General features: G+C 67.4%; 49 protein-coding genes and 3 tRNA genes (2 of these 52 cut by a window edge). 28 read left to right on the top strand and 24 right to left on the bottom strand.

Annotation, left to right across the window (positions count from 1 at the left end):
- Positions 1–3 carry the 5' end (the start) of a bifunctional 23S rRNA (guanine(2069)-N(7))-methyltransferase RlmK/23S rRNA (guanine(2445)-N(2))-methyltransferase RlmL gene (gene rlmKL / locus AC5P8C_RS10710; RefSeq protein WP_134729479.1) on the bottom strand. It extends 2,136 nt beyond the left edge of the window, so 3 of the gene's 2,139 nt are visible here — the first part of the coding sequence; it begins with the start codon at positions 1–3; its stop codon lies off the left edge, out of view.
- Positions 4–148: 145 nt separating this feature from the next.
- A complete protein-coding gene (locus AC5P8C_RS10705; RefSeq protein ID WP_019659068.1) occupies positions 149–676 on the bottom strand; it encodes an alpha/beta hydrolase in 528 nt (175 codons plus the stop codon).
- A gap of 72 nt (positions 677–748) precedes the next feature.
- On the opposite strand from AC5P8C_RS10705, the gene AC5P8C_RS10700 reads away from it, so the two are divergent.
- A complete protein-coding gene (locus AC5P8C_RS10700; RefSeq protein ID WP_019659069.1) occupies positions 749–1,315 on the top strand; it encodes an N-acetylmuramoyl-L-alanine amidase in 567 nt (188 codons plus the stop codon).
- Between the two features lie 382 nt (positions 1,316–1,697).
- Here AC5P8C_RS10700 and AC5P8C_RS10695 read toward each other — a convergent pair whose 3' ends face one another.
- From AC5P8C_RS10695 to AC5P8C_RS10685, 3 genes are all read right to left on the bottom strand, one after another.
- Positions 1,698–2,600, bottom strand: coding sequence for a sulfurtransferase (locus AC5P8C_RS10695; RefSeq protein WP_495218734.1), 903 nt, complete (start codon positions 2,598–2,600; stop codon positions 1,698–1,700).
- The gene (locus tag AC5P8C_RS10690; protein ID WP_495218732.1) at positions 2,597–3,400 is read right to left on the bottom strand and encodes a CoA pyrophosphatase; all 804 of its coding nucleotides are present in this window, start codon (positions 3,398–3,400) and stop codon (positions 2,597–2,599) included. The genes AC5P8C_RS10695 and AC5P8C_RS10690 overlap by 4 nt, the downstream gene beginning before the upstream one ends.
- A 177-nt stretch (positions 3,401–3,577) precedes the next feature.
- Entirely contained in the window at positions 3,578–4,279 is a 702-nt protein-coding gene (locus AC5P8C_RS10685) for an FKBP-type peptidyl-prolyl cis-trans isomerase (RefSeq protein ID WP_019659072.1), read from the bottom strand.
- A gap of 168 nt (positions 4,280–4,447) precedes the next feature.
- Between AC5P8C_RS10685 and AC5P8C_RS10680 the strand changes: the two genes are divergently transcribed.
- The 15 genes from AC5P8C_RS10680 to rnt all read left to right on the top strand — a co-directional run bounded on the left by AC5P8C_RS10680 (position 4,448) and on the right by rnt (position 17,475).
- Entirely contained in the window at positions 4,448–5,230 is a 783-nt protein-coding gene (locus tag AC5P8C_RS10680; RefSeq protein ID WP_111097777.1) for an enoyl-CoA hydratase/isomerase family protein, read from the top strand.
- 4 nt (positions 5,231–5,234) lie between these two features.
- Positions 5,235–5,588: a hypothetical protein gene (locus tag AC5P8C_RS10675; protein ID WP_005408795.1), complete on the top strand. Its 354-nt coding sequence runs from the start codon at positions 5,235–5,237 to the stop codon at positions 5,586–5,588.
- Complete coding sequence (gene nth, locus AC5P8C_RS10670; RefSeq protein WP_155029213.1) at positions 5,588–6,277, top strand: endonuclease III; 690 nt, start codon at positions 5,588–5,590, stop codon at positions 6,275–6,277. The genes AC5P8C_RS10675 and nth overlap by 1 nt, the downstream gene beginning before the upstream one ends.
- Before the next feature lie 196 nt (positions 6,278–6,473).
- Positions 6,474–7,685 carry an OprO/OprP family phosphate-selective porin gene (locus tag AC5P8C_RS10665; RefSeq protein ID WP_049411264.1) on the top strand — a complete coding sequence of 404 codons (1,212 nt, stop codon included), beginning with the start codon at positions 6,474–6,476 and terminating at the stop codon, positions 7,683–7,685.
- Positions 7,686–7,907: 222 nt separating this feature from the next.
- Positions 7,908–8,924, top strand: a complete 1,017-nt coding sequence (gene pstS / locus AC5P8C_RS10660; protein ID WP_005415897.1) for a phosphate ABC transporter substrate-binding protein PstS — start codon at positions 7,908–7,910, stop codon at positions 8,922–8,924.
- Positions 8,925–9,333: 409 nt separating this feature from the next.
- Positions 9,334–10,422 (top strand): phosphate ABC transporter substrate-binding protein PstS, encoded by a 1,089-nt coding sequence (gene pstS / locus AC5P8C_RS10655; protein WP_206621763.1) that lies wholly within the window; start codon positions 9,334–9,336, stop codon positions 10,420–10,422.
- Positions 10,423–10,504: 82 nt separating this feature from the next.
- The gene (pstC, locus tag AC5P8C_RS10650) at positions 10,505–11,473 is read left to right on the top strand and encodes a phosphate ABC transporter permease subunit PstC (protein WP_019659079.1); all 969 of its coding nucleotides are present in this window, start codon (positions 10,505–10,507) and stop codon (positions 11,471–11,473) included.
- The gene (pstA, locus tag AC5P8C_RS10645; RefSeq protein WP_005415894.1) at positions 11,473–12,336 is read left to right on the top strand and encodes a phosphate ABC transporter permease PstA; all 864 of its coding nucleotides are present in this window, start codon (positions 11,473–11,475) and stop codon (positions 12,334–12,336) included. Before pstC ends, pstA begins: the two co-directional genes overlap by 1 nt.
- A 19-nt stretch (positions 12,337–12,355) precedes the next feature.
- Complete coding sequence (gene pstB, locus AC5P8C_RS10640) at positions 12,356–13,186, top strand: phosphate ABC transporter ATP-binding protein PstB (protein WP_005408788.1); 831 nt, start codon at positions 12,356–12,358, stop codon at positions 13,184–13,186.
- A gap of 65 nt (positions 13,187–13,251) precedes the next feature.
- Complete coding sequence (phoU, locus tag AC5P8C_RS10635) at positions 13,252–13,959, top strand: phosphate signaling complex protein PhoU (protein ID WP_005408787.1); 708 nt, start codon at positions 13,252–13,254, stop codon at positions 13,957–13,959.
- 259 nt (positions 13,960–14,218) lie between these two features.
- Positions 14,219–14,542 (top strand): hypothetical protein, encoded by a 324-nt coding sequence (locus AC5P8C_RS10630; RefSeq protein ID WP_495218731.1) that lies wholly within the window; start codon positions 14,219–14,221, stop codon positions 14,540–14,542.
- Positions 14,529–15,404 (top strand): HvfB family MNIO-type RiPP peptide maturase, encoded by an 876-nt coding sequence (locus AC5P8C_RS10625; protein ID WP_495218729.1) that lies wholly within the window; start codon positions 14,529–14,531, stop codon positions 15,402–15,404. The genes AC5P8C_RS10630 and AC5P8C_RS10625 overlap by 14 nt, the downstream gene beginning before the upstream one ends.
- Entirely contained in the window at positions 15,397–16,152 is a 756-nt protein-coding gene (locus AC5P8C_RS10620; protein ID WP_495218728.1) for an HvfC family RiPP maturation protein, read from the top strand. Before AC5P8C_RS10625 ends, AC5P8C_RS10620 begins: the two co-directional genes overlap by 8 nt.
- Positions 16,153–16,183: 31 nt before the next feature.
- Positions 16,184–16,705, top strand: a complete 522-nt coding sequence (locus AC5P8C_RS10615; RefSeq protein ID WP_019659083.1) for an HvfX family Cu-binding RiPP maturation protein — start codon at positions 16,184–16,186, stop codon at positions 16,703–16,705.
- Between the two features lie 185 nt (positions 16,706–16,890).
- Positions 16,891–17,475 (top strand): ribonuclease T, encoded by a 585-nt coding sequence (gene rnt / locus AC5P8C_RS10610; protein WP_005408782.1) that lies wholly within the window; start codon positions 16,891–16,893, stop codon positions 17,473–17,475.
- Positions 17,476–17,570: 95 nt separating this feature from the next.
- On the opposite strand, the gene AC5P8C_RS10605 is transcribed toward rnt, so the two are convergent.
- The 3 genes from AC5P8C_RS10605 to AC5P8C_RS10595 all read right to left on the bottom strand — a co-directional run bounded on the left by AC5P8C_RS10605 (position 17,571) and on the right by AC5P8C_RS10595 (position 22,919).
- The gene (locus AC5P8C_RS10605; RefSeq protein ID WP_021204121.1) at positions 17,571–20,597 is read right to left on the bottom strand and encodes a ligand-binding sensor domain-containing diguanylate cyclase; all 3,027 of its coding nucleotides are present in this window, start codon (positions 20,595–20,597) and stop codon (positions 17,571–17,573) included.
- Positions 20,598–20,774: 177 nt separating this feature from the next.
- Positions 20,775–22,184, bottom strand: a complete 1,410-nt coding sequence (locus AC5P8C_RS10600; RefSeq protein ID WP_021204122.1) for an ATP-binding protein — start codon at positions 22,182–22,184, stop codon at positions 20,775–20,777.
- A 6-nt stretch (positions 22,185–22,190) separates the two neighbouring features.
- Entirely contained in the window at positions 22,191–22,919 is a 729-nt protein-coding gene (locus AC5P8C_RS10595) for a response regulator (protein ID WP_019659087.1), read from the bottom strand.
- A 204-nt stretch (positions 22,920–23,123) separates the two neighbouring features.
- Here AC5P8C_RS10595 and AC5P8C_RS10590 point away from each other — a divergent pair, with 204 nt between their 5' ends.
- From AC5P8C_RS10590 to AC5P8C_RS10580, 3 genes are read left to right on the top strand one after another with little or no spacing between them, the layout of a single operon-like run.
- Positions 23,124–24,362, top strand: coding sequence for an efflux RND transporter periplasmic adaptor subunit (locus AC5P8C_RS10590; RefSeq protein ID WP_495218726.1), 1,239 nt, complete (start codon positions 23,124–23,126; stop codon positions 24,360–24,362).
- Positions 24,359–26,317, top strand: coding sequence for a MacB family efflux pump subunit (locus tag AC5P8C_RS10585; protein WP_495218724.1), 1,959 nt, complete (start codon positions 24,359–24,361; stop codon positions 26,315–26,317). The genes AC5P8C_RS10590 and AC5P8C_RS10585 overlap by 4 nt, the downstream gene beginning before the upstream one ends.
- Positions 26,314–27,753, top strand: coding sequence for an efflux transporter outer membrane subunit (locus tag AC5P8C_RS10580; protein ID WP_233653044.1), 1,440 nt, complete (start codon positions 26,314–26,316; stop codon positions 27,751–27,753). The genes AC5P8C_RS10585 and AC5P8C_RS10580 overlap by 4 nt, the downstream gene beginning before the upstream one ends.
- Before the next feature lie 82 nt (positions 27,754–27,835).
- On the opposite strand, the gene rlmB is transcribed toward AC5P8C_RS10580, so the two are convergent.
- The 3 genes from rlmB to rnr form a co-directional block, all read right to left on the bottom strand.
- Positions 27,836–28,579: a 23S rRNA (guanosine(2251)-2'-O)-methyltransferase RlmB gene (gene rlmB / locus AC5P8C_RS10575; protein WP_005408775.1), complete on the bottom strand. Its 744-nt coding sequence runs from the start codon at positions 28,577–28,579 to the stop codon at positions 27,836–27,838.
- Positions 28,580–28,672: 93 nt separating this feature from the next.
- Positions 28,673–29,167, bottom strand: a complete 495-nt coding sequence (locus tag AC5P8C_RS10570) for a GFA family protein (RefSeq protein WP_495218723.1) — start codon at positions 29,165–29,167, stop codon at positions 28,673–28,675.
- Positions 29,168–29,252: 85 nt separating this feature from the next.
- Positions 29,253–31,712 carry a ribonuclease R gene (gene rnr, locus AC5P8C_RS10565; protein ID WP_495218722.1) on the bottom strand — a complete coding sequence of 820 codons (2,460 nt, stop codon included), beginning with the start codon at positions 31,710–31,712 and terminating at the stop codon, positions 29,253–29,255.
- Positions 31,713–31,840: 128 nt separating this feature from the next.
- Here rnr and AC5P8C_RS10560 point away from each other — a divergent pair.
- Together AC5P8C_RS10560 and AC5P8C_RS10555 are read left to right on the top strand one after the other, a co-directional pair.
- Positions 31,841–31,925 (top strand) — tRNA-Leu (locus AC5P8C_RS10560).
- Positions 31,926–32,130: 205 nt separating this feature from the next.
- Positions 32,131–32,215, top strand: a tRNA-Leu gene (locus AC5P8C_RS10555).
- Between the two features lie 56 nt (positions 32,216–32,271).
- Here the strand turns inward: AC5P8C_RS10555 and AC5P8C_RS10550 are convergent.
- A complete protein-coding gene (locus AC5P8C_RS10550; RefSeq protein WP_087803314.1) occupies positions 32,272–33,018 on the bottom strand; it encodes a sulfite exporter TauE/SafE family protein in 747 nt (248 codons plus the stop codon).
- 99 nt (positions 33,019–33,117) lie between these two features.
- Here AC5P8C_RS10550 and AC5P8C_RS10545 point away from each other — a divergent pair, with 99 nt between their 5' ends.
- The 3 genes from AC5P8C_RS10545 to AC5P8C_RS10535 all read left to right on the top strand — a co-directional run bounded on the left by AC5P8C_RS10545 (position 33,118) and on the right by AC5P8C_RS10535 (position 34,753).
- Positions 33,118–34,017 (top strand): LysR family transcriptional regulator, encoded by a 900-nt coding sequence (locus AC5P8C_RS10545; RefSeq protein WP_233653047.1) that lies wholly within the window; start codon positions 33,118–33,120, stop codon positions 34,015–34,017.
- Between the two features lie 50 nt (positions 34,018–34,067).
- Positions 34,068–34,152, top strand: a tRNA-Leu gene (locus tag AC5P8C_RS10540).
- 322 nt (positions 34,153–34,474) lie between these two features.
- Positions 34,475–34,753, top strand: a complete 279-nt coding sequence (locus tag AC5P8C_RS10535; protein ID WP_019659096.1) for a hypothetical protein — start codon at positions 34,475–34,477, stop codon at positions 34,751–34,753.
- Positions 34,754–34,863: 110 nt separating this feature from the next.
- Here AC5P8C_RS10535 and emrB read toward each other — a convergent pair whose 3' ends face one another.
- The 4 genes from emrB to emrR are packed head-to-tail and all read right to left on the bottom strand — an operon-like array spanning position 34,864 to position 39,584.
- Positions 34,864–36,450 (bottom strand): multidrug efflux MFS transporter permease subunit EmrB, encoded by a 1,587-nt coding sequence (emrB, locus tag AC5P8C_RS10530; protein WP_019659097.1) that lies wholly within the window; start codon positions 36,448–36,450, stop codon positions 34,864–34,866.
- 7 nt (positions 36,451–36,457) lie between these two features.
- Entirely contained in the window at positions 36,458–37,639 is a 1,182-nt protein-coding gene (emrA, locus tag AC5P8C_RS10525) for a multidrug efflux MFS transporter periplasmic adaptor subunit EmrA (RefSeq protein ID WP_021204129.1), read from the bottom strand.
- Positions 37,640–37,650: 11 nt separating this feature from the next.
- A complete protein-coding gene (gene emrC, locus AC5P8C_RS10520) occupies positions 37,651–39,144 on the bottom strand; it encodes a multidrug efflux transporter outer membrane subunit EmrC (RefSeq protein ID WP_495218720.1) in 1,494 nt (497 codons plus the stop codon).
- A complete protein-coding gene (emrR, locus tag AC5P8C_RS10515) occupies positions 39,141–39,584 on the bottom strand; it encodes a multidrug efflux system transcriptional regulator EmrR (protein ID WP_019659100.1) in 444 nt (147 codons plus the stop codon). Before emrR ends, emrC begins: the two co-directional genes overlap by 4 nt.
- Positions 39,585–39,756: 172 nt before the next feature.
- On the opposite strand from emrR, the gene AC5P8C_RS10510 reads away from it, so the two are divergent.
- Together AC5P8C_RS10510 and parC are read left to right on the top strand one after the other, a co-directional pair.
- A complete protein-coding gene (locus AC5P8C_RS10510) occupies positions 39,757–40,638 on the top strand; it encodes a helix-turn-helix domain-containing protein (protein WP_026346921.1) in 882 nt (293 codons plus the stop codon).
- 59 nt (positions 40,639–40,697) lie between these two features.
- The gene (gene parC / locus AC5P8C_RS10505) at positions 40,698–42,941 is read left to right on the top strand and encodes a DNA topoisomerase IV subunit A (protein ID WP_021204132.1); all 2,244 of its coding nucleotides are present in this window, start codon (positions 40,698–40,700) and stop codon (positions 42,939–42,941) included.
- Between the two features lie 331 nt (positions 42,942–43,272).
- Here the strand turns inward: parC and bfr are convergent, their stop codons facing one another.
- Positions 43,273–43,761: a bacterioferritin gene (gene bfr, locus AC5P8C_RS10500; protein ID WP_005415872.1), complete on the bottom strand. Its 489-nt coding sequence runs from the start codon at positions 43,759–43,761 to the stop codon at positions 43,273–43,275.
- Positions 43,762–43,884: 123 nt separating this feature from the next.
- On the opposite strand from bfr, the gene AC5P8C_RS10495 reads away from it, so the two are divergent.
- Entirely contained in the window at positions 43,885–46,212 is a 2,328-nt protein-coding gene (locus AC5P8C_RS10495) for a penicillin acylase family protein (protein WP_019659103.1), read from the top strand.
- A gap of 123 nt (positions 46,213–46,335) precedes the next feature.
- Here the strand turns inward: AC5P8C_RS10495 and AC5P8C_RS10490 are convergent, their stop codons facing one another.
- Both AC5P8C_RS10490 and asnB read right to left on the bottom strand, forming a co-directional pair.
- Positions 46,336–47,724, bottom strand: a complete 1,389-nt coding sequence (locus AC5P8C_RS10490; protein WP_019659104.1) for a cation:proton antiporter domain-containing protein — start codon at positions 47,722–47,724, stop codon at positions 46,336–46,338.
- Between the two features lie 123 nt (positions 47,725–47,847).
- Positions 47,848–49,539, bottom strand: coding sequence for an asparagine synthase B (gene asnB / locus AC5P8C_RS10485; RefSeq protein ID WP_233653053.1), 1,692 nt, complete (start codon positions 49,537–49,539; stop codon positions 47,848–47,850).
- 338 nt (positions 49,540–49,877) lie between these two features.
- Here asnB and AC5P8C_RS10480 point away from each other — a divergent pair, with 338 nt between their 5' ends.
- Positions 49,878–50,756 carry a tetratricopeptide repeat protein gene (locus AC5P8C_RS10480; protein ID WP_241873823.1) on the top strand — a complete coding sequence of 293 codons (879 nt, stop codon included), beginning with the start codon at positions 49,878–49,880 and terminating at the stop codon, positions 50,754–50,756.
- Positions 50,757–50,879: 123 nt separating this feature from the next.
- Here the strand turns inward: AC5P8C_RS10480 and dapE are convergent, their stop codons facing one another.
- The 5 genes from dapE to map form a co-directional block, all read right to left on the bottom strand.
- Positions 50,880–52,007: a succinyl-diaminopimelate desuccinylase gene (gene dapE / locus AC5P8C_RS10475; RefSeq protein ID WP_233653055.1), complete on the bottom strand. Its 1,128-nt coding sequence runs from the start codon at positions 52,005–52,007 to the stop codon at positions 50,880–50,882.
- Positions 52,004–52,375, bottom strand: coding sequence for an arsenate reductase (locus AC5P8C_RS10470; RefSeq protein WP_021204138.1), 372 nt, complete (start codon positions 52,373–52,375; stop codon positions 52,004–52,006). Before AC5P8C_RS10470 ends, dapE begins: the two co-directional genes overlap by 4 nt.
- Before the next feature lie 191 nt (positions 52,376–52,566).
- On the bottom strand, positions 52,567–53,628 hold the full coding sequence (dapD, locus tag AC5P8C_RS10465; protein ID WP_233653056.1) for a 2,3,4,5-tetrahydropyridine-2,6-dicarboxylate N-succinyltransferase: 1,062 nt from the start codon (positions 53,626–53,628) through the stop codon (positions 52,567–52,569).
- A complete protein-coding gene (locus AC5P8C_RS10460) occupies positions 53,628–56,237 on the bottom strand; it encodes a [protein-PII] uridylyltransferase (protein ID WP_026346923.1) in 2,610 nt (869 codons plus the stop codon). Before AC5P8C_RS10460 ends, dapD begins: the two co-directional genes overlap by 1 nt.
- A gap of 20 nt (positions 56,238–56,257) precedes the next feature.
- A protein-coding gene (gene map, locus AC5P8C_RS10455; protein WP_032955117.1) for a type I methionyl aminopeptidase crosses the window boundary here: on the bottom strand, positions 56,258–56,635 show its end. 408 nt of this gene lie beyond the right edge of the window; 378 of the gene's 786 nt are visible here — the last part of the coding sequence; its start codon lies beyond the right edge, outside the window; the stop codon is at positions 56,258–56,260.

Raw genomic sequence — 56,635 nt, 5'->3', positions numbered from 1 at the left:
CACGGGGTCGGTTCGCAGGTGGTCGGGCGCGGCACAGGGGCCGGGCCGGTCGGAAAGGAGGGCCGTAGGCACGGCCGGCAGGCCCGCGCCGGGGGCGGCGGGGCTGCCATTGTAGTCAATGCGGGCAGGCGCGCCGTGCGCCCCGGCTTCACAGTTGCCGCAGCAGGCGCTCGAAGGCCTGCGCAGAGGCCTCCACGTGGCGCTCCAGGCGGTGGCCATCGTCAACCAGCAGCAACTGCGCCGAACGCGCCTGCGCCCAGGCAATCACGCCGGCAGCCGGTACCACGTCGTCATGCCAGGCCTGCACCACCGTGGTCGGCACCACAGCGGCGTCCAGCGCCGGCATCGGGCCCATGGTGGTCGGCGGCACCATCAGGAACAGGCCGGCTACCGGCACCTGCAGCGAGGCGATGGCGGAAATGTAGGCGCCCAGGCTGGAGCCGGCCAGTACCACCGGCCCCTGACGGGCAGCGATGGCGGCGCGTTCAACCAGACGGCGCAGGCGGGTCGGCACGTCGCCCACCCGGCTGACCTCGCTCATCGCGTCCAGATCGGTGTAGTCGGGGCGCTCGTGGGTCCAGCCCAGGCGTTGGGCCACCTCGGCCAGCGCGGTGACCTTGGTCGCCTCCGGGCCGCTTTCGAAGCCATGGGAGAGGATGCAGTGGCCGCGACTCATGCGCGTGCTCCGTGGGCGCGGGCCAACCAGGAAAGAGAAGGCAGGTTCATGCCGCAATGCTAGCATCGCCGGATGCCCAACCCGCTCCTGCCCGGCCTGCAGCTGCAGCCCCTGCCCTACCACGACCGACTGCCGCTGCGCGATCCGGCCACGCTGGAGATGGTGGTGATCCACTGCACCGAGCTGCCCGATCTGGCGACGGCCCGCGAGTACGGCGAGCGCGTGCTGTATGACAGCGGTGCCGGCAACAGCGGGCACTTCTACATCGACCGCGATGGCAGCGTGGTGCAGTACGTTGCGCCCGAACGCGTGGCCCACCACGTGCGCGGCATGAACGCGCATACGCTGGGCATCGAGCTGGTCAATACCGGGCGCTACCCGCACTGGTTCGACAGCCGTCACCAGGCGATGGACGAGGCCTACACCGAGGCGCAACTGAAAGCGCTGGAGCGGCTGCTGCAGGTGCTGGTGGTGCGCTATCCGTCGCTGCAGCGGATTGCCGGGCATGACCAGCTGGACCTGGAGCAGGTGCCGGCCAGCGATGATCCGACGCTGAGGGTGGCACGCAAACGCGACCCGGGCCCGTTGTTCCCTTGGGCGCGGGTGCTGGCGAAGGTGCCGCTGCAGCCGGTTGGGTAAGCGGCAGGGCTGCGCCCTGCACCTGCGGTAGTGGCGGCCGCTGGCCGGCAACAGCAGGCTATCCGTGGGATGGCAGGGTGGGCCCGGTTGCGGGGGACGCCGTAAATCCCCAGGCCGGCCCAGCCGCTGGCGGCTGTGCGTTCGGGCGCTCGCGAAGCAGTGCTTCGCAAGCAAAGCGCCCTCACCCCTGGGGGCTTGGTCGCCGCATCCATGCGGCTCACGCCCCCGCAACCGGCCCCACCCCGCCTTCGACAGATCTCCGCGATCCTTCGAATCGACACGGGGTCGGATCCCGTTGCTGCGCAACGGGCTCTGACCCCGATTTTCGGTTGATGGGGTCAGAGCCGTTTTCCGTTGGAAAACGGATCCGACCCCGCGCGGCTCAGGCGCCGGTCGCCACCGGGCGGCTGCTGTCGCTCACCCAGCCGCTCCAGGAATCGGCATAGATGCGCGCACCGCTCAGTCCTGCGCTTTCCATCGCCAGCAGCAGGTGGCAGGCGGTCACTCCGGAGCCGCACATCAGCACCACCTGCTGCGGATCGCGGTTGCCGATCACGCCCTGCAGTTCGGCGCGCAGTTCCTGTGCATCGCGCAGGCGGCCGTCGAACACGTTCAGGGCGAACGGGCGGTTGACCGCGCCGGGTACGTGGCCAGCGACCGGGTCCAGCGGCTCCACTTCGCCGCGGAAGCGTTCACCTGCGCGTGCGTCGACCAACCAGCCCGGTGCATGTTTCAGGCGCGCGGTGATTTCATCGGCGCTGGCGACCTGGGTGGTGTCGAAGCGGCCCGGGTAGGCAGGCAGCGCTGTCACTTCACCCTGCCCCGTCGCCAAAGGATGCCCTGCGGCCTGCCACGCGGCGATACCACCATCGAGCACAGCCACCTTGGTGTGCCCGATCAGGCGCAGCAGCCACCACAGGCGCGAGGCGGCCATGCTGCCGTCGCTGCCATCGTAGACCACCACCTGGGTGTCGAGGCCGATGCCCCACTGCCCCAGTTTCGCGGCAAAAGCATCGCTGTCGGGCAATGGATGGCGACCATGGCCGACGCGGCTGAGATCGGACAGATCACGGTTGAGATTGGCATGCACCGCAGTCGGTATGTGTCCTGCCAGGTACTGGCCGCCCGCAGCCTGCGGGTCGGCCAGCGAAGCACGCGCATCGACCACGCGCACGGCGGTACTGGCGGTGGCACGCGCGTCGACCACGCGTACGCCTTCGCCCAGTGCAGCGGCCAGGGTGTCGACATCGACCAGGGTGGTCCACGGCTGCTTGATCGGGTTCATTGCACTTGCTCCAGGCGGCGACGCAGGTTGTAGAGGATGGCCGCGGTCGCCCCCCAGATGCGCTGACCGGGCCAGCCATACTCAAGAACGTGGCGGATGCGGCCGCGATGATTGATTTCGACCTGGCGCAGGCTGTCAGGGGCCATCAGGTAGTCCAGCGGCACCTCGAACACTTCGGCCACTTCGCTGGGCTGCGGCACCGGCACGAACTCCGGATCGACCACCGCCACCACCGGCGTGACCCGGTAGCCGGTGATGGTGACGAAGGGATCGAGATACCCCAGCGCCTGCACCTGGCCGGGCGCCAATGCGATTTCTTCCTGGCTCTCGCGCAGCGCGGCCGCCAGCGCGTCGCGGTCATCGGGTTCGGTGCGGCCACCGGGGAATCCGACCTGGCCGCCATGTGTACGCAGGGTTTCGGTGCGACGGGTGAGGATCACCTGTGCGCCATTGGCGCGCGGCACGATGCCGGCCAGCACCGCCGCCTCCACAGGCGGCCCCGGTGGCAGCAGGTCGATCAGCTCGCTGCGGTTCCAGCCGTCGCCGGCCGGCGGTTCGGCCAAAGGATGCAACGCGCGCACCAAGCGCTCGAGGTCGGCCAGCGATCCGCGCAGGGACTGCTGCAGTTGTTGCCGCAGGGGCTGCACGCGATGCAGGATGCGGCTGCGTTCCTCGTTGCTCATCGACGACCACCGCGCGATCTCATCGATATGCCGCCCGCAGCCGGCGCATTGCCGGTGCGGATCCAGCGTGCACACTCCGATGCAGGGACTTGCGACAACACGCGCCGTTTCTTCCATTGTTTGCACCCGCCAACAGTAGCGCGATCGGGCTGAATTTGCGCGGGTGGCCCGGCCCAACGGAAGAGTCGACTGTCAGTCGACGCTCGCGCGCAGCGCAGGCGTTTCACCGCCAGGGGCTGCACAAACAGAAACGCGCCGGTGGGATCACCGGCGCGTTTCGTTTGCTGTTTCGATTTACTTGACGCTGACCAGCTTGATCTCGAACTGCACAGCCACGTTCGGCGGGAACGGGGTGCGCGGATCGGCACCGTAGGCCTGGTCCGGCGGCAGGGTGACTTCCCACTTCGAGCCTGCCGGCATCTGCAGCAGGGTCTCGCGCATGGCCTTCATTTCGACATCGCTGACCTTGATCGACGGGATCTGCTGGGCCGGGCGGGCTTCGGTCGGGCGCTGGCCGTACGGGAACGGACCGGCCACTTCCAGCTGCACGGTGCTGGCCTGGGTCGGCTTGGCACCCTTGCCGGCTTCGATCACGCGGTACTGGACGCCGCTCGGCAGCGACTGCACGCCGGCCTTGGCCTTGTTCGCCGCGATGAACTGATCGCTCTTGGTCTTGTTTTCGGCAGCAGCCTTCTCGTACTCGGCCTTGGCAGCCTGGGCACGGCCCTGCTCGCGCTTCTGGAACGCTTCAACGGCCGGCTTCAGCTGCTCGGCGGTGATCGCCGGCTGCTTCTTGGCGTAGGCATCCTGCAGGCCCTTCACCACCGAGTTGATGTCCAGCTGCTCACCACGACCGGTCAGCTCCGCCAGGTTGTTGCCGTAGTCGTAACCGAAGTAGTAGCTCAGCTTGCCCTTTTCGGACGAGACGTCCTGGGCGAAGGCATTGCCCGTCAGGGCCAGGGCCGCGACGGCGACCGCGATAGAACGCAACTTCATCAAACAGTTCTCCAGGGGTGGTAACTCAGGGACGTTCTGCGCCGCCCTGAGGCGACGGGTTAGGATAACGGGCGTAACGTGTAACCGCTACTCACGATGCAGGCTATGACCCGCCTGCGTTTGCAGAGTTCAATATCACTTTTTTTTAACTTTTCAGGAGTTTTCCCCGTGGCCGATGCTCTGATCGCTGTCTCCGACGACGGCGCCATCCGCACCGTGACCGTCCAGCGCCCGGACAAGCTCAATGCCCTCAACGCCGCGACCCTGCAGGCCCTGGCCGATGCCTTCAGGGACGCCGCCGCCGATCCGGAGGTGCGCGTCGTGGTATTGACCGGGGCGGGCCCCAAGGCGTTCGTGGCTGGCGCCGACATCGCCGAGATGAACACACTCAGCGCGGTTCAGGGACGTGATTTCTCGCTGCTGGGCCAGGCCCTGATGCGCCAGATTGAACGGATGCCGAAGCCGGTCATCGCACGCGTGAATGGTTTCGCACTGGGCGGTGGACTGGAACTGGCGATGGCCTGCCATCTGCGCATCGCCGCAGATACCGCCAAGGTCGGCCAACCGGAAGTCAACCTCGGCCTGATCCCCGGCTTCGGCGGCAGCCAGCGCCTGCTGCGCCTGTGCGGCCGCGCCACCACCTTGGAGCTGTGCCTGCTGGGGGCGCCGATCACCGCCGCGCGTGCGCTGGAACTGGGCATCGTCAACGAAGTGGTGCCCGCCGACGCGCTGGACAATCGCGTGCAGGACATTGCCCGCCAGCTGGCACGCTCGGCCCCGCTGGCCCTGCGTGGCCTGCTCGATGCGGTGCACGTGGGCGGCGAATGCAGCCTGGACGCCGGGCTGGAGTACGAAAGCGCGCAGTTCGGCCTGCTGTTCGCCACCGAGGACATGCGCGAAGGCACCAGCGCCTTCCTGCAGCGCCGCCCGCCGGCGTTCCAGAACCGCTGACGCCATGGCTTCCCGACCCAATCCCGCGCAGTTGTTCGCCCGGGTCCAGGCAGACGATCTTGATGGCGCCCTGCAAGCCGGGCTGATGGACTATGTCGCCCGCGCCGACGACGCGCAGTTGCTGCCCGGCCACCCGGAACTCCCGCAGCGGTTGCAGCAGGCCCAGCAGCAGCTTCAGGCCGCCTGGGCGGCACGCGAACGCTACCGCGCCCGTGCGGTGAGACTGGCCCGCCGCGAAGCCGAACGCGACGCGCGGCGCACGCCCGCCCCGGCGCCGGACGTGAAGCCCGCCCTGCCCGCCGCAGCAGCCGCCATCCTCGCCCGGGCCAAGGCCCGCGCCAGCGGCAAGGAGCAGTAATGGCGACCACGAAGAAAACCGCACGCGCCCCGGCGCGGCGTGGCGGCACGATGCCGCGCGCCGACGTGGTGGAGATGTTCACCCGCCTGCGCGAACTCAACCCGCACCCGAAGACCGAACTGGAGTACAGCTCGCCGTTCGAGCTGCTGGTGGCGGTGGCGCTGTCGGCGCAGGCCACCGACGTCGGCGTCAACAAGGCCACGCGCCGATTGTTCCCGGTCGCCAACACCCCGGCAAAGATCCTTGCGCTCGGTGAGGACGGGCTGAAGCAGTACATCTCCACCATCGGGCTGTTCAATGCCAAGGCGAAGAACGTGATCGCCACCTGCGCGATCCTGCTGGAGAAGCATGGCGGTGAAGTGCCGCGCGATCGCGAAGAACTGGAAGCGCTACCGGGCGTGGGCCGCAAGACCGCAAACGTGGTGCTCAACACCGCCTTCGGCGAGCCGGTAATGGCGGTGGACACGCACATCTTCCGCGTCGCCAACCGTACCGGCCTGGCCCCGGGAAAGAATGTGCGCGAAGTGGAAGACAAGCTGGTGAAGGTGATCCCCGCCGAGTTCCTGCTCGACGCGCATCACTGGCTGATCCTGCACGGACGTTACGTGTGCAAGGCGCGCAAGCCGGACTGCCCGGGCTGCGTGATCGCCGACCTGTGCCGGTTCAAGGACAAGACCGCGGCCGAGTGACGGCCGCATCCATGCAGGGCGTGGATCGACTGCAACCAAGGCGCAATCCGGGCGTCATACGCAAGCGGTTTCAATGGCAGGCCCTGCCGTGACGGGGCCTGCGGTGGATGTCTGCCGCGCGTGAACTGTCACATTTACGCAATCTTTACCTTCTAGCCTGCGCGCATCTTCCCACCTGCCTGCAAGGCTCCTCTCCATGAAACTGCATCACCAACTCCTGACGGTGGCCGTGGCTGCTGCGCTGTATGTGCCGGCTGCACACGCCGAAGTCGCCATCGACGTGATCGGCGGTTCGGAAATCACCTTCGAAGGCCTGGTCCAGGCCGACGGCAACTGGTTCCACAACGATGTGGTGGACCTCAACGGTGGCGACGCCGGCAACGGCAAGAACAGCGAATTCGAACTGCGTCGCGCCGAGCTGGTGCTCAAGGGCAAGGGCCCGGGCAATGTGGAGTGGGTGGTCGGCTATGACGCCAAGGCCGACAAGTTCCTCGACACCAACGTGAAGTACAAGCTGCTGGGCAACGCCAACCACTTCCTGCAGCTGGGCCAGTTCAAGCAGCCCAACAGCCTGGAAGAACTGTCCAGCACCAAGAACAACGATTTCATTTCCAAGGCAGCGGTCACCAATACCTATGCCATCGCCCGCCGCCTGGGCGGCGCGTACAGCTACGGCCAGGACAACTGGTCGGTGACCGCCAGCGCCTTCGGCCGCGAGCTGACCCGCAACCTGGCCCACGGCAGCGGCTACGGCGCGCGTGGCACTTGGGCCCCGATCAATGAAAAGGGCCAGGTCCTGCACTTCGGCCTGAGCTACGTCAACTACGACGCCGACGCCGACACCCTGCGTGTGCGTGCACGTCCCAATGCCGACCTCGCCACTGCCCGCCTGGTCGACAGCGGCAATCTGACCGACACCGACCGCGTCAGCACCATCGGTGCCGAAGCCATGTACTTCCAGGGCCCGTTCAAGGCCCAGGCCGAGTACTACACCAGCAAGGCCAAGCGCTACGACCACGACAACTACACCAGCGACGGCTACTACATCAGCGGCGTGTGGAACGTGACCGGCGAGACCTGGAGCTACAAGGGCGGCACCCCGGGCACCGGCCTGCCGAACAACCCGGCCGGCGGCCAGTGGCAGCTGGGCGTGCGCTACGACCACATGGACCTCAATGACGGCAACCTCGCCGCCAACCCGGTCGCCGGTCGCCCGCCGATCGTCGATGGCGTGCTGGGTGGCAAGATGGACATCTGGACCGTGGGCGCGAACTGGTACCTGCGTTCCAACTTCAAGCTGATGCTCAACTACGTGATGGTCGACAGCAAGAAGTACAGCTCCACGGCGCGCGGTTTCGTCAACGACGATCCCAACATCCTGGAAGCCCGCGCGCAGTTCTTCTGGTAAGTCCCGCCACCTGCATTGAACCGCGAAGGCACGGCACCGGCCGTGCCTTCGTCGTTGCATCGGCACCCGCGCTGCCCAGCCGGCGCAGCGGACGTGACATCCCTCATGACGCATGTCACGCCCACGTCATATGACAGACGCGGGCGTGTCACGCAACCGTTATGGAATGTGCACCGAAACGTCGGGCAACCGCCCTTCGACCACCACCCCAGGAGTCTCCCCGTGATCCACGCCTTCAAGTCGCGCGCCGCTGTCGCCATCCTGGCTGCATCGTCCGTGTTCGCCGCCAACGCCGCCGATATCACCGGCGCGGGCGCATCGTTCATCTACCCGGTCATGTCCAAGTGGTCGGCCGACTACAGCGCCGCAACCGGCAACAAGGTCAACTACCAGTCCATCGGTTCCGGCGGCGGCATTGCCCAGATCAAGGCCAAGACCGTTGATTTCGGCTCCTCCGACGCGCCGCTGAAGCCGGAAGACCTGGCTGCTGCGGGCCTGGCGCAGTTCCCGTCGGTGATCGGCGGCGTGGTGCCGGTGGTCAACGTGGCCGGCATCGCGCCGGGCGCGCTGAAGCTGGACGGCGCCGTGCTGGCCAACATCTTCCTGGGCAAGATCAAGACCTGGAACGACCCGGCCATCGCCGCGCTGAACCCGGGCGTGACCCTGCCCAACGCCAAGGTCACCGTCGTGCATCGTTCGGACGGCTCGGGCACCACCTTCAACTTCGTCAACTACCTGTCCAAGGTCAGCCCGGAATGGAAGAGCTCGGTCGGTGAAGGCACCTCGGTGCAGTGGCCGGCCGGCATCGGCGGCAAGGGCAACGAAGGTGTTGCCGCCTATGTGAAGCAGATCAAGGGCGGCATCGGCTATGTCGAACTGTCCTACGCGCTGCAGAACAAGCTGTCGTACACCGCGATGAAGAACGCCGCCGGCAAGTTCGTGCAACCGAGCGACACCTCGTTCGCTGCCGCTGCCGCCAGTGCCGACTGGGCCAACGCCCGCGACTTCTACCTGGTGATGACCAATGCGCCGGGCGCCGAGTCCTGGCCGATCACCGCCACCAACTTCATCCTGGTGCAGAAGACGCCGAAGAATGCTGCCAATGGCAAGGCGACCCAGGAATTCTTCCGCTGGGTCTACAAGAACGGCGATGCCCAGGCCCGCCAGCTGGACTACGTGCCGCTGCCGGACAGCCTGGTGCGCCAGATCGAGACCTACTGGTCGCAGAACCTGAAGTAAGCGCGTTCCCCCGCAGGAACGGGGGCGGCGGGTCCTCTCTCCCCCGCCGCTCCCACCCGGGCGCGAGATCCTCGAGATCTCGCGCTCTTCTTGTTCTTGGGGATGCGCCTGACTCTGTAGAGCCGAGCCACGCTCGGCTGCGCTCTGGAGCGTGCGGACCAACGGTCCGCAGCTACCGAGGGCAGGGAACAGCCGAGCGCGGGCTCGGCTCTACCTTGCACCGGCCGTCATATCAGTGCGCAGATCCGGGGTTTCCGGGCACCTGCCGGATCGGCGCCAATCCTGTGAAACCCTTGTCAGAACGTGATCCAGGGCACCTCTGTCATGGTCGTAATACGGCTGTAACAAAAACATCATTTCATAGCCGCATCCGCCGACCACGTCGGCTCTTCCCCGCTATGGAGTGACCATGAAACTGCACTCGGCCGGCCTTGCCGCCCTTTCCCTGGCCATCGCCCTGGGCCTGTCGGCCTGCGGTGGCGACAAGCAGGCCGCGCAGCAGCCGGCCACTGACGCTGCCGCTGCCCCCGTCGCTGCCGGTGCCAAGGTGACCGCCGAAGTGTCCGGCGCGGGCGCGTCCTTCATCTTCCCGCTGGTCTCCAAGTGGTCGGCTGACTACAACGCCAGCACCGGCGCCAAGATCAACTACCAGTCGATCGGCTCCGGCGGCGGCATCGCCCAGATCAAGGCCGGCACCGTCGACTTCGGTTCGTCCGACAAGCCGCTGAGCAGCGAGGAGCTGGCCCAGGCCGGCCTGGCGCAGTTCCCGTCGGCCATCGGCGGCGTGGTGCCGGTGGTCAACATCGAAGGCCTGGAAGCCGGCAAGCTGCGCCTGAGCGGCGCCCTGCTGGCCGACATCTTCCTGGGCAAGGTCAAGACCTGGAACGACCCGGCCATCGTCGCCGCCAACCCGGGCGTGAAGCTGCCAGACGGCAAGATCACCCTGGTCCACCGTTCGGACGGTTCGGGCACCACCTTCAACTTCTCCAACTACCTGTCCAAGGTCAGCCCGGAGTGGAAGAGCAAGGTCGGCGAAGGCACCTCGGTGCAGTGGCCGGACGGCGTCGGTGGCAAGGGCAATGAAGGCGTCGCGTCCTACGTGAAGCAGATCAAGGGCTCGATCGGTTACGTCGAACTGGCCTACGCGCTGCAGAACGGCATGCCTTACACCGCCATGCAGAACGCGGCCGGCAACTGGGTCGAGCCGAGCGCGGAGACCTTCGCCGCCGCGGCCGCCAGCGCCGACTGGGCCAGCGCCAAGGACTTCAACCTGGTCATCACCAATGCCCCGGGCGAGCAGGCGTGGCCGATCACCGCCACCAACTTCATGCTGATGCAGAAGAAGCCGAAGGATGCCAAGCGCAACCAGGACACCCTGGCCTTCTTCAAGTGGGCCTTCGAAAACGGCCAGGCGCAGGCCAACGAGCTGCACTACGTGCCGCTGCCGGCCGAACTGGTCAAGCAGATCGAGGCCTACTGGGCGACCGACCTGAAGTGATGGACACGACGGTGCCCGCCCCGCGCGGGCACCGCTTGTTCCGCGCCGTGCCGCCCCGCCCCTTCCTGGCCCAGCCGTCCCCATGAATGCCATCGCCCAGCCTGTAGCCGCCCCGTCCACGCGTGATGCGCGTGATGCCCGCAACGACACACTGTTCCGATGGGTGCTGGTCGGCACCGTCATCTTCGTCCTGATCGCCTTGGCCTGCGCCGCGCTGTCGATGCTGTGGGGCGGTCGCCATGCCCTGCAGATGCAGGGCCTGAGCTTCTTCTTCTCCGCTGACTGGAATCCGGTCGAAAACAAGTTCGGCGCTCTGGCTCCGATCTACGGCACCCTGGTCACCGCCGTCATCGCGATGGTCATCGCCGTGCCGGTCAGCTTCGGCATCGCCTTCTTCCTCACCGAAGTCGCGCCGCGCTGGCTGCGTGGCCCGGTCGGTACCGCCATCGAACTGCTGGCCGGCATCCCTTCGATCATCTACGGCATGTGGGGCCTGTTCGTGCTGGTGCCGGTGATGACCGAGTACGTCACCCCGTTCCTCAACGAGACCCTGGGCGAATGGCCGGTGATCGGCCCGATGTTCCAGGGCCCGCCGCTGGGCATCGGCATGCTCACCGCCGGTTTCGTGCTGGCCATCATGGTCATTCCGTTCATCTCCTCGGTGATGCGCGAAGTGTTCCTGACCGTGCCGACCCGCCTGAAGGAATCGGCCTATGCGCTGGGCTCCACCAAGTGGGAAGTGAGCTGGGACATCGTCCTGCCCTACACCCGTTCGGCGGTCATCGGCGGCATCTTCCTCGGCCTCGGCCGCGCGCTGGGCGAAACGATGGCGGTGGCCTTCGTGATCGGCAACAGCGTGCGCCTGTCGCCGTCGCTGCTGGAACCGGGCACCACCATCGCCGCGCTGATCGCCAATGATTTCGGCGAAGCCACTGAAACCTACCGTTCGGCCCTGCTGCTGCTCGGCTTCGTCCTCTTCATCGTCACCTTCGTGGTGCTGGCCATCGCCCGCCTGATGCTGATGCGCCTGTCCCGCAAGGAGGGCAACTGATGTCCACCACCGCTGATTCGCTGTACCTGCGCCGCCGCATCGGCAACGTCGTTGCGATCACTGCGTCCTGCGCCACCGCCCTGTTCGGCCTGTTTTTCCTGGGCTGGATCCTGTTCACCCTGGCTGCCAAGGGCCTGGCCGGCATCAACTGGGATCTGTTCACCAAGATGACGCCACCGCCGATGCAGGACGGCGGCCTCGCCAACGCCTTCTTCGGCAGTGCCGTGATGTGTGCACTGGCCATCGGCATCGGCACCCCGCTGGGCGTGCTGGCCGGCACCTGGCTGGCCGAGTATGGCAACGCCCGCAAGGCCGGCACCGTGGTCCGTTTCGTCAACGACATCCTGCTGTCGGCGCCGTCCATCGTGCTGGGCCTGTTCGTCTACACGCTGTATGTAATGCAGACCGGCGGCAATTTCTCGGCGTTCGCCGGCGCCCTGTCGCTGGCCTTCATCGTGCTGCCGGTGGTGGTGCGCACCACCGACGAGATGCTGCGCCTGGTGCCCTCGCAGATGCGCGAAGCGGCCCTGTCGCTGGGCATCCCGCAGTGGAAGGTGATCGTGCAGGTGCTGTACCGCAGTGCCTCGGCCGGCATCATCACCGGCATCCTGCTGGCGCTGGCCCGCATCTCCGGCGAGACCGCTCCGCTGCTGTTCACCGCCTTCGGCAACCAGTACTGGAACAACAACATCTTCCAGCCGATGGCTTCGGTGCCGGTGGTGATGAACCAGTTCGCCGGCAGCCCGTACGAATCCTGGCAGGTACTGGCCTGGGCCGGCGCCCTGGTGCTGACTGTCTTCGTGCTGCTGGTCAGCCTTGCCGCCCGCGGCATCCTGCTGCGCAACCGTATCTCCCATGACTGACCTTTCCGTGGACAACGCCATGAACGACCTTTCCAACGCCGTGCCGATGCAGCGCATCGCCGTGCCGTCCTCGCACGAGAGCCTGCACACGCCGTCGCCGGTGAAGCTGGCTGCGCGTGGACTGGACTTCTACTACGACAAGTTCCACGCCCTGAAGGGCATCAACCTGGAGATTCCGGAAAAGCGCGTGACCGCGCTGATCGGTCCTTCCGGTTGCGGCAAATCGACCCTGCTGCGCATCTTCAACCGCATCTACGCGCTGTACCCGAAGCTGGAAGCGCGCGGTGAAGTGCTGCTGGACGGCGAGAACATCCTGTCGCCGAAGTACCCGATGAACCGCCTGCGCAGCAAGGTCGGCATGGTGTTCCAGAAGCCGGTGCCGTTCCCGATGACCATCTTCGAGAACGTGGCCTACGGCATCCGCCACCACGAGAAGCTGAGCAAGGCCGATATGGCCGACCGCGTCGAGCAGGCACTGCGCCAGGGTGCACTGTGGGACGAAGTGAAGGACAAGCTGGGGCAGAGCGCGCTGGGCCTTTCCGGTGGCCAGCAGCAGCGCCTGTGCATCGCCCGTGCCGTGGCGCTGCGCCCGTCGGTGCTGCTGCTGGACGAGCCGACCTCGGCGCTGGATCCGATCTCGACCAGCCGCATCGAGCAGCTGGTGGAAGAGCTCAAGCACGAGTACACCATCGTCATCGTCACCCACAACATGCAGCAGGCCGCGCGCGTTTCCGACTACACCGCCTTCATGTACCTGGGCGACCTGATCGAGCACGACCGCACCGAAGTGATCTTCTCGCAGCCGTCGCAGCGGCAGACCGAGGACTACATCACCGGTCGCTTCGGCTGATCGACGCTGATCCTTCGCCACATGTCCCAGCCAGGCACGGCTTGGCTCCACCCGGATTGCAGACCATGAACCTTCCCAACGACCACATCGTCAAGAGCTACGACGAAGAGCAGCAGCGCCTGGTGGCCGAAATCGTGCGCATGGGCGAGATGGCCGTCGCCCAGCTCGAAGCGTCGATGGACGTGATCGAGAAGCGCGACGAGAACGCCGCCCATCGCATCATCGCCAACGACGAAGCCATTGATGCGCTGGAGCAGCAGATCAGCCATGACGTGATGCGCCTGGCCCTGCGTGGCCCGATGGCGCGCGACCTGCGCGAAATCCTCGCTGGCCTGCGCATCCCGGCCGACATCGAACGCATCGGCGACTATGCAGCGAACGTGGCCAAGCGTTCGATCGCGCTGGGCAAGGTGCCGCCGCTGCCGCAGATCCAGGGCCTGCGTGCGCTGGGCCGCCTGGCGGCGCAGCAGGTCCGTCGTGCCATTGCCGCCTACCGCGACAACGACGCCGACGCCGCACTGGAACTGCGCGAGGACGACGCCCGCCTGGACGCGCAGTACACCGCGCTGTTCCGCGAGCTGCTGACCTACATGATGGAAGACCCGCGCAACATCACCCCGTGCACGCACCTGCTGTTCATGGCCAAGAACCTGGAGCGCGTGGGCGACCACGCCACCAACATCGCCGAGAACGTATGGTTCCTGGTGCACGGGGAGCAGCCGCTGCCGCCGCGCGAGAAGCGCGACGAGACCTCCAGCACCGGCCAGCCCTGACGCTGCACTGCAACACCGGAGTCGACTCCAAGGTGGCCGCTGTCCTGGTGACAGCGGCCTTCTTGTTTCTGGGCGTTCCGGCGATTCATCCACGCATGGCGTGGATCCACCGGGAACCGTGTTCCCCTTCTGTAACAAACCTCACGAAAATTTGAGGTCTTGGCGAGGATTCGTTGAGTAGGATCGCTGCACCATCGTTTCCACCGGCATCCCTGCCGGCCACCCGGGCACCCGCCCACACCACCCAGGAGCACGACCGATGAGCAGTTCCAACAAGATCCTGTCCCTGCTGACTGCTACCGCCCTGGCCGCCGGCCTTGGCATCACCGCCAATGCCTCGGCGCTGAGCATGAGCGACCTGGCCCAGGGCTATCTGGTGGCTGGCCAGGCTGCCAAGGCCAGCACCGATGCCAAGGGCGCCGACGCCAAGACCTCCGCAGAGGCCGCCAAGCATGCCGAAGGCAAGTGCGGCGCCGACAAGGGCAAGGCTGCCGGTGCGGCAGCAGGCGCCAAGGCTCAGGCCGGCGACAAGAAGGCCGCCGAAGGCAAGTGTGGCGAAGGCAAGTGCGGTGGCAAGCACTGAGGTCCGCGCCAGCATCGCCAACCTGCGGTCGCCGCTTCGTGCGGCGGCCGTCGGGTTGGGGCTGCGCCGGGCGCTGTTGCAGGAGCTGCGCGATGCACCGGCTGGCGATTTCGATTTCCTCGAATGCGCGCCGGAGAACTGGATCCATGTCGGCGGCCCCGCCGGTGACGCACTGGCCGAGCTGGCACAGCGCCATCCGCTGAGCTGCCACGGCCTGTCCCTGTCGCTGGGCGGCACTGCGCCACTGGATACGCAGCTGTTGGAGCAGGTTGGCCAGTTCCTGGAAAAACACCGCGTGCCGCTGTACAGCGAACACCTGAGCTACTGCAGCGACGACGGCCACCTGTACGACCTGCTGCCGATCCCCTTCACCGATGAAGCGGTGCGCCATACCGCCGCACGCATCGCCTGCGTGCAGGACGTGCTGGGTCGCCGCATCGCGGTGGAAAACGTGTCCTACTACCTGGCACCGGAACCGGCGATGGACGAACTGGCCTTCACCAACGCCGTGCTTGCCGAAGCCGACTGCGACCTGCTGCTGGACGTCAACAACGTCTTCGTCAACGCCTGCAACCACGGTTACGACGCCGACGCGTTCATCGCTGGCCTGCCCGCAGACCGCATCGTCTGCCTGCACGTGGCCGGGCATCTGGACGAGGCACCGGACCTGAAGATCGATACCCACGGCAGCGCGGTGATCGACCCGGTCTGGGAGCTGCTGGCACGCACCTATGCGCGCATCGGCGCTCGCCCCACCCTGCTCGAACGCGATTTCAATTTCCCGCCCTATGCCGAACTGCGCGGCGAACTGCAGACCATCCGCCGCCTGCAGGCCGCGCACGCGGAGGCGGCATATGGCTGATACCCCCGCCACGCTGCGTGCGCAGCAGCACGCATTCACCGCCTATCTGCGAGATCCCCAGGGCGTGCCGCCACCGGGCGGGCTGGAGCCACGGCGCGTCGCGGTCTACCAGCGGCTGCTGTTCAACAACCTGCTCGGCCTGTTGAGCAACGGCTTTCCGGTCTGCGTGCGCCTGCTCGGCGTATCAGCCTGGAGCGGACTGGTGCGCCACTACTTCGCAACCCATCGCTGCCAGACGCCGCTGTTCACCGAACTGGCCGCCGAATTCGTGCAGTGGCTGCAGGCACAGCCGCAGCTGCCACACCCTGCGCTGGCCGAACTGGCCCACTACGAGTGGGTGGAAACCGCGCTGTACCAACTGGACGCCGAACCGCTGCCGGTCGTAGCGGACATCGACCCGCTGCGGGTGCCGCTGCAGCGCTCACCGCTGGCGTGGCCGCTGCTGTACCAATGGCCGGTGCACCGCCTCGGCGCCGAGGACGCACCTACCCAGTTGCCGGCCGAGCCGACCGGCCTGCTGGTGCGTCGCGAGGCCGATGGCGAGGTGCGCTTCGCCGTACTCAGCCCGCTGGCGGTGTACCTGCTGTCCAGCATCGGGGAGCAGCCCGGCCTCGATGGACATGCCCATCTGAAGCAACTGGCCGCCGCGCATGGCCTGGCCGAACAGGCGCTGGCCGAACCCGGTGCCGCGCTGCTGCAGCAGTTCCTGCGGGCCGGCGTGATCGGCCCTTTGACCGCACCTGCCTGACACCTCCCTTCCCCGCCCCGGAGATGCACCGATGAAGCTCCCGCCCCTGGCCACCGCGCGTGGCCAGCTGGACCGTCTCGCCCCCTGGTTGGCCCCGCTCGGCCTGCGGCTGCTGCTGGCCTGGGAATACTTCGAATCCGGCCGCGAGAAACTGCAAGGCCAGAACTGGTTCGCCGATCTGCAGGACGCCTTCCCGTTTCCGTTCAACCAGCTGCCCGCTGCCCTGAACTGGCAACTGGCCACCTGGTTTGAACTGCTCGGCGCAGCCTGCCTGCTGTTCGGTTTTGGTACCCGTTTTGCCGCTGCCAGCCTGCTGGTGCTGACCGTGGTGGCCACCTACGCCGTGCACTGGCCGATGCAATGGAACTCGCTGGGCGACCTCGCGATGGGGTATGCGATCAGCGACCAGGGCTACGGCAACTTCAAGCTGCCGGTGCTGTTCATGGCGATGCTGCTGCCGCTGGTCTTCACCGGCGCAGGCAGGCTGAGCGTGGATGCGTTGCTGTGGCGGTGGCATCCGTCGGGTACGACGGCACGTCCCGCGGTCCGGTAGATCCGACCTTGGTCGGCGCATCGCGTGCCAACCAAGGCTGGCACCTACCGGGTTCTGCCACGGTGGCGGGCATGGGCTGCGTGGCCGGGCGCTCAGGGTCGCTCTGCTAGAATTCACGCATGACCGACCCCATTCCCGCACCCGCCGCCGCTCCCGATTCCGCAGTATCCCAGGCGCAGCGCGCGATGTCACAACGCTTCCGCGGTTTCCTGCCGGTGGTGGTGGATGTGGAAACCGGCGGCTTCGACAGCCAGCGCAACGCGCTGCTGGAAATAGCCGCAGTGCCGATCGAGATGGACGAGAACGGCCTGCTGTACCCGGGCCAGACCGCCAGCGCCCATGTAGTGCCGGCCGAAGGCCTGGAGATCGACCCGAAGTCGCTGGAAGTGACCGGCATCATCCTCGACCATCCGTTCCGGCTGGCCAAGGAAGAAAAGGCCGCACTGGACCACATCTTCACCCCGGTGCGCGCAGCAATGAAGAAATACGGCTGCCAGCGCGCGATCCTGGTCGGCCACAACGCCCATTTCGACCTTGGCTTCGTCAACGCCGCCGTGGCCCGCACCGGTCACAAGCGCAACCCGTTCCATCCGTTCAGCGTGTTCGACACGGTCACCCTGGCCGGCATCGCCTACGGGCAGACCGTGCTGGCGCGCGCCGCCACGGCCGCGGGGCTGGGCTGGGATGCCAACGAGGCACACAGCGCGGTGTATGACACCGAACAGACCGCGCGGCTGTTCTGCACCATCGCCAACGCCTGGCCGCGGTAAGGCAGCCAACGGCGCAACCGCATCCACGCAGTGCGGACCAACGGTCCGCACCCACCACTCACCGCACGGTAGATCCACGCCACGCCTGGATGCGATCAACCAATACTCGTACGATCGCGGCCATCGCTCTTGGCGCGGTACAGTGCGCGGTCTGCGCGCTGGTACAGCAGCGCCGGGGTGCGGTCGTCGGCATCCAGCTCCACCAGGCCCGCGCTGAAGGTCACGCGCAGGCCTTCCACACCGGCCCAGTCCGGGTGGTCATGGAACAGACCGCGCAGGCGTGCGCACAGCTGTGCGGCCTCTTCCAGGCGGGTGTCGTTGAGCAGCAGCGCGAACTCTTCACCGCCGGTGCGCGCCGGCAGGTCCGAATCGCGGCAGGCCGCAGCGATCAAGCGCGCCACCTGCACCAGCACGGCATCGCCGATGCTGTGGCTGTGGCGGTCGTTGACGTCCTTGAAGTGGTCGATATCCAGCACCACCAGGCACAGTGGATGACCACTGCGCTGCGAACGGGCGAAGTCGCGGGCAAGGGTTTCGTCGAAGGCGCGGCGATTGGGCAGGCCGGTCAGTGCATCCTCGCGGGCCTGCCGTTCAAATGCCTCAGCCTGGCGTGCCAGGCGCTCGGCCAGTTCGGTCTTTTCCTGGTTCAACGCCTGCAGGTGCACGGTCTTGGCCTGCAGGTCGAAAGTTGCTTCGTCCACCCGACGTGCCAGGCGCAGGTTGCTGGCCTTCAACTGCTGCAGCAGCAAGCGGTACAGCGCCACCAGCCCGGTCAGCAGCACCAGTGCCCCCAGCACCTGCACGCTGCGTCGCTGCCACCAGAACGGCTCCACGGTGAAGCTCCACACCGCCTCCTGCTGGCCCCAGCTGCCACCGGGATGTGCCGCCGCAACGTGCAGGGTGTATTCGCCCGGCGGCAGGCCGACGAACTCCACGCTGCGCTGCGGGCCGCGCTCGACCCAGCCGGCATCAAGCCCATCCAACCGCGTGCGGTAACGGATCCGGTCAGACATCAGGTAGCTCAGGCCGACATAGCTGACCGCCAGGCGGCGGCCACCGGGAATGGCGTTGCGATCCGGTCCTTCCCAATGCACCGGCGCGCCATCCACCTGCACGCTCTCGATCGCGGCGGGCGGCGATGGCCGCTCGCGGAAGCGCTGCAGGCGCTGCGGATCAACCGTGCTCAGGCCACCGGCAGTCACCACCCAGAACGTGCCGTCCTGGCGCAGGATCGCCGAAGGCCCCGAGCTGCCGTTGGCCTGCGCATTGGCCATGCCGTCGATCTCGTTGTAGCGCTCCACCATCACCCGGGGTGCTCGGCCATCGGCCACCGCGTTCAGGGTAGCCATGTCGGTGCGCAGCACGCCTCGGTTGCTGCTGACCCACACGTTGCCAAGACGATCAGGCACCAGCTGGAACACCGCGTCCACCGGCATACCCTGCTCGAGCCCCACCCGCGCCAGCATCCCGTTCCGCCAGCGGTACAGGCCACGGTCGCTGCTGATCCACATCGCGTCGCCCAGCTGGTGGAAGCCGAACACGCTGCGGCCACCGCCCATCGGCGCGAGGTCGATCGACTGCACGTGGTCGCCGCGCAGCACGCGGATTCCCTCGATGGTGCCGATCCACAGGTTGCCCTGATGATCGTGCTCAAGCGCGGTGATCAGGCCGCCGGGCATGCCCGCCATGCTTGATACCTGCACACGGTCGCCGTCGATGCGGACCACGCCCTTCTGCGTGCCGGCCCAGACCACGCCCTGCGGGTCTACGCTGATCGCGCGGATGTTGCCGCCCGGCATGCCATCGGCAGCGGCGTAGTTGTGCCGCAGCCGGCCGTCGGGACCAAGACGGTAGACGCCATCGCCGAACGTGCCGACCCACAGGTCACCGTCCGGTCCCTGCGCCAGGCTGAGCACCGAAGGTGCCTTGCCACCGCGGTTGTGCAGGGGCATCGCACGGAAGCGGCCGTCGGCCGTCTGCAGATCGAGGCCGCTGGCGCTGCCCACCCAGAGCTGGCGGTCGCGGTCCTCGAACACGGTGCGCACATAGTCGCCACTGAGCCCATCGCGCTCGGTGTAACTGCTGAACAGCGTTTCGCGCAGGCGGTACAGCCCGCCGTTGGCGCCCACCCAGATGCTGCCCTCGGCGTCCTCGCGCAGGCTGACCACGCGTCCGCCCGGCAGGTTCAGGCCTGCCGGCAGCCGCTCCAGGCCATGTGCGGAGATGCGCAGCAGGCCCTGGTTCTCGGTGCCCAGCCACAGGTCACCATGGCGATCCTGCAGCATCGAGGTCATGTGCAGCTGTCCCGGCAGACGGTGCATCAGCACCAGCTGGTCATCTTCCACCCGGTACAGGCGCTCGCCGGCGACGATCCACAGCGCACCATCCGGCGCACGGTAGGGCCATGAAAGACCACTGCCGGCCCCCAGTCCCCAGGCTGCGGGCGCGCGTTTGAGCACGCCGTCGTTGTCGCGCAGCACCAGCCCGTCCAGCGTACCGACCCAGACCCGGTCCTGCGCATCGACCACCAGCTTGGTGAAACTCATCGCCATCGGAAGGTCCGCCGCCGGCGCCTGGTAGACGATGCCATTGTCCGGTGTCAGATAGCCGATGCCCTTGCCCTCGTACAGCAGCCACAGCCGGCCCTGGCTGTCCATCTGCATGGACTGTATCAGCACCTGCGGCGTATCGGCCTGGTGCTCCCAGACGCGCCACTGGCCATCGCTGCCACGGTGGCTGACGTTGCCGCGCGAATCACTGATCCACAAGCCACCCTGGCGGTCGACGAACAGCGCACCGATGCCGTTGTCGCGCAGGCCCGGGCGGGTGCTGCGGTCGAACACGGTGAAATCCAGGCCGTTGTAGCGCACCAGGCCTTCCCAGGTCGCGAACCACAGGTGGCCTTCGGGGGTCTGCGCGATGTCACGCAGCGAGTTGTGCGGCAGGCCATTGCGCGAGGTCCATACATCAATGGCATAGTCGCGCAGCGGCGGCGCCCCTTCCTGCGCAGCCACCGGAAGCGCGAGGGCCAGCAGCAGGCACAGCAGGCCCTGTCGCAGCCATCGACCGATATCTGATCCGCGGCGCTCCGCCCAGCGCCGTATGTCCCCCTGTGCGGCCATCAGTGCAGCGGCGGCGGCCAGGCAGGGCTGCCGTGCCTGGCAGCGTGCGGGAACGGCCGGGCAGCGCGGAGCGGCATGCCGGCGGGAACGGGCTGGCTCATCGGGGGGGAACTGGGAAGTTGGGCAGATGATAGGCCAAAGCCGGCCCACCGCGTCACCATCGCCAGCTGCGAAGGCTCAGCCGGCGCGCCCCGGCGGCGTCACCTGGGCGCTGGCCGGCCACTGCACCACCGCCTCCAGCCCGCCTTCGGCACGGTTGCGCAGCCACAGCCGCGCCCCATCCTTCTCGGCCAGGGCGCGGGCGATGGTCAAGCCCAGCCCGGCCCCGCCGGTCTGGCGCGAACGCGAGGTTTCCACCCGCACGAAGGGATCAAACACCGCCTCCAGCTGCTCCTCGGCCAGGCCCGGGCCATCATCGGCCACCACCACGGTGATCGCACCCCCACTGCGCTCGACCCGTACCCGCGCCCGTTGCGCATACATCACCGCATTGTCCACCAGGTTGGAGAACAGGCGGTGCATGGCCAGCGGGCGCAGCATCAGCACCGCCCCGCTGCCGCCTTCGAAGACCACATCGGCGCCGCCTTCGGCGGTGTCCTCGACAATGCTCTCCAGCAGCGAATCCAGGTCCAGTGCTGCACGCTGCTCGGCACTCTCGGCACTGCGGGCCAGCTCCAGGCCCTCGCGCACCAGTGCCTGCATCGCGGCCAGATCGCCAATCAGGCGCTCACGCAGGGCCTCGTCGCTGACATTCTCCAGCCGCAGCCGCAGCCGCGTCAGCGGCGTCTGCAGATCGTGGGTGATCGCTGCCAGCATCTGCGTGCGCTCGGCCAGGTGCCGCTGCAGCCGGTGCTGCATGGCGTTGAAGGCTTCGGCGGCGCGCTGCACTTCGCGCGGCCCGCGAAGCGGCAAGGGATCGCGCTGCAGGTCGTCGCCCAGGTCTTCGGCGGCAGCGGCCAACTCCTGCAGCGGCGCGCTTGCAATGCGCGCGACGATATAGGCCAGCACCGCGATCGCCAACACCAGCAGGGTCAGGAACCACGGGTCAACGGCGAGGATGCCGTTGTGCGCTACCGCCGGCGAATCCAGCGCCAGCTTCAGCAGCGTGCCATCGGTGAGCGTTACGTCCACCGCGCGGCACTTGGGCGGAATGAACGCCGGATCACGCTCGCGCGGGTGCTTGCGATGCCCGGGCGGCGGCGGCGGCAGCAGTTCCTGCAGCTTGGGGATGCAGGAGCGGAATGAAGCGAAGTGCACGTGCGCGCGTGCGACCGGGCCTGGCCGGTCATCCAGCACTTCCATCAGAGCTGTATCGGCCCGCCCCAGGCGCGCGCCGGGTTGCAGGGCGCGGACGCTGGGCCCACCGATCTCGAGCAGGCGCTCGCGCAGTTCCGGATTGCCGTCCAGCAGGTTGACGTAACCCTGCAGGCGGTCGGCGATGCGGTTCAGGTTCTGCCGCTCGAACTCCTGCTGCCGCTTGGAGGTGGCGAGCATGGTCGCGCCGATCGCGGCCACGCTCATGCCCAGCAGCAGGATCACGAACAACCGCCCGACCATCGAGGACAGGAAATGGCGCAGGCGTTTCATCGCGGCCTATTCCAGGTTCACCGAGGAGGCCAGTACATAGCCTTCGTTGCGAACGGTCTTGATCAGCCCATCCGGGCCACCGTCGTCGCCCAGCTTGTTGCGCAGCCGGCTGACCTGCAGATCGATGGCACGGTCCTGTGCCTCGTAATTGCGCCCGCTGCTGAGCGCGACCAGCTGCTCGCGCGACAGCACTTTGTTGGCATGGGCAATGAACACCCGCAGCAGCCGGAACTCGGCGCCGGACAGCACCACCACGCGGTTGTCCGGGTCAACCAGATGGCGGTGTTCCAGGTCGAACACCCAGCGCGAGAAGCGCGCACGGCGAATCGCCAATGGCTCCAGGTTGGCCGGCAGCGCCTCGGTCCGGCGCAGCACATTGCGGATGCGCGCCAGCAGCTCGCGCGGCTCGAACGGCTTGGCCAGGTAGTCATCGGCGCCCATCTCCAGGCCCAGCACGCGGTCAATCGGCTCGGCACGAGCCGTCAGCATGATCACCGGCGTGTTCGAGCGCGCGCGCAGGTCGCGGCACAGGGTCAAGCCATCCTCACGCGGCAGGTTGAGGTCGAGCACGATCAGGTCCACGTGCTCACGGTCCAGCAGCTGGCGCATGGCGGTGCCATCAGCCGCCGTGCTCACCTGGTAGCCGGCGCGGCCGAGCTGCTCGGCCAGCAGGGTGCGGATGTCATTGTCGTCGTCGACGATCAGCAGTCGATGCATCGTGTTTTCAGTCTCCATGTCGCGATCATCCCGTGTCGGCAGCTGAACCGCATCCGGGGCAATGCGTACCAGTGTATCCACCGATGGTCGGGATACCTGTGGTTACGCCTATTTGCCGACAGTGTTACATAGAGACATACCCCGAGGATTGAGCCGCCTGTCGCCCGGTCTTCACAATGCCCGCCAACGCCGCCCACGCGGCCCCGAGAGTGAAGCCACGACGTGACGTTCCGCCTGCTGCCCGCGACCCGCCGGGGTCGCCTGATACTGGTCGCCCTGCTTGCCCTTGCCGTCGTTGCAGCCGCCTGGTGGCTGCTGCGCAAGCCGGCCGTCCCGGCGGTGGCGACCGCGCCCGTCAGCCGTGGTGACATCGAGCAGACAGTGGAGGCCACCGGTGTGATCGACGCCTACAAGCTGGTCAGCGTCGGCGCCCAGGCCTCGGGCCAGATCAAGTCGCTGAAGGTACAGCTGGGCGACACCGTGAAGGAAGGCGACCTGATCGCCGAGATCGATGCCACCACCCAGCAGAACCAGGTGCTCAACGCGCAGGCCTCGCTGGACCAGGTCACCGCGCAGCGCGCCGTGCAGCAGGCCACCCTGCGCCAGGCCGAACTGGAATTCGCGCGGCAGCAGCAGATGCTGGCTGCCGAAGCCACCTCGCGCCAGGAATATGATGCCGCCGAGGCGGAGTTGAAGACCGCCCGTGCCCAGCTGCAGTCCTACGAGGCGCAGATCAAGGGCCGCGAAACAGAACTGGGCACCGCCCGCGCCAACCTGGCCTACACCCGCATCACCGCGCCGATGGACGGCACCGTGGTGGCGGTGGTGGCGGAGGAAGGCCGCACCGTGAACGCCAACCAGACCGCACCGACCATCGTGATGCTGGCGCGGCTGGACGTGGTCACCGTCAATGCCGAGATCTCCGAGGCCGACGTGGTCAAGATCAAGCCCGGCATGCCGGTGTACTTCACCACGCTGGGTGACCCGGACCGCAAGTACCACGCCACGCTGCGCCAGATCAATCCGGCGCCGGCCTCGATCGCCAACGAAAGCTCCTCCAGCTCCAGCAGTTCGTCCAGTTCCAGTTCCAGCAGCGCGGTCTACTACAACGCGCTGTTCGACGTGGAGAATCCGGACGGCACGTTGCGCATCGACATGACCGCGCAGGTCTCGGTACTGCTCAAGCAGGCCAAGGGCGTGCTGATGGTGCCGGCGGTGGCGCTGGGGCCGAAGCGCCGTGGCGACGAGCGCATGGTGCGGGTGCTGGACGACAAGGGCCAGCCGCAGCCGCGCAAGGTCACGGTGGGCATCAACAATGGCGCCTCCGCCGAGATCCTGTCCGGGTTGAAGGAAGGCGAGCGCGTGGTGGTCGGCGAAGCCAGCGCCGCCGGTGCCGGTGGCGGGAACCGAGGCGGCATGCAGATGCGGGTCGGCGGCCCGGGCATGGGGCCGCGCCGATGAGCACGACGGCGCCGCTGCTGCGCCTGCGCGACCTGCGACGCGAGTTCCCGGCCGGTGATGATGTGATCGCCGTGCTGCGCGACGTCAATCTCGACATCCATGCTGGCGAGATGGTGGCCATCGTCGGCCAGTCCGGCTCGGGCAAGTCGACACTGATGAACATCCTCGGCTGCCTCGACCGCCCCACCCGCGGCAGCTACCAGGTGGCCGGCCGCGAGACCGGAAAGATGGCGCCGGACGAACTGGCCGAACTGCGCCGCGAATATTTCGGTTTCATCTTCCAGCGCTACCACCTGCTCGGCGACCTCGACGCGCGCGGCAATGTGGAAGTGCCGGCGGTGTACGCCGGCAGCCCGGGCGCAGTGCGCAATGCGCGTGCCGAGCAGCTGCTGCAACGCCTGGGCCTGGGCGACCGCATGCATCACAAGCCCGGCCAGCTGTCAGGTGGCCAGCAGCAGCGCGTGTCGATCGCACGCGCGCTGATGAACGGCGGCGAGGTGATCCTGGCCGACGAACCCACAGGCGCGCTCGATACGAAATCCGGTGAGGAAGTGATGGCGATCCTCGGCGAACTGCATGCCGAAGGCCACACCATCATCATCGTCACCCACGACATGAGCGTGGCCCAGCACGCACAGCGCATCATCGAGATCCGCGATGGCGAGATCATCGCCGACCGCGCCAACCCGAATGCGCCGGCCTACCGTGCGCAGCGCGAAGCCAGTACCGGGGCCGCCCACGGCAACAGCTGGCGGGCGGCCCGAGACCGCTTCTCCGAAGCGTTCCGCATGGCGCTGCTGGCGATGAACGCCCATCGGCTGCGGACCTTCCTGACCATGCTCGGCATCATCATCGGCATCGCCTCGGTAGTGTCGGTGGTGGCGCTGGGCAACGGCTCGCAGCAGCAGATCCTGCAGAACATCAGCGCGCTCGGCACCAACACCATCGACGTCTATCCCGGCCGTGGTTTCGGCGACATGCGCTCGGCCCGGGTGCAGACGCTCAAGGCCAGCGATGCCGATGCACTGGCAAAGCAGAGCTACGTGGACAGCGCCACCCCCAGCGTATCGACCTCGGTCACCGCGCGTTATCGCAACCAGTCGTCGACCGCCCAAGTCAGCGGCGTCGGCGAGCAGTTCTTCCGGGTCAAGGGCGTGACTCTGCTCAGCGGCAGCTTCTTCGATGCCGATGCAGTCAAGGGCCTGGGCCAGGTGGCGGTGATCGACGAGAACACCCAGGCCCAGTTCTTCCCCGATGTCGACCCGGTCGGACAGGTGATCCTGCTCGGCAACGTGCCGGCACGCGTGGTCGGCGTGGCCAAGCGCCAGAGTTTCGGTTTCGGCGGCAGCACCAGCCTCAGCGTGTGGGTGCCGTACACCACGGTGATGTCGCGCATGCTCGGCCAGAGCCACGTCTCCAGCATCACCGTGCGCGTGGACGACGACACGCCGATGGATGCGGCGCAGGAAGCGATCACCCGCTTGCTGACGATGCGCCATGGCACCGAGGACTTCTTCCTCAGCAACAGCGCGGAGATCCGCCAGACCATCGAGCAGACCACGCGCACGATGACCCTGCTGATCGGTGCCATCGCCGCCATCGCACTGCTGGTCGGTGGCATCGGCGTGATGAACATCATGCTGGTGTCGGTGACCGAGCGCACCCGTGAGATCGGGGTGCGCATGGCGGTGGGTGCACGGCAGAGTGATATCCGCCAGCAGTTCCTGATCGAGGCGGTGCTGGTGTGCCTGCTCGGCGGCGTGCTCGGCATCGGCCTGGCGCTGCTGCTGGGCTCGATGATCGGCCGCTTCGCCAGCGATTTCCAGGTGCTGTTCTCCACCGCCTCGATTGTCGCCGCCTTCGCCTGTTCGACCCTGATCGGCGTGGCGTTCGGCTTCCTGCCCGCGCGCAATGCCGCGCAACTCGATCCGGTGGAGGCCCTGGCCCGCGAATGAAGAAGATGATCCGACTGCCCTTCCCCGCTCCCCGGCACCTGCTGCCGGCCGGTGCGGTTGTACTCGCCCTGTCCGGCTGCGCCTCCGTCGGCCGCTATCCGGTGCATGACCCGGCCGTGGCGGCGCAGTATGGGCGTGGCGATGCCACCCTCAATGCACCGGCCGACGGCCCGCGCAGCAGCTTGGATACACCCGGCCGCGACATCCGGCAGGACACCTGGTGGACCGGCTTCGGCGATGAACGCCTCGACCGTCTGGTGGCGCAGGCGCTGGCCGCCAACAGCGATCTGGCCGCCGCCGGCCTGGCCGTGCAGCGTTCACGCCTGCAGGCCGGCCTGGCCAGCAATGCGCTGTGGCCGCAGCCTTCGTCATCGGGCGTCAGCGGCAGTGCCAGCCGCGCCACCGACCAGGCCGATGACTGGCGCCGCAGCTATTCCACCGGCGTCTCGCTGGGCTGGGAAGTGGACCTGTGGGGGCGCCTGCGCACCCAGCGCGACATCGCCCGCTGGGAAGCCGAAGCCAGCGAGGAAGACCGGCAGAACACCGCGCTGCTGGTGATCGGCGACACCATCACCCAATACTGGAACCTGGCCTATCTCAACCAGTCCATCGCCACCGGCCAGGCCAACCTGGAGCGGTTGGAACGTACCCGCGAACTGGTGCAGGCCCGCTTCGACGCCGGCGCGGTATCGCGCCTGGAAGTGCGCCAGGCGCTGCAGAACCTGCAGTCGCAGCGCTCGGCGCAGAGCGCGCTGGAACAGCAGCGGGTGGAAGTGCGCAATGCACTGACCGTACTGCTGGATGGCACGCCCTGGCCGCAGCAGGACGAACCGCAGGACCTGCTGGGCGCACGCAGCCCGGACATCGTCGAGGGGTTGCCGGCCGACCTGCTGGGCCGCCGTCCCGACCTGCGCGCGGCCGAGCTGCGCCTGCGCAACAGCCTGAAGACGATCAAGGTCACGGCAACCCAGTATTACCCGGCGTTGAGCCTGACCGGCAGCCTCGGTTCCAGCGCCACCTCGCTAGGCAATGTGCTGCGCAATCCGGTGGCCACGCTGGGCGCGGGCCTGTCACTGCCGTTCCTCAACCTGCAGCGCGCGCAGCTGGATACCGACATCGCCGGCACCGCCTACCAGATCGCCGCGGCCAACTTCCGCAAGACGCTGTACAGCGCGCTCTCGGAAGTGGACAACGCGCTGTCGGCACGCGAGCAGCTGGCGCGGCAGGTGGCGGCCTCGCAGGCGTCGTATGACGAAGCGGTGGAAGTGGAACGCGCGCAGGAAGTGCGTTACCGCGTGGGCGCGACCGACCTGCGCACCTGGCTGGAAGCGCAGCAGACCCGGCGCGATGCCGAGCTGTCACTGGCGCGCGCGCGGCAGGGCCAGCTGAACAACGATGTGACCCTGTTCAAGGCGCTGGGCGGCGGCGCGGGGTAGCGGCTACTGTGGAGCCGAGCCCATGCTCGGCTGCTTCCTTGATCGGGTATGCGATCGCCGAGCGTGGTCTCGGCTCTACAGATCAGCCGCGCTGGCGCACGGCCTCGAACAGGCTGACGCCGGCGGCGACGGAGACGTTCAGGCTCTCGATCTCGCCCGGCATCGGAATCTTGACCAGGCCATCGCAGTTCTCGCGGGTCAGGCGGCGCAGGCCATCGGCCTCGCCACCCAGCACCAGGGCGATGTTGCCCTTCAGGTCCAGCTGGTACAGCGAAGCGGTGGCTTCGCCGGCCAGACCATAGATCCACACGCCCTGCTTCTGCAGGTCCTTCAGGCAGCGCGACAGGTTGGTCACCGCCACTACCGGGATCAGATCGGCGGCACCGGCCGAGGTCTTGCGCACGGTCGCGTTCACCGTGGCCGACTTGTCCTTGGGGATGATTACTGCAGTCGCGCCGGCCGCAGCGGCCGAGCGCAGGCAGGCGCCGAGGTTGTGCGGGTCCTGCACCTCGTCCAGCACCAGCAGCAGGGCCTTGCCTTCGGCTGCAGTGACCAGGCCTTCCAGCTCGTTCTCGCTGTAGGTACGAGCGGCGGCATAGCGCGCGGCCACGCCCTGGTGGCGCACCGAACCACCCACGCCATCCAGCGCCTGGCTGTTCACCTTGCGCACGTCGATGCCCTTGCGGCGGGCGTTTTCCTCGATCTCGGTCAGGCGCGGGTTCTTCGCACCGGCCTCGACCAGCACTTCGCGGACGTTCTCGGCGTCGTTCTCGATGGAGGAGGCGACGGCGTTGACGCCGACAATCCACTGGCTGTTCTTGCTCATGCGGGCGGGGACCGGAAAGGGGGTGGCTATGGTAGAGCATCGGCGACGGCCGCGCTTCGCGCTCGCCGGGCATGGCCCGGCGCTACCCGCCGTTCACCCTTCGGCTGAACGGCTGCGCGGCGGCCAGTGCGGGGTGTCGTGGTCGGGGTGCTGGTGGGACACGATCGTGGCCAGGAAATCCAGCGCGGCGATGTCTTCCTCGGTACGTCGCGCCGGCAGGCTGGCCAGGCTGTCGACGAAGGGCAGCTTGCGCTCGACTCCGTACTGGATCGTCGGCGGCAGGCGTTCGGGTTCGTCAAACGCACCGGCAGCCACCGCCACGCCATCGGGCGCTTCGTAGGTCAACGGCGTGCCGCAGTCGGCGCAGAACCCGCGCCGCACCACGTTGGAGGACTGGAAATAGCGCGGCTGGCCGCGGGTCCAGCTGAACTGCACGCCCCGCACCGACACCAAGGGCGCGTAGTACGCACCAAAGGCCTTCTGGCACATGCGGCAGTGGCAGATCGAGCTGTGGGTCAGCTCGCCACGGGCCTGGAAGCGGATCGCGCCGCACTGGCAGCCGCCGCTGTATTCGGGTTGGCCCTGCATGGTGCGTTCCTCCAAAGCGTCGTGCCAACCAACGGTTGGCACCTACCAGGTAACGTGGGGTGCCGACCGTTGGTCGGCACGTCTCTCAATACTGCTTTTTCGTACGCTTGGCCGGCTTGCCACGCTCCGGCAGCGGCGGCAGGCCATCGCCCTCGTCCTCACCCTTGTGCTCGACCAGGCGGAAGTCGATCTTGCGCTCTTCCATGCTGGCCTTCAGCACCAGGATGCGCACGCGGTCGCCCAACCGGTAGCTGCCGCCGCGGCGCTCGCCGGTCAACGTCTTGCGGGTCGCGTCGAACTTGTAATAGTCCTGCGGCAGCTGGGTGACGTGCACCAGACCCTGCACCTTCGACTCATCCAGCTCGACGAACAGGCCGAAGCTGGTCACGCCGCTGATCACGCCGTCGAACTGGCCGCCCACGTGCTTTTCCATCCACGCCGCGCGGTAACGCTCGTCGACCTCGCGCTCGGCCTCGTCGGCACGGCGCTCACGCTCGGAACACTGCAGCGCCAGCGCGGCCATCTCGCGGGCGTTGTAGGTGAACTTGTCCAGCGGCTTGCCGGACAGCGCATGCTTGATCGCGCGGTGTACCAGCAGGTCGGGATAGCGACGGATCGGCGAGGTGAAGTGCGCGTACGCCTCCAGCGCCAGGCCGAAGTGGCCGTGGTTCTCCGGGCTGTAGATGGCCAGGCTCTGGCTGCGCAGCAGCACCGATTCAAGCAGCGTGGCATCGGGGCGATCGCGGATCTTCTTCAGCAGCTTGGTGTAATCGCCCGGGCGCACCTTCGACCACGGTGGCAGGCTCAGCTTGAACTCCTTGAGGAATTCGAGCAGGTCGGCGTACTTGGTTTCCGGCGGTTTCTCGTGGATGCGGTACGGGGCCGGCACATGGCGCGACAGCAGGTACTTCGCTGCCTCGACGTTGGCCGCGATCATGCACTCCTCGATCAGCTTGTGCGCGTCGTTGCGCACCAGCATGCCGGCCTGGGTCACTTCACCGCGGTTGTCCAGCACGAAGCGCACTTCGCTGCTCTCGAACTCGATGGCGCCACGCTTGGCGCGTGCCTTGGACAGCACCTTGTACAGCTGGTGCAGGCGCTGCACCTGCGGCAGCAGGTCGCCCATCCAAGCCTTGGTATCGGCATCGTCCTCGCCCACCGCCTTCCACACCTGGGTGTAGGTCATGCGCGCATGCGAGTTCATCACCGCTTCGTAGAAGCGCGAATGCGTGACCAGGCCGTCGCGGTCGATCTGCATGTCGCAGACGAAGCACATGCGGTCGACCTTCGGCATCAGCGAACAGATGCCGTTGGACAGCGTCTCCGGCAGCATCGGCACCACGAAGCCCGGGAAGTACACCGAGGTGGCGCGCTTCTGCGCTTCTTCGTCCAGTGGCGTGCCGGGCCGGACGTAGTTGGAGACATCGGCAATCGCCACCACCAGCCGGAAGCCATCGACGTTCGGCTCGCAGTACACCGCGTCGTCGAAGTCCTTGGCATCTTCACCGTCGATGGTGACCAGCGGCATGCTGCGCAGATCGACGCGGTCGCCGATCATCGCCGGTTCGACCACCAGCGGCACCGACGCCGCTTCGTCCAGCACTTCCTGCGGGAATTCGAACGGCAGTTCATGGCCGTGGATGGCGGTCTCCACCACCAGCGAGGCGGTCAGCTTGTCGCCGAGCACGGCAATGATGCGGCCGATCGGCGGACGGCGGCTGTCCGGCGCCTGGGTCAGTTCGCAGACCACCAGCTGGCCGTCGCGCGCGCCACCGGTCTGGTCCGGCGGCACCTGTACGTTGCGCTGCACGCGCTTGTCATCGGGCACCACGTAGTTGATGCCCATCTCGACACTGAAACGGCCGATCAGGCGGGTCATGCCGCGCTCCAGCACGCGGGCGATGCTGCCTTCGCGGCGGCCACGGTGGTCGATGCCGGTCACGCGGGCCAACACCTTGTCGCCGTGCATGACCTTGCGCATTTCATACGGCGGCAGGAACAGGTCGTCGCCGCCCTCGACCGGGCGCAGGAAGCCGAACCCCTCCGGGTTGGCGATCACCACGCCGGTGACCAGGTTCAGGGTCTGGATCGGGGCGAAGCCGCCGCGGCGGTTCTGCACCAGCTGGCCGTCGCGGACCATGGCGCCGAGCCGGCGCGACAGCGCCTCGGCACGGTCCGGGGCGGTCAGGCCCAGGCGTGCGCCCAGTTCCTCTGCCGTCTGCGGCCCTTCGCAACGCTCCAGCAGGGCCAGGATGGCCTCGCGGCTGGCGATGGGCTGTTCGTACTTCTCCGCTTCGCGGGCGGCGTAGGGATCGTCGATCACCTTGCCGGTCGGGGGCAGCTTGCGGCCCGGGGCCGGGCCCGGTACGTCGCTGCTGCGGACCTTGCGGCCACGCGGCGGTGCGCCGCCTTCATTCAATTCGGGGAACCAGCCCGGCAACGGCTTGCCCGGCTTGGTGGCGCGGGCCGTGCCCGCCTTGGCGCCCTTCTTCGGGGCTTGGCTGCGGGAGGTGCTCCCGCCCTTGCTTGGTTTTTTGGTAGTCATCGCCCTACATGGTAGCCGTTGACGGCGTGCAGAACGGGTCAGTGGCCGTCTTGAAGGCCTTGCGTGAAAAATATTCAGGAAGTCGTTGACAGCCTGCGGATTCATCTTCACAATTGCGCCTCTGGAACGCCCAGGTGGCGGAATTGGTAGACGCACTAGTTTCAGGTACTAGCGGGTAAAACCGTGGAGGTTCGAGTCCTCTCCTGGGCACCAACGAAAAAACTCCTCACTTCGGCGGGGATTTTTTTTTGCCTGCAATCCAGCAGCGGGGTCGAATTCCTTTCCGAAGGAAAGGGCTCCGACCCAAGCGATTGAGATGGGGTCAGAGCCCGCTCCGCACGCGAAACGGGGTCCGACACCGGATCCAGAAAAAGTGTTGACACCCCCATAACAACGCCCCATAATCTCGCTCCTCGACGCCCAGGTGGCGGAATTGGTAGACGCACTAGTTTCAGGTACTAGCGGGTAAAACCGTGGAGGTTCGAGTCCTCTCCTGGGCACCACGTCGAGAATGAGAAAAACCCGCGAGAGCGGGTTTTTTCATGCCCGGAATCCGGCATCAGAGCAGCGGCCGCAGCACCAGCTCCAGCCCGAGCAACAGCAGGAAACCCAGGAAGCAGCCCCGGAACACCCGCGCACTGATGCGCTGCCGGATCACCTGCCCCAGCCACATGCCCAGCAATGCCGGCAGCACCGCCAGCGCACTCAGCCCCAGCTGCTGGATGCCGAATGCGCCGTGCAGCACCAGGCCGGCGGTCAGCGAAATCGTTGACACCGTGAACGCCAGCCCCAGCGCCTGCACCAGCTCCTCGCGCTGCAACCCCAGCGACTGCAGATATGGCACCGCCGGCATCACGAACACGCCGGTGGCGCCGGTCACCACGCCCGACAACGCCCCCACCAGCGGCCCCAGCCAACGCTCGCGCCGCTGCTGCACGCGGAACACCGGCGCAAGCAACGCATAGGCGGCATAGACCACCAATGCCACGCCCAGCGCAACGCGCGACCAAGTGCGATCGACCCGCACCAGCAGCGCCGCCGAGCCCAGCGTCACCACCACCACGGCCAGCATCATCGGCCACAGGCGCCGCACGATGCGGTCCAGTGACGGCCCGGACAACAGCTGCCACGCATTGGTGACGAAGGTGGGAATGAACAGCATCGACGCCGCCGACACCGGCGACAGCGTGCTGCCCAGCAGCCCCATCGCCACCGTCGGCAACCCCATGCCGGTCACGCCCTTGACCACACCGGCCAGCACGAACACCACCACCAGCAGCACGTAGAAGTACATCGATTCATTCATGCCTTCATTGGATCGGCCGGCCGCTCGGCGCACAATGCGGTGTTTCCGGCCTTGCCTTCGGCTGATCCGAAGGCGCAGCCGTTGCGATGAGGGCATCACATGCGGATGGATATCGCCGACCTGCGCCTGTTCCTGGCGATTGCCGAGGCGGGCAGCATCACGGCCGGCGCAGCGCAGGCAAACCTGGCACTGGCGTCGGCCAGCGAACGCCTGCGCACGATCGAAGCCGATGCCGGCACCGCGTTGTTGAACCGGCACCCCCGCGGCGTCAGCCTGACCGAAGCCGGCGCCGCCCTCGCCCACCATGCACGATTGATGCTGCAGCAGCAGGCGCAGCTGCGCGGTGAACTGCAGGCGTTCGCGCACGGCGCGCGCGGCACACTGCATCTGTATGCCAACACCGCAGCACTGACCAACTACCTGCCTTCGCGGCTGGCACCGTGGCTGGCCGAACGGCCGCGCCTGCACGTGGAACTGCTGGAGCGCACCAGCCCCGAAGTCGTGCGTGCGATCAACGCTGGCCAGGCCGAGGCCGGCATCATCAGTGATGCGGTCGACGCTGCCGGCCTGCAGCAGCACGTGGTCGCCGAAGATCCACTGGTGATGCTGCTGCCCGCAGACCATCGCCTCGCATCGCGGCGCAGCCTGGCCTTCGCCGATGTTGCCGGCGAGACCTTCGTCGCGCTGGCCGACGGCAATGCACTGCAGGCCTACATCGAAGACCAGGCGCGCGACATCGGGCGGCGCCTGGACGTGCGCATCCGCATGAAGACCTTCGAAGGGGTGTGCATCATGGTCGGCCACGACATTGGTATCGGCATCGTGCCGCGGACCATCGCCCGCCAGCACCGGCGCAGCACGCATACCGTCTCCGTACCGCTCGCCGATGCGTGGGCACAGCGTCGCCTGTGCGCCTGTTTTGCCGAGTGGGCGCAGTTGTCATCGGCAATGCGCAGCCTGCTGCTTCACCTGGGCGTGCAGCCGCAGAAAAAGCTGTGAAATGTTGTTGACACATCCTCTGCCGTCCCGCACAATTCATCTCCTGAGTCGCCCAGGTGGCGGAATTGGTAGACGCACTAGTTTCAGGTACTAGCGGGTAAAACCGTGGAGGTTCGAGTCCTCTCCTGGGCACCACGACTCAAGATGATCAAACCCGCGAAAGCGGGTTTTTTCGTTTCCGGGGCCTGGCGAGCGTGGCATCGCAACCGCCACTCGGACTGTCGTATCTCGCACCACCCGGGCGTCGCCTGCGGGTGCATACCTCCCCCCGGCGCGCCGTCACCAGACCTTGAACGCCCCCCTTTTGGGGCGCATTTCACGTTCCCCGTTCAATTCGTACTTTTCCTACTCGAGATCCACCCGATTCCTTTTCGGTGGGAGGCAGATTTACCGGAGCCGGTTGCAGGTCTATCGACACGACCGGACCAGCGCCCCCCTTTCCCCAAAGGACGCCCCAATGCAGCGCAGCATCATCTGCCCTCACTGCCACACCGGCTCGAACCACGGCGTACGCGTATGCGTGGGATGCCAGGCCGAGGTCCACTACGGCGCATCGAAGGAGGCCGTAATGTTCGTCTTTGTCGCCGCCATCATCTGCGGCGCACTGGTCGGCAGCCGATTGCAGGCCACTGCCGGCTGGATCACGTGCGGCGCCGTACTTGTGGCGGGAATGTGGGCCATTTCCCGATTGTTCCGTGATCGGGTGGTGTTCAAGCGCGTCTATCGCACGCGCTGAACCTGCGCCTGTACACCCCCCAACGGCAGGGCCCGTGCGACCCACGTTGCACAAACAAAAACCCCGCCTTGCGGCGGGGTCAAAATACAGCACGTGTTTCCAGGGAGTTTTCAGTGCCCACCACCGGCGGCCGCACCCGCACCTGCGCCGAATGGCGGCTTGGCCAGCCACAGGAACGTAATGATCGCCAGGAAGATCCAGCCCAGCAGGAAGAAGATGTCGTTGAAGCCCATCTGCGATGCCTGGTGGTTGATCATGTTGTTCAGTACCGCTGCGCCGTGCTGCAGGTCGCCCTGCCCCATCGCCGTGACCTGGTCCTGCATGCCCGGCTGATAGGCCGAGATATGCTCGGTCAGGTCGGCATGGTGCACCTGGGTGCGCCGCGCCCACAGCCACGTCGTCAGCGAGGCCGCGAAGCTGCCGCCCAGCGTACGCAGGAACGTGGCCAGGCCGGAGCCCGCCGCGATCTCGCGCCCATCCAGGTCCGACAGCAGGATCTGCAGCACCGGCATGAAGAACAGCGCGACGCCGATGCCCATGATCAGCTGTACGCCGGCCACGTGCATGTAGTCCACCTGCAGGTTGAAGTTCGAGCGCAGGAAACTGGTCATCGACAGCACGATGAAGGCGATCGTGGCCAGCATGCGCATGTCGAAGCGCGATGCATACTTGCCCACGAACGGGGTCATGATCACCGGCAGGATGCCGATTGGCGCCGTTGCCAGGCCCGCCCAGATCGCGGTGTAGCCCATGTCACGCTGCAGCCACTGCGGGATCAGCAGCGCCACGCTGAAGAACGCCGCGTAGGCCACCACCATCGCCAGCGTGCCGGCGCGGAAGTTGCGGTGCCGGAACAGCTTCAGGTCGACAATCGGATCCTTGTCGGTCAGCTCCCAGATCAGGAAGACCGTCAGCGTCACCACGGCCACGCAGGCCAGCACCACGATCTTCATCGACGCGAACCAGTCCTCGTCGTTGCCCAGGTCGAGCACCAGCTGCAGCGCACCGACGCCGATCACGAGGGTGATCAGGCCGACGTAGTCCATCTTCGGCTTCTCGATCTGCTCCGGCCGCCCCTTCAGCTGGTTGCCCACCACCAGCGCAGCGAAGATGCCCAGCGGCACGTTGATCAGGAAGATCCATTCCCAGCTGTAGTTGTCGGTGATCCAGCCACCGAGGATCGGCCCGCAGATCGGCGCAACCACCGTGATCATCGCCAGCAGCGCCAATGCCTGCCCGCGTTTCTCGCGCGGGTAGATCGAAACCAGCAGCGACTGCGTGATCGGGTACATCGGGCCGGCCACGAAGCCCTGCAGCGCACGCGACACCACCAGCATGCCCATGCTCTGCGCCAGGCCGCACAGCAGCGAGGTGATGACGAAGGCCAGCGTGGCCCAGACGAACAGCTTGCGTTCGCCGAAGCGGCGGCTGAGCCAGCCGGTCAGCGGCAGCGCGATGGCCGTGCTGACCGCGAACGAGGTGATGACCCAGGTCGCCTGCTGCGAACTGGCGCCGAGGTTACCGGCGATGGTCGGCAGCGAGACGTTGGCGATGGTGGTGTCGAGCACCTGCATGAACGAGGCCATCGCCAGGCCGACAGTGCACAGTGCGACGCTGGGCGGCAGGAACCCGGAGGCCGCACCTGGCGCCGCCGGTGCGCCCGGAGCGCCGGGCGCGGCTGGAGCTTGTGCGGACATGGCGACCTCAGCCCACCTTCGCCTGCTGCTGCGGCAGGTTGCCCTGGATGATCGTGTGGATCACCTCGTCGGCATCATGCAGCTGCTTGGCATACACGTCGGTGTCGAACACCGTGCCCTTGGCCGGAGTGCTCGGCAGCACTTCGCCCTTCTGGTCGCGCAGGCTCACTTCAGCCTTCATCGACAGGCCGATGCGCAGCGGGTGTTCGGCCAGCTGCTTGGCATCGATGGCGATGCGCACCGGCACGCGCTGCACGATCTTGATCCAGTTGCCGCTGGCGTTCTGCGCCGGCAGCAGCGAGAACGCGGAGCCGGTGCCCAGGCCAAGGCTCTGGATGCGGCCCTTGTACTTCACGTCACCGGCGTACAGGTCCGACTTCAGTTCCACTTCCTGGCCCAGGCGCATGTGGCGCAGCTGGGTTTCCTTGAAGTTGGCCTCGACCCACATCTGCTCGGTCGGCACCACGGCCATCAGGGCGTTGCCCGGCTGCACGCGCTGGCCGACCTGCACCGAACGACGGGCGACGTAGCCGGAGACCGGCGCGACGATGCCGGCGCGGGCGTTGTTGAGGAAGGCCTGGCGCAGCTGTGCGGCGGCGGCCTGCACGTCCGGCTGGGTGGCGATCACGGTGTCGTCGACCAGGGCGCGGTTGCGCTCGACGGTCTCGCGCGAACCGGCCACGGCCGCTTCGGCCGCGGCCAGCTCGTCGCGGGCGTGGGCCAGTTCTTCGTTGGAGATGGCGCCGGTGGCGGCCAGGTCCTTGCGGCGGGCGTAGTCTTCGCGCACGCGCTTCAGGGTCACCTGGCGGGCGTTCAGGTCCGCCTGCGCGCCTTCCACGCTGCGGTACAGGCCGCGGGTCTGGCGCACGGTCTTGGCCAGGTTGGCTTCGGCCTGCTGCAGCGCCACTGCGGTGTCGGACGGGTCCAGCTGCACCAGCAGCTGGCCGCGCTCCACGCGCATGCCGTCATCGGCATTGATGGCGACCACGGTGCCGGCCACCAGCGGGGTGATCTGCACCTGGTTGCCCTGCACGTAGGCATCGTCGGTCTCTTCGAACCAACGGCCGAACATGAAGTACCACAGCGCCAAAGCGGCAAGCAGCAGCACGACGATCACGAACAGGCCGCGCAGCAGGTTGCCGCGGCGGTTGGGGGCGGCCGGGGCCGCGGTGTCTTGGGTCTGGCTCATGTCGGAGATCTTCAGGAATGCGAGGAATCGGAATGGGAGGCGATCGGTGCGCGGTCGGCGTCAGTGGGCTGGAAACCACCGCCCAGCGCCTTGCTCAGGCGCACCGAGGACTGCACCTGCTGCGACTGCAGGCCGGCCAGCTGCTGCTGCGACTGCAGCAGGGTGGACTGCGCGGTCAGCACGTCCAGGTAGCTACCGATGCCGGCGCGGTAGCGCTGCTGGGCCAGGTCGAAGGCAGCGCGTGCGGTGTCCACCGCCTGCTGCTGCGACTGCGCCTGCTGTGCCAGCGAGCGCACCGCGTTGACCTGGTCGGCCACATCACGCAGCGCATCGAGCACGGTCTGGTTGTAGTTGGCCACCGCCAGGTCGTACTGCGCATCGGTGTTGGCCAGGTTGGCGCGCAGCTTGCCGCCTTCGAAGATCGGCAGGCTCAGCGCAGGGCCGATGTAGGCGAAGGTGGAACTGCTCTTCAGCAGGTCGCTCACATTCGGGGCGACCACGCCGGCCAGCGCGGTCAGGTTGAAGCTCGGGTAGAACTTCGTCTTCGCGACCTTGATCTGCTTGTCGGCCGCTTCAACGCGCCAGCGTGCGGCCACGATGTCGGGGCGACGGCCCAGCAGCTCGCTGGGCAGCACCCCAGGCAGCTGCAGCGCCACCGGGTTCAACGGCTGCGGGCGCTGGATCGACAGGCCACGGTCCGGGCCCTTGCCGACCAGCGCGGCCAGTGCGGTGCGGGCGGCGTCGATACGCTGCTGGGCGGCCTGCACCTGCTGCTGCGCGGCCGGCACGCGGGCCTCGGCCTGGCGCACCTGCAGATCACTGTCGATGCCGGCGTGGCGGCGCTGGCGGGTCAGCTCAAGTGACTTCTGCGAACGGCTCAGCTCTTCCTCGGCCACGTCGTTGAGCTGCCACGCGTAGGCCAGGTCGGCATAGGCCTGGGTGATGCCAGTGGACAGGTTCAGGCGGGCGGCCTGCGCTTCAACGGTGGCGGCGTGCGCACCGTCCACGGCGGCTTCCCAGGCGGCGCGCTTGCCGCCCCACAGGTCCACGCCGTAGCTGAAGTCGAAGGCGACCTGGCTGCTGCCGGCGTAATGGCCACCGATCTCGCTGCCTGCCATCGACTCAGGCAGGCGCAGGCCGGTGTAGCCACCGGACACCGACAGGCTCGGCAGTTCGTCGGCACGCGCAGTGCCGACCTGGGCCTGGGCCTGGCGCAGGCGCGCGTCGGCGGCGTCCAGGCTCGGGTGGCCGGCCAGGCCCTCGGCGACCAGCGCGTCCAGCTGCGCATCGCCCAGCGCCTTCCACCAGTCCTGCGCCGGGAAGCCGGTGGCGCTCAGGTCGGTGTCGGCCAGGGTGCGTTCGCTGTGCAGGCTGTCCACATCCAGCACGTGGCCCTGCGGATTGAGGCCACGACTGCTGGCACAGGCGGCCAGGGCCAGGGCCAGCGCTGACACCAGCAGCGTGCGCCCGGACCGGCGGAAAGTGAAATGCGGGATCGGGTTCATGGGGTCGTCAAGGAATCGCGGATTCGGGTAAGGAGGGACAGCAGCAGCGTGCGCTCGTCGGTTGAGAGATCACGCAGGGCGTAATCCATCACCGCGTCGCCGCGCAGCTTCAGCCGCGCCCACAACGCGCGGCCTTCATCGGTCAGCACGATCTGCAGCGCACGACGGTCCTGGGCATGCGGTTGGCGACGGACGCAGCCCAGTGCCTCCAGCTTGTCCAGCAGCCGGGTCACGGCGCTGGGCACCTGGTCGATGGCCTGGGCCAGTTCGTTGGCGGTGCACGGCGCCATGTTGGAAAGCACCTTCAACCCGATGTAGTGGGTGAAGCCGATGCCCAGGTCTTCTTCCGCCATGGACGCGTCGAGTTGGCGGACCAGCCCGTCGCGCACCTGGCGCAGCAGCAGGCCGAAGCTGGGGGGAGTGGTTGCAGGACAGATCATGGGGGAGCATTCTCTTCCAAAAAAAATATTTCTCAATGGAAATATTCGATCTGGCATCGAATGCTGTGTTGCAGCAATGGGCTGGATCGGTGAAGGCGCCTACCTTAATGACCTGGTCAGCTGGCCCGGTAGTACAATTCAGCCAATGGATGACACATTTCAGCCAGCGGATATGATGAACAAGGCAGAAATTCCCCCTCCCAAGCGCCTGCTGCGCGACGACGCGCTGGACTGGTTCGAGCGCAACGACGGCCCATCGGTGGTCGCCTACCGCTTCGACAGCCCGCAGGGACTGGTCCGTGAGGTGGACTGGCACCATCACCAGCGCGCGCAACTGATCTACGTGGAGCGTGGCCTGCTGACCACCCGCACCTCGCACGGCACCTGGTCGCTGGCGCCGGGTTCGGCCGGCTGGATGCCGCCGCTGGAGCCGCACACGGTCACCCTCGACGGGCCGCTGCGTGGCTGGGGCATGGCGCTGGCCGCACCCGCCTGTGCCACCCTGCCCGCCGACCCCTGCGTGCTGGGCCTGTCCAAGCTGGCGCAGGCGCTGGCCGAGCGCATCTGCGAATGGCCGCTGGGCTATGACACCACGCCCGAGCGCCAGCACATCATCGAGGTGCTGCTGGACGAGATCCGCACCGCGCCGCGTCAGCGCATGCATCTGCCGATGCCCCACGACCGGCGCCTGCTGAAGATCGCCTCGCAGCTGCTGGCCGACCCGTCCGACGAGCGCAGCCTGGCCGAATGGGCCCACTGGGCCGGCCTGTCGCCGCGCAGCCTGACCCGTCACTTCCGCGACGAGACCACGCTCAGCTTCGCCCAGTGGCGGCAACAGGCCCGCCTGTCCGAGGCGTTGCGCCAGCTGACCGAGGGCCGCAGCGTGGCCGACATCGCCCACGCACTGGGCTTCAGCAGCGCCAGCGCGTTCGTCACCGTGTTCCGCCGTCACTTCGGGTTGCCGCCTGGGCGCTACCTGGCGCGGGCCGGGCATGGCCTGGAAACCGGGCTGGACCCTGCACGCGGCTTGGCATCCCCCGCCGCATCCGGATAATCACAGGATTGCGAGCGGCGACCGCCGTCGCCGCCTCCCGACATAGGTAACAACGCCGCATGACCGAACTTGCCCGTCCCGTGTTCCACGGATTCGAACAACTGCCGCTGCGCGAGTACGCCGAACGCGCCTACCTCGACTACTCGATGTACGTGGTCCTGGACCGCGCCCTGCCGTTCATCGGCGACGGCCTGAAGCCGGTGCAGCGCCGCATCATCTATTCGATGAGCGAGCTGGGCCTGAATGCCGCGTCCAAGCCGAAGAAGTCCGCGCGCACCGTCGGCGACGTCATCGGTAAGTACCACCCGCACGGCGACAGCGCGTGCTACGAGGCGCTGGTGCTGATGGCACAGCCGTTCTCGTACCGCTACCCGCTGATCGAGGGCCAGGGCAACTTCGGCTCCAGCGACGACCCCAAGTCGTTCGCGGCGATGCGTTACACCGAATCCAAGCTGACCCCGATCGCCGAAGTGCTGCTGGGCGAACTGGGCCAGGGCACCACCGACTGGGCACCGAACTTCGACGGCACCCTGCAGGAACCGACCTGGATGCCGGCGCGGCTTCCGCACCTGCTGCTCAACGGCACCACCGGCATCGCCGTGGGCATGGCCACCGACGTGCCGCCGCACAATCTCAACGAGATCGTCAGTGCGCTGCTGCACCTGCTGGACAACCCCGACGCCACCGTGCGCGACCTGTGCGAACACGTGCAGGGCCCGGACTACCCGTCCAGCGCCGAGATCATCACCGCGGCCAATGACCTGCGCAACATCTACGAGACTGGCAACGGCAGCGTGCGTGCACGCGCGACCTTCACCAAGGAAGCCAGCAACATCGTGATCACGGCGCTGCCGTTCCAGGTGTCGCCGTCGAAGGTGATCGAGCAGATCGCCGCGCAGATGCGCGCCAAGAAGCTGCCGTGGCTGGAGGACATCCGTGATGAATCCGACCACGCCAATCCGGTGCGCGTGGTGCTGGTGCCGCGTTCCAACCGCGTCGACGCCGACCAGCTGATGGGCCACCTGTTCGCCACCACGGACCTGGAGCGCAGCTACCGCGTCAACCTCAACGTGATCGGGCTGGACGGCCGTCCGCAGGTGAAGAACCTGAAGATGCTGCTCAGCGAATGGCTGACCTTCCGCAGCAACACCGTCACCCGCCGCCTGCAGCACCGCCTGCAGAAGGTCGAGCGTCGCCTGCACCTGCTGGAAGGCCTGCTGGTCGCCTTCCTCAACCTGGACGAGGTGATCCACATCATCCGTACCGAAGACGAGCCGAAGGCCGCGCTGATCGCGCGCTTCGGCCTGTCCGAGGAACAGGCCGAGTACATCCTGGAAACCAAGCTGAAGCAGCTGGCCCGCCTGGAGGAAATGAAGATCCGCGGCGAGCAGGATGAACTGGCCAAGGAGCGCGAGAAGATCCTCGGCATCCTGGACAGCAAGGCCAAGCTGAAGAAGCTGATCCGCGATGAACTGACCGCCGACGCCAGGAAGTTCGGCGACGCACGCCGTTCGCCGCTGGTGCAGCGCCAGGCGGCGCAGGCCATCGACGAGACCGAGCTGGTGCCGAGCGAGCCGATGACCGTGGTGCTGTCGGAGAAGGGCTGGATCCGCGCCGCCAAGGGCCACGACGTCGATGCATCCGCACTGTCGTACCGTGAAGGCGACGGGCTGCAGGGCGCGGTGCGCGCACGCAGCACCCAGCAGGTCGCGTTCCTCGACAGCGAAGGCCGCGCCTACTCGACGCCGGTGCACACCCTGCCCTCCGCGCGTGGCAATGGCGAACCGCTGACCGGCCGCTTCTCGCCGGCACCGGGCACCAGCTTCGTGACCCTGGCCAGCGCCGAGCCGGACACCCGCTTCGTGCTGGCCTCCAGCCACGGCTATGGCTTCGTCACCCGCTTCGAGAACCTGATCGGCCGCAACAAGGCCGGCAAGGCGATGCTGAACCTGTCGGCCGGCTCGTCGGTGCTGACCCCGTCAGTGGTCGCCAACGTCGCCACCGACCGCATCGTGGCGGTGACCAGTTCGGGCAACCTGTTGGCGATCGCCGCCAACGACCTGCCGGAACTGGACAAGGGCAAGGGCAACAAGATCATCGAGATCCCGAAGGCCAAGCTCGCCACCGAACGCGTCGTCGCCATCGTGGCGATCAGCCCGGGGCAGACCCTGCAGGTGCGCAGCGGCCAGCGCACCATGGGCCTGAAGTTCAACGAGCTCGACGCCTATCTCGGCGCCCGCGCCACCCGCGGCCACCTGCTGCCGCGCGGCTGGCAGAAGGTGGAAGGGCTGTCGGTGGAGTGAGAGCTGGGGCCCTGCCCCTGGCGGGTGTCAACCTTTGTTGACACGCCTCGCCGGGGATCAGACACGAAAAAGCCGGGGCATTCCCCGGCTTTTTCGTTGTCGGCTGGCGGGCGGTGGAGCAGCTGGCTGGCGAAGGCTGGCTGGCGATGCTCCGGTGCTGGCGGGCGACAGAACGCCGTGCTTCTGGTAGAGCCGATTGCTGGTCGGCTGCTCTTTGCTCTTGGTAGAGCCGACTGTCAGTCGGCTGCTTTACCGAAAAGCGGCCGACCAGCGGTCTGCTCTACCGGAAGGCAGCCGAGCATTGGCTCGGCTCTACAAAAAGCGGTGCCGGTCAGTGCGCCGGGGCGCCGCTGCCGTCGATCTTGCTCAGCTGGTACAGCTCCAGGCCGATGCGCTTGATCAGGCCCAGCTGCTGCTCCAGCCACCAGGCGTGGTCTTCCTCGGTGTCCTTCAGCTGCGCCAGCAGGATGTCGCGGCTCACGTAATCGCCCTTCTCCTCGCATAGCTTCATGCCGGCGGCGAGATTGTTCCGAACCGCGTATTCAGTGTCGAGATCCTTCTGCAGCATCTCCTCCACGGTCTTGCCCGGCTCGGTGGCATGCGGGCGCATGTCCGGGTCGCCCCCCAGGAACAGGATCCGGCGCAGCAGCGCATCGGCATGCTGGGTTTCCTCTTCCATCTCGTGGTTCAGGCGTTCGTACAGCGCGAACAGGCCCTGGTCCTCGTAGCGGCGGGAATGGATGAAGTACTGGTCGCGGGCAGCGAGCTCGCCGCGCAGCAGTTCCTTCAGGCAGGCGATGACGTCCGGGTTGCCTTTCATGGGGGGCTCCTGTGAATCGATGCGGCATAGGGTGCCGCATTTCAAAGTACGGTGATCTAATCGGAATCAGTCGCAGTTGCGCCTGCGGCTACAATCGGCCCACGAGTTCGGAAAGGACGTGCGATGCGACGTACATTGCGTTGGGTGCTGGGCGTAGTGATCGCCATCGTGCTGATCGCCGCACTGGTCCTGTGGCTCCTGCTGCGGGGCAGCCTGGCCGACCTGGACGGCGAGCATGCCTTGCCGGGGCTGGCCGCGCCGGTCACTCTCGAGCGCGATGCGCTGGGCGTGGTCACCATCACCGCCGGCAGCCAGGCCGATGCGATGCGCGCACTCGGCCGCGTGCACGCGCAGGAACGTTATTTCGAAATGGACCTGATGCGCCGCAGTGCCGCCGGGGAGCTGTCGGCGCTGTTCGGGCCGAAGGCCATCGACGCCGACAAGCGCATGCGCGTGCATCGGCTGCGCGCGCGCACCGAGGCGAACATGCAGGCTGCGCTGGGCGACAACATCGAAGCGGTGAGCGCCTATGTCGGTGGGGTCAATCAGGGCCTGGCCGATCTCTCCGTGCGCCCGTGGGCCTACCTGCTGCTGCGGCAATCGCCACAACCCTGGCAGGCCAGCGACAGCGTGCTGGCCGGGCTGGCCATGTATGCCGACCTGCAGGATCCGGGCAATCAGACCGAGCTTGCGCTGAGCCGCATCCGCGCCGTGGTGCCGCCGGCGCTGTACGCGCTGATCGCCCACGACGGTACTGAATGGGATGCACCGCTGTTCGGCGAACCGAGCGGCAATGCTGCCCTGCCCGACGCCAGCCAGCTCGACCTGCGCACATTGAAGGGAAAGTCGGGCACCGAGCAGGAAGAGGCCGATGTCATCGGCAGCAACAACTTCGCGGTGGCCGGTGCACTCACCGCCGACGGCCGCGCCATCGTTGCCGACGACATGCACCTGGGCCTGCGTGCACCCGGCCTGTGGTTCCGCGTGCGCCTGCGCTACCCCGACCCACAAGCTGCCGGCGGCCAGGTCGACGTCACCGGCTTCTCGCTGCCGGGCCTGCCGGCCGTGATCGTCGGCAGCAACGGGCACATCGCCTGGGGCTTCACCAACAGTTACATCGATACCGCCGATTACCGCACTGAACCGGCCAACGCCGCCGTGACCGTGCATGAAGAACGCATCGCCGTGGCTGGCCAGGCCGACGTGCTGTTCCCGGTGCGCGAAACCGCCTGGGGCCCGATCTTGCATACCCATGCCGATGGCAGTGGCGATGCGCTGCGCTGGGTCGCCCACCTGCCCGGCGCGGTGCGCCTGGACTTCGGTGACCTGGCCCGTGCCGGTGACCTGGACGGTGCCCTGCAGTTCGCCGACCACGCCGGCATCCCCGCGCAGAACCTGGTGGTCGGCGACCGCAGCGGACGCATCGCCTGGCGGCTGATCGGCGCCCGCCCGGATCGCGGTCCGGGCTGCGCGCCGGCCGGCTTCAACGCCGCCCACAACCAGGACTGCGCCCCCTGGCCGATCCGCAGCGATGCCTCGCCGGCATTGATCGATCCCCCCAACCATCGCCTGTGGACCGCCAACGGCCGCGTCCTCGACGGCGAGGCACTGGCCCAGGCCGGCAACGGCGGCTATGACCTTGGCGCCCGCGGGCGGCAGATCCGCGACCTGCTGGCGATCCAGGAGCGCTTCGATGAACACGACCTGCTGGCGATCCAGCTCGACGATCGCGCGGTGTTCCTGCAGCGCTGGTGGGCGCTGCTGCACGACGTCATCGAACGCAGTGACGACCCTGCACTGAAGCGGTTGAAGTCCGTCAGCCACCAGTGGGGCGGCCGGGCCTCGGCCAGCTCGGTCAGCTACCGGGTGGTGCGCGCGTTCCGCACGCAGGTGATGGATACCTTGTCCGATGCACTGCTGGCCCCGGCCAACGCGCAGCTGGGCGATGACTATCTGGAGCCGCGCCTGGCGCAGCTGGAAGGTGTGGCCTGGCCGATGCTGCAGCAGCGCCCCGCCAATCTGCTGCCACCGGCCTACGACAGCTGGGACACGCTGCTGCTTGATGCCGCACGCCGCACCGAGAGCGAGCTGGCCAAGCAGGGCCCGCTGGCCAAGCGCACCTGGGGCGAACGCAACACCGCGGCGCTCTGCCACCCGATCGCACGGGCGTTGCCCGAGGTTGCCAAGCGCTGGCTGTGCATGCCCGCCGACCAGCTGCCCGGCGACCGTGATATGCCGCGGGTGCAGACGCCGAACTTCGGCGCCTCCGAACGCATGGTGGTCTCGCCCGGCCACGAGGCCGACGGCATCGTGCACATGCCCGGCGGCCAGAGCGGGCACCCGCTGTCGCCGTACTGGGGTGCCGGCCACGAAGACTGGGTGCATGGGCGGCCGACGCCGTTCCTGCCCGGCAAGGCGCAGCACACGATGACGCTGGTGCCAGCGCGCTGACGGCGGCACCCACATGCCCAAGGGTGCGCTGCACGCTGTAGAGCCGAGCCCATGCTCGGCTGCTTCTGGCGCCGAGCCGAGCATGGACTCGGCTCCACAGAATGTCGGCGCGGCGCTACCGGGTCAGCCCCTGCGCCGCTCGATCAGGTTCAGCAGCGGCCCGGTCATCGCCGTGGTCACCAGCGCCATGATCACCAGCACCGCAAACAGGCGGTCGCCGAGCAGGCCCAGCTCGTAGCCCAGGTTGAGCACGATCAGCTCCATCAGGCCCCGGGTGTTCATCAGCGCGCCCAACCGCCACGCCTCGCGCGTGGGCATGCCCGCACTGCGTGCGGCACTGAAGGTGCCCAGCAGCTTGCCGGCCGTGGCTACCGCGATCACCACCGCGCACAGCACGATGTCGCTGGCCTGCAGCGCGTCGGCGCGCATGCGAAGGCCGGTCATGGCGAAGAACAGCGGCAGCAGCAGGGTCACCGCGAACGGTTCGACGCGGGCCATCAACAGGCCGCGCAGCTGCGCGTTGGACGACACCGCCACGCCCGCAGCGAACGCACCGAACAGCGCGTGGATGCCCAGCATTTCGGTGATCAGGGCACTGCCCAGCGACAGCAGCAGGATGCCGAGCAGCCAGCGCCCCTCACGGCCCGGCGCAATCTGCTGGCGAGCGAACCACGGCTTCACCAGCCCCAGCATCAGCGCCACGAAGGCGACCACGCACAGCAGGTTGAGACTGGCCGGCAGCCAGCCGCTGGCCTGTGCCGCCGCCACGATCAGTGCCAGCAGGCACCATGCGGTGGCATCGCCCAAAGCCGCGCAGGCGATGGCGGTCTGGCCCAGCGGCGTCTGCGTGATGCCACGGTCGGCGAGGATGCGCAGCAGCACCGGGAACGCGGTGATGCTCATCGATATGCCAACGAAAAGCGCGAATGCGGTGAAGCCCACGCCCTGCGGGCCGTGCTGCGGGTACAGCCAGATCGCCAACGCGACGCCGAGCACGAACGGCACCGCGATGCCGGCATGGCTGACCGTGAAGGCGAAACGCCGGCGGCCGCGCAGTGCCGCCAGGTCCAGTTCGGCACCGGCCACCAGCAGAAACATCAGCACGCCCAGCTGGCTGAGCATGCCCAGAGGGCCCAGCGAACTGGCCGGGAACAGCGCACCCTGCAGCTGCGGCAGCAGGCTGCCGAGCACCAGCGGCCCCATCATCAGGCCGGCCGCCATCTCGCCGATCACCGCCGGCTGGCCCAGCCGCTTCAGCAGCGCACCGGCGCCCTTGGCTACCAGCAACAGCACCAGCAGCTGCAGCAGGAACAGGCCCAGCGGTGACGCCAGATGCCGTGCCCAGCTGCCTTCGGCAGCGACCGTGGTACGCGCAACCGCCTCGGGCGCCGCCGGCCCGGCATAGCGCGCCAGCAGCACGCCGGCCAGCAGCGGGACACCGGCCCAGGCCAGATAACGCCATCCCCATTTCGTGGGCCGCATGCCGCCGCTCGCCTGTACGTCCATGAACATTCCCCAATGCGCAGGGGGCGATCATACAAAAAGGGGACGGAGGGGATTAAGTCGTTTGTGCCCGCCGGGCATGGCCCGGCGCTACCATCGCTCGGTAGCACCGGGCCGTGCCCGGCGGAAGCATTACGCCAGTGCCTGCGCGTGCACCCCGGCGATCGCGCGACCCGACGGATCTGCAGCCGCGGCGAAGCTGGCGTCCCAGGCAATGGCCGCCGGCGACGAACAGGCGATCGACTTGCCGCCCGGCACGGTCTCGGCAGCCGCGCGGCTGGGGAAGAACTGCTCGAACAGGTGGCGGTAGTAGTACGCCTCCTTGGTCTGTGGCGGGTTGTGCGGGAAGCGCTTGTCGGCCGCAGCCAGTACACGGTCGCTCACCTGCGCCTCGGCATGTGCCTTCAGCCCGTCGATCCAGCCGTAGCCGACGCCATCGCTGAACTGTTCCTTCTGCCGCCACAGGATGCTGTCCGGCAGGTAGCCATCGAACGCCTCGCGTAGCACCGCCTTTTCGATGCGACGGCCACCAAAGCCGGCGCCGACCATCTTGTGCGCGGCATCGAAGCGCATCGCCACATCAAGGAATTCGCGGTCGAGGAACGGCACGCGTGGCTCCACGCCCCAGGCCATCATCGACTTGTTGGCACGCAGGCAGTCGTAGTTGTGCAGGGCGTCGAGCTTGCGCACCAGCTCCTCGTGGAATTCACGCGCATCCGGTGCCTTGTGGAAATACAGGTAGCCACCGAAGATCTCGTCGCTGCCCTCGCCGGACAGCACCATCTTCACCCCCATCGCCTTGATCCGCCGCGCCAGCAGGAACATCGGCGTCGAGGCGCGGATGGTGGTGACGTCGTAGGTTTCGATGTGGCGGATCACTTCCGGCAACGCATCGAGGCCTTCCTCGAAGGTGTACTCGAAGCCGTGATGCACGGTACCCAGCGCTTCGGCAGCAATGGCAGCGGCAGCCAGATCGGGCGAGCCCCTCAAGCCGATCGCGAACGAATGCAGGCGCGGCCACCAGGCTTCGGTCTGCCCGCCATCCTCGATTCGGCGACGTGCATAGCGCGCAGCCACCGCCGCCACCAGCGACGAGTCCAGGCCACCGGACAGCAGCACGCCGTATGGCACGTCGCTCATCAACTGGCGTTCCACCGCATGCTCGAAGGCCTGGCGCAGTTCGGCCAGATCGGCCTGGCGCCCCTGCACGTCAGCGTAGGCGCGCCACGGCTGCTGGTAGTAGCGCACCAGCTCACCACGGGCACTGTCGAAATAGTGGCCCGGCGGGAACTGCGCGACGTCGGCACAGGTATCGACCAGCGCCTTCATTTCCGAGGCCACGCGCAGGCGCCCCTGGGCATCGTGGCCCCAGTACAACGGCACCACGCCAACCGGATCCCGCGCCACCAGCACGCGTCCGGCAGCACGATCCCACAGGGCGAAGGCGAAGATGCCGTTGAGCTGCTCCAGCCACTGCGCCGGCGATCCGCCCTGGCGGTACAGCGCATTGATCACTTCACAGTCCGAACCGGTCTGGAAGTCGTAGGCGGTAGTCAGTGCGGCCTTCAGTTGCTGGTGGTTGTAGATTTCGCCGTTGACCGCCAGCGCCAGCTGGCCATCGGCCGACAGCAGCGGCTGCGAACCACCGGCCGGGTCGACGATGGCCAAGCGCTCGTGGACCAGCAGCGCGCCTTCGTCGAGGTACACGCCGCTCCAGTCCGGGCCACGGTGGCGCTGGCGCTGCGACAGTTCCAGCGCGTGGCGGCGCAGGGCCGGAAGATCGTCACCGGCCTGCAGGCCGAAGATTCCGAAGATCGAACACATGGGGGAGCTCCTGTTGTGGAATTTCACGGGTGGGAAGGTGTTCGACCGGCCATCCAGGCCCGGGTGGGCGGCGCCCGGGCACAAAAAAACCCGCATCGGCTGATGCGGGTTTTCTGGTGTCCGGGCGTGTGTTGCTGTCTATCTACCCAGGGCGCAGTCCCGCATCGGCCGCGCACGATTATTCGCGCGCAGATTATTGCGGTTGTTGTTATTGACGGCGGTGGCCAGGCGGATCGACATGGCATCGACCCTACCCCGGTTTCCGGCGCGGCGCAACAGTTGCGTCGGCAACCACGCCTGAGGCGCATAATGGCGCGCCCTGAACCGGTGTAACAGGAATGCAACACTGCAATGGACGCATCGGGGCACTGGCCGCCCTGCTCTGCCTGGGCCTGGCGGCCTGCCAGACCCTGCCCCCGCCTTCTACGCTGCCGCAATCCCAGCGGCAGGCATTGGAACAACGCGGAACCGACGGCAGCTTCGAGGGTGCCTTCGATACCGCGCAAACCTTCGAGCGCTTCAACGATCCGCGCGCCATCGCCCACTACGAACGTGCCGCAGCGGTCGCCCCCTGGACCTTCCACAACACCAGGGCGGAAGAAGCACTGGGCCGGATCTGGATCTCCGGCACGCTGCGCCATGCCGACAGCCCCCACATCAACCCGGCACCGGTGCTGCGCGCATCCTGGCGACGTGGCGAACGCGCCTATCTGGCGGCGGCCTACCACGGCAATCCCTATGCGTTCTACGAACTCGCCAAGGCCTATCGTCAGCGTGGCGACGCGCAACAGGCGCTGCGCTGGGACCTGCGCGAAATGATCTACAAGCGATACCCGAGTTCGTCGTCGCGACTGCCGGATGCGGTGGCCGCACAGGATGACACCGTGCATCCGCGGGTTGCGCAGATCCAGCGCCGTGCCGAGCGTGGCGATGCCGAAGCGCAGGTAGACCTGGGCGCGCTGCTGGAGGGGGGCATGGGACTGCCGCGCGATCCGGCGCGTGCGCTGCAGCTGTACCAGCGCGCTGGCGAGAAAGGCAATGTGTTCGGCCAGTATTTCGCCGGACTGCTGCTGGGCCGCGGCGCGCCCGGCGTGGAGAAGGACACCGACGCAGCCGCGCGCTGGTTTGCACGGGCCGAGGCGCAACGCTTCTACATGGCGGCGCCGAGTTACTGGGAAAAAGCGATCAAGCCGCCGTTCTTCCTTTTTTCAGAATAGTAGAGCCGAGCCATGCTCGGCTGCTTCTGCCGGTGGACATCAGCCGAGCATGGCTCGGCTCTACAGGGATGTAGCTCCGGCGGGGGGCGTGCCGACCAACGGTCGGCACCCACCGTCGCAGGCTCACACCAGCAGCCGTTCCACCAGGCGCTGGTAAAGCCCCGGCAACGCTTCCAGATCATCCACGCGCACGTTCTCATCCACCTGGTGGATGCTGGCGTTGACTGGCCCCACTTCGATGCACTGCGCACCCAGCGGCGCGATGAAGCGTGCATCGGAGGTGCCGCCACCGGTGCTTTCCTCAGGGGCACGACCGATGTGCTCGGCCAGCACCGCGCGCGCGGTGGCGCGCAGCGTGCCTTCCGGGGTGTAGAACGGCTCGCCGCTGCGATGCCACTTCAGCGCGTACTGCAGGCCGTGCCGGTCCAGCAGCGCGGTGATCTCCGTTTCCAGCTTCGGTGCATCCCAGTGCGGGTTGTAGCGGATGTTGAAATCGACCTCCAGCTCCCCGGGAATCACGTTGTTGGCGCCGGTGCCGGCACGGATGTTGGAGATCTGCAGGCTGGTCGGCGGGAAACTCTCGTACCCCTCGTCCCAGCGTCGCGCCGTCAGCTCGGCCAGGGCCGGCGCCGCCTGGTGGATCGGGTTGCGTGCCTTCTCCGGATACGCCACGTGACCCTGCACGCCCTGCACGCGCAGCTTGGCCGACAGGCTGCCGCGACGCCCGACGCGCAGCAGGTCGCCCAGCGCCGCTGTCGATGATGGCTCGCCGGTAATGCACCAGTCGATGCGCTGGCCGCGCTCGGCGAACAGGCGCGCGACGTGGCGCACGCCATCGATCGCGTCGCCTTCCTCGTCGCTGGTCAGCAGCACCGCCAGCGTGCCGGGGTGATCGGGATGCGCGGCGACGAACTGCTCGGCGGCCACCACGAACGCGGCCACGCTGCCCTTCATGTCGGCGGCGCCACGGCCATACAGCACGCCATCGCGGATCTGCGGCGTGAACGGATCGCTGGTCCAGGCCTCGCGCGGGCCGGTGGGCACCACGTCGGTATGGCCCAGCAGCACCAGCACCGGCGCACCCTGGCCGTGGGTCGCCCACAGGTTGTCGACCTCACCCAGACGCAGCTGGTCACAGTGGAACCCTGCCTGCTTCAACCGCGCCGCCAGCAGTGCCTGGCAGCCGGCGTCGTCCGGGGTAACCGAGGGGCGCGCGATCAGCTCGCAGGCCAGGTCGAGGACGGCACTCATGACTGGCCCACGCCGAAGCGGGCCTTGAAGCCGTTGTCACTGAAACCCTGGCTGGCCTTGCCGTCGGCCGTGACCACCAGCGGGCGCTTGATCAGCTGCGGGTACTCACGCAGCAGCAGCTTCCATTCGGCCTCGGAGTCCGCGGCCTTGCGGTTGTCCGGCAGCTGCCGCCAGGTGGTGGAGGACTTGTTCACCATCGCCGCCAGCCCCCCCAGCTGCGCGGCCCATTCCAGAAGCGTTTCCGGGCTGGGCTTGTTGTCGCGGTAGTCGACGAAGGTGTACGGCACGCCGAAGCGGTCCAGCCACTTGGTCGCCTTCTTGCAGGTATCGCAGTTCTTCAAACCGTAGACAGTGGTGCTCATGGCCATCTGTGATGCTGGAAAACAGAGGGCCAGAATCTCACAACAGGCGCTCGGACACGACCCGGAACGGCGCGGCACGGTGGGTCGCCTGCCACAGCGCGGCGCACGCGGCAGGCGCGGCAGCATCCGCCCGAACAGGACGTCGGGAGGATGCCGGTAGCTCGCGTACTGCGCCGGATCCTCCGGCGCAGTCACCTTCAGTCGGCCAGGCCGCGCAGCAGGTCGTTGACGCTGGTCTTGCTGCGGGTCCTGGCATCGACCTGCTTGACGATCACCGCGCAGTACAGCGAATGGGTACCGTCCTTGCTCGGCAGCGAGCCGGACACCACCACGCTGTACGGCGGGATGTAGCCGTAGCTGATCTCACCGGTGGCGCGGTTGTAGATGCGGGTGCTCTGGCTGAGGAACACGCCCATGCCGATCACGCTGTGGTGGCCGACCACCACACCCTCAACCACTTCCGAGCGGGCACCGATGAAGCAATGGTCCTCGATGATGGTCGGGCTGGCCTGCAGCGGCTCCAGCACGCCGCCGATGCCGGCACCGCCGGACAGATGACAGTGCTGGCCGATCTGCGCGCAGGAACCGACGGTGGCCCAGGTGTCCACCATGGTGCCTTCGCCGACATAGGCGCCGATGTTGGTGAAGCTCGGCATCAGCACCACATCCTTGCCGAAATACGTGCCACGGCGAGCAATCGCGCCCGGCACCACGCGCACGCCGCCTCGGCGGAACTTCGCTTCGTCATAGCCTGCGAAGCGCGATTCGACCTTGTCCCAGAACGGTGCCGGGCGTGCATCGACCACCGCCATGTCGTTGACACGGAAATACAGCAGCACCGCCTTCTTCAGCCACTCGTTGACCTTCCAGCCGCCCTGGCCGTCCGGCTCGGCGACGCGGAATTCACCGCTCTCCAGGCCGTCGATCACACGGTTGACCAGCGGCCTGGTCGAGCCTTCCAGTTCGTGCAGGGTCAGCGTTGCGCGGCGTTCGAAGGCACTTTCGATGCCGAACTTCAGTTCTTCCACGCCCGGCGCGACCGGCTTGCGCAGCGACTTGCGGGCGATGGTTTCGGCGCGTGCGGCTTCTGCGCTCTTGGCCGGGGCCTTCTTCGGTGCCGCCACCTTCCTCGCCGGCGCCTTCACCACCGCGGCTTTCTTCGGCGCGGCAGCCTTCTTCGCGGCCGGCACGGCGGCAGTTTTCTTGGCCGCTGCGCTCTTGGCGGTGGCAGCAGTCTTCTTAACAGGCTTGGTGGCCATCAGGCGGGGTCTCCGGCGTTTCGATCAGGGTCCAGGCAGGCCAGCATCGCGTCATGCAGCTGCTGCCGGGCAGGTTCAGTCAGGGGGAGGTCGTGTTCGTCACTGATCACGAAGGTGTCTTCGGCGCGTTCGCCGAATGTCGCAATGCGCGCATCATGCACGCGCAGGCCCTGGTTGCGCAGCACGAACGCCACATCGGCCAGCAGGCCGGGACGGTCGGGGGCGACCAGGGCAAAACGGGTTGCGCCCGGTTCATCGCGGAATTCGATGCGCGGCGCAAAACGGAAATGACGCAGTTGCCGCGGCACCACCCGGCGTGACGGCCGAAGCCGCGCAAGGTCGCCACTCAGGGCCTCGCGCAGCGCCGCTTCCAGATTGGCACTGTTGCCATCGGCAAACGTGTCGGCCGGGTTCACTTCGAAGGTATCGAAGATGGTGTCGGCCGGGCCGTCCAGCACGCGTGCACGGTGGATCCCGTAGCCCTTGCGGTCCAGGGTCATCACGATCGCGGCGAACAGGCCGTCGCGGTCGGGCGAGTGCACGAACACTTCCAGCGCGGGGTCGTCGACACTGATCCGGCGGACCTTGACCAGGGTCTGGCCCTGCTTCACCGGCACCAGCGCAGCGGCCTGCCAGGCCAGCTGCTCGGGGCGCAGGCGGATGAAGCCCTCATCAGGCATCACCGCGAACTGGCGGTCGATGGTGGCATCGTCGTAACCCTGCTCGCGCACCAGTGCGCGCACGCTGTCACGCGCCTCGGCCACACGCTCGGCGGCGGGCACCGGATGCTCCAGCCCTTCGCGCAACGCGCGCCGGGTGGCGAAGTAAAGGTCGGCCAGCAGGCGATCCTTCCAGGCGTTCCACAGTTTCGGGCTGGTGCCGGCAATATCGGCACAGGTCAGCAGATACAGGTAGTCCAGGCGGTCGCGGCTGCCGACCAGGGTGGCGAAGCGATGGATCACCACCGGGTCGGCAATGTCCTGCTTCTGCGCGGTCACCGACATGCGCAGGTGCTGTTCGACCAGCCAGGCGACCAGTTCGGTATCGGTGCCACTGAGCGCATGTGCCTGGCAGAACGCGCGCGCGTCCACCGCACCCAGCTCGGAGTGGTCGCCGCCGCGGCCCTTGGCAATGTCATGGAACAGGCCGGCCAGCAGCAGCAGCTCCGGCTTGCGCAGGCGCGGCCACACTTCGTGCGCGATCGAGAAGCGCTCGTCGGCACGGCTGCTGGCGAACAGGCCGATGTTGCGCAGGACCATCAGCGTGTGCTGGTCGACGGTGTAGACATGGAACAGGTCGAACTGCATGCGCCCGCTGACTTGGGCGAACGCGGGAATCCACTGGCCAAGCACGCCCAGCCGCGCCATGCGCGAAAGCGTGTCGACCGGGCGCTGGCCACGCAGCAGGGCAAGGAAGTGCTCGCGTGCGTCGGCGTCGGCCTGGTCATAGGCCGGCAGCAGCGGCAGCGACTCGGCCAGTGCACGCGCGGTCAGCGAGTGCAGGCCGCGCACCTGCGGGTTGTTGGCCCAGCTGGAAAACAGCGCGAACACTTGGCCAATGTCGCCCTGCGGCCAGTCGGCCTCGTTGGCGGCCAGGTAGCCACGACGCAGGGAAAAGCCCACGGTCAGCGGCTCCGGCTGCGCCTCGCCGTCGAACTGCTCCTCGAAGCGCTGCAGCAGGCGGTCGCTGATCCGCCGCACCACCAGCGCGGCGCGGTAGAAGCCCTGCATCATTTTCTCGACACCGAGGCTCTCGGCGTCGTCTTCGAAGCCCAGGCGCGCGGCGAGGGTCTTCTGGTAATCGAAACGCAGGCGCTCTTCCGGGCGACGTGCTACCAGGTGCAGGCCAAACCTCAGTCGCGCCAGCACGGCACGTTCGCGCTTGAGCGCTGCGGCTTCGTCGGCACCCAGATGGCCGAGCCCGACCAGGGCTTCCAGGTCGCGCACGCCGAACGCGCGCAGTGCCATCCAGCCCAGCGTGTTGAGATCGCGCAGGCCACCGGGGCCATCCTTCAGGTCCGGCTCCAGGTTGTCGGCGGTATCACCGAAGCGCTGGTGACGGTTGCGCAGCTCTTCCAGCTTGGCCAGGAAGAAAGTGCGTGCCGGCCACAGTTCGCGATCGTCGATGGCCTCGCGCAGCGCGCGGCGGGCGGCGTCATCGGCCAGGATCGGACGCGCCTCGATCAGCGCGGTCAGCACGGTCTGGTCAGCCGCCGCCTCGCGGCACTGCAATGCAGAACGCACCGCATGGCTGACCGCCAACCCGCAGTCCCACAGCAGCGCGAACAGCCGCGCCAGGGCCGCTTCGTGCGCCAGTTGCGCCGGCGGATCGCCGAACACCAGCAGGTCGATGTCCGATCGCGGGAACAGTTCACCGCGGCCATAGCCGCCCACCGCGAACAGCGACAGGCCGCTGCCGGCCGGCAGGCAACGCTGCCACGCCAGGCGGATCAAGTGGTCGGCAGCGCGCGCACGCAACGCCAGCAGGCGCTCGATGTTGTCGCCCTGGTCGAAACGGCGGTACAGGCGTGCGTCGGCCTGCTGCAGCGCCTGCCGCGCCGCAGCAGCCCAGTCCGGGTCGTTGAGCGACGCGGCCGGCGTGTCCAGCAGCGAACTCGCCGGCAGCATCGTCAGGAAACCTGCGACTCGCCCGGCGACAGGGTCAGCACGTCGACGCCGGTCTCGGTGACCGCGACCATGTGCTCCCACTGCGCCGACAGCTTGCGGTCCTTGGTCACCACGGTCCAGCCATCCGGCAGCACCTTGTTGTAGCGGGTGCCCTCGTTGATCATCGGTTCGATGGTGAAGGTCATGCCCGGCTGCAGCACCAGGCCCTGGCCCGGGCGGCCGTAATGCACCACCTGCGGCTCATCGTGGTAGACCTTGCCGATGCCGTGGCCGCAGTACTCGCGCACCACGCTGAAACGCTCGCCTTCGGCATAGCTCTGGATGGCATGGCCGATGTCGCCCAGGGTGGCGCCCGGACGCACGGCGCGGATGCCGCGCCA

The organism is Stenotrophomonas sp. YJH_SMC_46 (assembly GCF_059370315.1).
Note: the sequence above shows the minus strand (reverse complement) of the source record. Positions and strands in the feature narration are given on the sequence as shown.

Coding starts and splice junctions, on each gene's coding strand:
- AC5P8C_RS10580 (WP_233653044.1), top strand. CDS start 26,314: ATGAAGAAGATGATCCGACTGCCCTTCCCCGCTCCCCGGCACCTGCTG.
- rlmB (WP_005408775.1), bottom strand. CDS start 28,579: ATGAGCAAGAACAGCCAGTGGATTGTCGGCGTCAACGCCGTCGCCTCC.
- AC5P8C_RS10605 (WP_021204121.1), bottom strand. CDS start 20,597: ATGGCCGCACAGGGGGACATACGGCGCTGGGCGGAGCGCCGCGGATCA.
- AC5P8C_RS10620 (WP_495218728.1), top strand. CDS start 15,397: ATGGCTGATACCCCCGCCACGCTGCGTGCGCAGCAGCACGCATTCACC.
- emrA (WP_021204129.1), bottom strand. CDS start 37,639: ATGAGCCAGACCCAAGACACCGCGGCCCCGGCCGCCCCCAACCGCCGC.
- AC5P8C_RS10480 (WP_241873823.1), top strand. CDS start 49,878: ATGCAACACTGCAATGGACGCATCGGGGCACTGGCCGCCCTGCTCTGC.
- pstB (WP_005408788.1), top strand. CDS start 12,356: ATGAACGACCTTTCCAACGCCGTGCCGATGCAGCGCATCGCCGTGCCG.
- AC5P8C_RS10495 (WP_019659103.1), top strand. CDS start 43,885: ATGCGACGTACATTGCGTTGGGTGCTGGGCGTAGTGATCGCCATCGTG.
- AC5P8C_RS10705 (WP_019659068.1), bottom strand. CDS start 676: ATGAGTCGCGGCCACTGCATCCTCTCCCATGGCTTCGAAAGCGGCCCG.
- bfr (WP_005415872.1), bottom strand. CDS start 43,761: ATGAAAGGCAACCCGGACGTCATCGCCTGCCTGAAGGAACTGCTGCGC.
- AC5P8C_RS10695 (WP_495218734.1), bottom strand. CDS start 2,600: ATGAACCCGATCAAGCAGCCGTGGACCACCCTGGTCGATGTCGACACC.
- AC5P8C_RS10690 (WP_495218732.1), bottom strand. CDS start 3,400: ATGGAAGAAACGGCGCGTGTTGTCGCAAGTCCCTGCATCGGAGTGTGC.
- AC5P8C_RS10700 (WP_019659069.1), top strand. CDS start 749: ATGCCCAACCCGCTCCTGCCCGGCCTGCAGCTGCAGCCCCTGCCCTAC.
- pstS (WP_206621763.1), top strand. CDS start 9,334: ATGAAACTGCACTCGGCCGGCCTTGCCGCCCTTTCCCTGGCCATCGCC.
- AC5P8C_RS10600 (WP_021204122.1), bottom strand. CDS start 22,184: ATGAAACGCCTGCGCCATTTCCTGTCCTCGATGGTCGGGCGGTTGTTC.
- parC (WP_021204132.1), top strand. CDS start 40,698: ATGACCGAACTTGCCCGTCCCGTGTTCCACGGATTCGAACAACTGCCG.
- phoU (WP_005408787.1), top strand. CDS start 13,252: ATGAACCTTCCCAACGACCACATCGTCAAGAGCTACGACGAAGAGCAG.
- nth (WP_155029213.1), top strand. CDS start 5,588: ATGGCGACCACGAAGAAAACCGCACGCGCCCCGGCGCGGCGTGGCGGC.
- emrB (WP_019659097.1), bottom strand. CDS start 36,450: ATGTCCGCACAAGCTCCAGCCGCGCCCGGCGCTCCGGGCGCACCGGCG.
- AC5P8C_RS10685 (WP_019659072.1), bottom strand. CDS start 4,279: ATGAAGTTGCGTTCTATCGCGGTCGCCGTCGCGGCCCTGGCCCTGACG.
- emrC (WP_495218720.1), bottom strand. CDS start 39,144: ATGAACCCGATCCCGCATTTCACTTTCCGCCGGTCCGGGCGCACGCTG.
- rnr (WP_495218722.1), bottom strand. CDS start 31,712: ATGACTACCAAAAAACCAAGCAAGGGCGGGAGCACCTCCCGCAGCCAA.
- AC5P8C_RS10470 (WP_021204138.1), bottom strand. CDS start 52,375: ATGGCCATGAGCACCACTGTCTACGGTTTGAAGAACTGCGATACCTGC.
- AC5P8C_RS10535 (WP_019659096.1), top strand. CDS start 34,475: ATGCAGCGCAGCATCATCTGCCCTCACTGCCACACCGGCTCGAACCAC.
- AC5P8C_RS10585 (WP_495218724.1), top strand. CDS start 24,359: ATGAGCACGACGGCGCCGCTGCTGCGCCTGCGCGACCTGCGACGCGAG.
- AC5P8C_RS10545 (WP_233653047.1), top strand. CDS start 33,118: ATGCGGATGGATATCGCCGACCTGCGCCTGTTCCTGGCGATTGCCGAG.
- emrR (WP_019659100.1), bottom strand. CDS start 39,584: ATGATCTGTCCTGCAACCACTCCCCCCAGCTTCGGCCTGCTGCTGCGC.
- AC5P8C_RS10570 (WP_495218723.1), bottom strand. CDS start 29,167: ATGCAGGGCCAACCCGAATACAGCGGCGGCTGCCAGTGCGGCGCGATC.
- asnB (WP_233653053.1), bottom strand. CDS start 49,539: ATGTGTTCGATCTTCGGAATCTTCGGCCTGCAGGCCGGTGACGATCTT.
- AC5P8C_RS10490 (WP_019659104.1), bottom strand. CDS start 47,724: ATGTTCATGGACGTACAGGCGAGCGGCGGCATGCGGCCCACGAAATGG.
- AC5P8C_RS10630 (WP_495218731.1), top strand. CDS start 14,219: ATGAGCAGTTCCAACAAGATCCTGTCCCTGCTGACTGCTACCGCCCTG.
- AC5P8C_RS10665 (WP_049411264.1), top strand. CDS start 6,474: ATGAAACTGCATCACCAACTCCTGACGGTGGCCGTGGCTGCTGCGCTG.
- AC5P8C_RS10550 (WP_087803314.1), bottom strand. CDS start 33,018: ATGAATGAATCGATGTACTTCTACGTGCTGCTGGTGGTGGTGTTCGTG.
- AC5P8C_RS10510 (WP_026346921.1), top strand. CDS start 39,757: ATGATGAACAAGGCAGAAATTCCCCCTCCCAAGCGCCTGCTGCGCGAC.
- pstA (WP_005415894.1), top strand. CDS start 11,473: ATGTCCACCACCGCTGATTCGCTGTACCTGCGCCGCCGCATCGGCAAC.
- AC5P8C_RS10615 (WP_019659083.1), top strand. CDS start 16,184: ATGAAGCTCCCGCCCCTGGCCACCGCGCGTGGCCAGCTGGACCGTCTC.
- dapD (WP_233653056.1), bottom strand. CDS start 53,628: ATGGCCACCAAGCCTGTTAAGAAGACTGCTGCCACCGCCAAGAGCGCA.
- pstC (WP_019659079.1), top strand. CDS start 10,505: ATGAATGCCATCGCCCAGCCTGTAGCCGCCCCGTCCACGCGTGATGCG.
- AC5P8C_RS10675 (WP_005408795.1), top strand. CDS start 5,235: ATGGCTTCCCGACCCAATCCCGCGCAGTTGTTCGCCCGGGTCCAGGCA.
- rnt (WP_005408782.1), top strand. CDS start 16,891: ATGTCACAACGCTTCCGCGGTTTCCTGCCGGTGGTGGTGGATGTGGAA.
- dapE (WP_233653055.1), bottom strand. CDS start 52,007: ATGAGTGCCGTCCTCGACCTGGCCTGCGAGCTGATCGCGCGCCCCTCG.
- AC5P8C_RS10595 (WP_019659087.1), bottom strand. CDS start 22,919: ATGGAGACTGAAAACACGATGCATCGACTGCTGATCGTCGACGACGAC.